This is a genomic window from Proteus sp. TJ1640, assembly GCF_003144445.1.
GTDB classification, from domain to species: Bacteria; Pseudomonadota; Gammaproteobacteria; order Enterobacterales; family Enterobacteriaceae; genus Proteus; species Proteus penneri.
Genome location: NZ_PENY01000022.1, coordinates 1 through 57671, shown reverse-complemented (window position 1 = coordinate 57671; position 57671 = coordinate 1). Strand labels below are relative to the sequence as shown.

Sequence of the window (57671 nt, the reverse complement as noted above, 5' to 3'; positions counted from 1 at the left end):
TGTGAGCTTTATTGCTTTGGAATCAAAAGAAAGTTATTTACTGATGATTCAAGATGCCGTTAATGCCTATCGAGAATATCTCACATTAGTTTCCCAAAAAGCCTCACCTGATATTATTCTTAATGCATTTAACCAATACCGTTTATTGTGTGCACGAAGAGAAGGCCCTTTTGGTGTGAGTGGGTTAAATGACAGAATTGAAATGTTATTGCATCGCCAGCGATTGATCCGCCGTCCTACAAATAGTTATCAAAGTGATTATATTGGACGACCTATTATGATCCAAAGAAATGACAGTACATTAGGTCTGTTTAATGGTGATATTGGCATTATGCTCAATAATGATGAAGGTGAAATGAAGGCTTTTTTTCAGCTACCTGATGGAAAATTGAAAGCGATCCAACCGAGTCGATTACCACAACATGAAACCGCATATGTAATGACCGTGCATAAATCACAAGGTTCTGAATTTACCCATACAGCGTTAGTACTACCCGATAAATTTTCACCTGTTGTTAGTCGTGAATTGCTGTATACCGCATTAACACGCGCTAAAAAGAAGCTTTCTCTATATGCTTCAGAGTCTATGGTGAGAATGGCAATACAAACACGTATTCAACGTCGAAGTGGATTAATTGATAAATTACGTTATTAGCTGTTAGTTAATGATAGAAAATAAAAAGACAGGCATTGAGAGGGATCCTGTCTTTTTTATGCTTATTAATTACTCTTTACGTAAGTCTAAAATTAAAATTTTAGAACGACGTTGGTAATTATAAAGTGCCTGTTTTTCAATGGGTAGCTTATCAATTTCGGCAGGTTCAAATCCTTTTTCTTGAAACCAGTGTATGCTACGAGTTGTTAGAACAAACAGCTTTTCCAATCCTAATTGCTTAGCATGTGCTGAGATACGTTGTAGTAAAACCTCACCACGACAAGAGCTTCGATAATCTGGATGTACTGCAACACACGCCATTTCACCAATTTTTTCTGATGGATAAGGGTACAGTGCGGCACAGGCTATAGTCATATTATCGCGTTCAATAATAGTGAATTGGTCAATTTCAATTTCTAATTGTTCTCTTGAACGTCTGACTAAAATACCTTGCTGTTCTAATGGGCGAATAAGTTCGAGTATGCCACCAATATCATTAATATTTGCTCTACGAACTTTCTCTGCACTCTCCATGACGATTTGAGTACCAATACCATCGCGAGAGAATAATTCTTGAATAAGAGCACCATCAGATTGATAACTTAGTAAGTGGCTACGTTCTACACCTCGACGACAGGCTTTAACCGCTCCTCGCAAGAATCTTACTGTGCCTGAGTGGTAATCACCTTCTGTTTGTAGCTCTAGAATTTTATCTTCAGCTTGATTAGGTAGCAGTTCAGAAACAATGTGGCCTTCTTCATCGGCGACACCTTGAAATGAGCAAAAACCAATCAGTTTTTGTGCTTTAAGTTTTATTGCAAGCTGTGTTGCCACTTCTTCTGAGGTGAGATTAAAACTTTCACCGGTAACAGACACTGCAACAGGGCCAATTAATACAATAGCATTATTGTCTAACTGGCGATGAATAGCTTCTTCATCAATACGACGAATTTTCCCGCTATGACAGTAATCAACGCCATCATCAACCCCTAATGGCTGCGCGATAACAAAGTTACCACTGACAACATTAATATGAGCACCTTGTAATGGAGTATTGCTTAAACTCATTGATAGGCGAGCCGTAATATCGAGTTGCAATGTACCCGCAGCTTGTTTAACGATTTCTAAGGTTTTGCTATCTGTGATACGCGTATACTTATGATAAATCGGAGATATTTTTTGTACTTCAAGAGCTGCATCAATTTGTGGGCGAGCACCATAAACCACCACTAAACGAATACCTAGGCTGTGTAACAACCCAATATCATTAATGATGGATGGGAAATTTTCGTGAGCAATGGCTTCGCCACCCAACATAATGACAAATGTTTTGCCTCTATGTGCATTAATATACGGAACCGAGTGGCGGAATCCATCGACCAATTCGGTGCTACGCTCTTTCATAAAACCCTCTCAAGTGAATTTTTATTCGCATTTAATGTATTTTTATTCTTTTTGGAGAGGAATGGCAAGTAAAATCCTATCTTATTGTTTTCCCTGAAGGCAGAATATTCGTGTAAAAGTGAGTAATTGTGCTGTTTTTAAGTGACAGTGAAGTGTGGATTGGGTAAAGTTTTTTGTTCTTAACTTTTTTTATCTCTTTTTAGAGTTTATTGGCGTTAATCGTTTTTTTGGAATATTTTCATGAGTCATTCTGAGCACAATCAAACTCGTCGTCGTCTTGTTAAAGGAATTGGCGCGTTATTATTGTTAAGTGTTAGTCCTGTTGGTTTTGCTGCCACAGCATCTATTGTTGCTGTGAGGGTTTGGCCTGCCTCGACTTATACTCGCGTGACTATAGAATCCAGTACCCCACTGAAATATCGTCAGTTTGCATTATCAAATCCTGAACGTATTGTGGTGGATTTAGAAGGTATTCAACTTAATAGCGTGCTGAAAGGTGTCGCTAATCAGGTTCAGACTAGCGATCCGTATTTAAAGCTTATTCGCGTTGGTCAAAATACACCTAAAACAGTACGACTGGTATTTGAAGTAAAAACGCCTGTACAACCACAAATGTTTACGCTTAAACCTGTGGCTGAATTTAAAAACCGTTTGGTGTTAGATTTCTATCCAAGCCATGGTGCTGACACGGAAGACGATCCTCTCTTAGCACTATTGCGTGAATATAACGACGGTGATTTACAACAAGCAGTGCCAGCACAAACCGATACCCGTAAACCGGGTAGAGCAGGGCGAGATAGACCTATTATTATCATGATCGACCCTGGCCATGGTGGAGAAGATCCTGGGGCAATTGGTAAATATAAAACACGTGAAAAAGATGTGGTTTTACAAATTGCTCGTCGCTTAAGAACGCTTATTGATAAAGACGTCAAAATGAAGGCGTATATGACACGTAATGAAGATGTGTTTATTCCATTGACAGTGCGTGTTGCTAAAGCGCGAAAAATGCAGGCAGATTTATTTGTGTCTATCCATGCGGATGCGTTTACAAACCGTTCAGCAAGAGGTTCATCTGTTTTTGCATTATCAAAAACGGGCGCAACCAGTAATACGGCACGCTATCTTGCTCAAACACAAAATGAGTCTGACTTAATTGGTGGGGTGAGTAAAAGTGGCGATCGCTATGTAGACCATGCAATGCTCGATCTCGTACAAACTGCGACTATTAATGACAGCTTAAAATTTGGTAGCGAAGTGCTTAAGCTATTAGGTGGTATTAATAAACTGCATAAAAATAAAGTCGATCAGGCCGGTTTTGCGGTATTAAAAGCGCCTGAGATCCCCTCTATTTTAGTAGAGACTGCCTTTATCAGTAATATCGAAGAAGAGAAGAAACTGAAAACGGCTAAATTCCAGCAACAAATTGCAGAATCTATTTTCAAAGGGATCAAAGCTTATTTCGCTAATGGCGGTGAATTAACGTTAGCTGATCGTAGCTAATTTCTTTCTATATTCTTTTCTTATATTCCAGTGGAAAGCCAATATCATGCGCTTTCTATTGGCGTTTTTTATTGTATTTTAAGTGTAATAAATCTATCTAACACAATGGGTTATTGAGATAAAATAAATTTAATGTAGTAAATTTATGAGTGAGACGATTAGATTTGTAAATTAAGAGGAAAAGTAAAATAAGAAGAAACTTTGAAGAGAAATTGGTTGCGGGAGCTGGATTTGAACCAACGACCTTCGGGTTATGAGCCCGACGAGCTACCATGCTGCTCCATCCCGCGACTGAAATGTTGTTTATAGAATTGGTTGCGGGAGCTGGATTTGAACCAACGACCTTCGGGTTATGAGCCCGACGAGCTACCATGCTGCTCCATCCCGCGACTGAATTGTTGTTTATAGAATTGGTTGCGGGAGCTGGATTTGAACCAACGACCTTCGGGTTATGAGCCCGACGAGCTACCATGCTGCTCCATCCCGCCACTGAATTGTTGTTTATAGAATTGGTTGCGGGAGCTGGATTTGAACCAACGACCTTCGGGTTATGAGCCCGACGAGCTACCATGCTGCTCCATCCCGCGACTGATACTATAACTTACTGCTTTGTGAATTGGTTGCGGGGGCCAGATTTGAACTGACGACCTTCGGGTTATGAGCCCGACGAGCTACCAAGCTGCTCCACCCCGCGTCTCCACAGAGGGGCACTATACTCAGGATCTGCCGAGTTGCAAGTTTTTTATGAAATTTTTACAGTTTTCTTTTAAAAACGGTCAGAAATAACACATCAAGATGTAAATTTAGGCAGTTATACTCGTCATGCTTCAAATTATTTAGCGTATATACTTGATGTTTAAAAGTCATATTGATTGGGTGATAATAGAAAGCCTTAACAATTAGTATAATCGTATATTTATTGATTTTGCTTTGGTATCTTTCTAACTCAAAATCGACACTCAAATTTAGTTATTAAGCGGGTCAAAAATGGTTACTTGGCGAAAATCGTTAATTTTAGGTATGTTAGCGCTTGCCTTGACAGGATGTCATCGTCCAACAGAGCAAGGGCAACAGTATAAAGATGGAAAGCTTAAGCAAGATCTCATTGAAGTAAGTTCGCCAAACACACAAGGTACACCGATTAATGGCCCTGATTACTTACAACAAGTAAGTCAGATAAACCAAACATCATCTCGTTTGTATAATAGCAACAAAGAGACTTATCAGGCGGTTGAAAACTGGCTACGTTCTGGTGCAGATACTCGTCAATTACGTCAATTTAATCTTTCTGCATTTCAAATGGAAGGGGTTGATAACTACGGTAATGTTCAATTTACTGGTTATTATACGCCAGTCCTTGAAGCTCGTTTAACTCGACAAGGTGAATTCCAATATCCTCTTTATAGAATGCCTACTAATAGTCGTTCAAAATTACCTTCTCGTGCTGCTATTTATAATGGTGCATTAAGCCCATCTTTAATTGCAGCGTACAGTAACTCCATTATGGATAATTTTATGATGGAAGTTCAGGGAAGTGGTTATGTTGATTTCGGTGATGGTAAACCTTTAACGTTCTTTGGTTATGCCGGGAAAAACGGACACCCTTATCGTAGTATTGGCAAAGTACTTATTGATAATGGCGAAGTAGAAAAAAAAGATATGTCGATGCTCGCTATTAGAGATTGGGCTGATAAGCACAATGATGCTGAAGTGAGAAAATTATTAGAAGAAAACCCATCGTTTGTTTTTTTCAAACCAGAACCTTTTACACCTGTTAGAGGTGCCAGTGCTATCCCACTTGTTGCACTTGCCTCTGTGGCTTCTGACAGAAGTATTATTCCAGCCGGAACGGTGTTACTTGCTGAAATTCCTGTACTTGATAATACGGGTAAATTTACAGGTGAATATCAAATGCGTTTAATGGTGGCATTAGATGTAGGCGGAGCAATTAAAGGCCATCATTTCGATATTTATCATGGAATTGGTAAAGATGCTGGCCATATGGCAGGTTTCTATAATCATTATGGGCGTGTTTGGGTATTAAAAAAATCACAGCTTAACTTGCTAAATCCTTCGTCATAAAACGATTTACTCTTTATCCGCTCGTTATAAACGGTAAAATTATACACACGACATGGCTATTGATATGAATAGCCATAATTATTTCTGTTATTTAGGTTGTTATCGCACCATGCAAAATTCATTATCAGATTCATATTTACAACGCTTTTCTGGGATCGGGCGACTCTATGGGCAAAAAGCATTGTCTTATTTTGCTCAGGCCCATATCTGTGTCGTGGGTATAGGTGGGGTCGGTAGTTGGGCGGCTGAAGCATTAGCACGCAGTGGTATTGGTGCTATCACCTTAATTGATATGGATGATGTGTGTGTGACGAACACTAATCGTCAAATACATGCGTTGAAAGAAAGCGTGGGGCAGCCCAAATGCGACGTGATGAAACAACGTATTTTAGAAATCAACCCAGAATGCAAAGTGACCAGTATTGATGACTTTATCACAGTTGATAATGTTGCTGAAATGATGAATAACAACTTCGATTATGTCATTGATGCTATTGATAGTGTAAGGCCAAAAGCTGCATTATTAGCGTATTGTCGCCGTTATAAAATTCCAGTGATCACCACGGGTGGTGCTGGTGGGCAAATTGATCCAACCCAAATTCAAGTGGTTGATTTAGCAAAAACAATTCAAGATCCTTTAGCGGCTAAATTAAGAGAGCGTTTGAAATCTGATTTTAATGTTGTAAAAAATAGTAAGGGGAAATTAGGGATCGACTGTGTTTTCTCAACAGAACAATTAGTTTATCCACAAGGCGATGGTACGGTTTGTGCGGCAAAAAGTACGGCGGATGGTGTGAAACGAATGGATTGTTCAGCCGGTTTTGGCGCAGTAACGATGGTAACAGCGTCGTTTGGTTTTATTGCGGTATCTCATGCGTTGAAGAAGATGCTAGCGAAGGCACAGCGTACTCGTCATATTTGAAGTTGTCGTGTTGTTGACGGTGCTCCATCGCACTAGTCGCATACTTGTGTATGTTCCTAGTGACTCATTTACTTGTCGCCTAGCTACATCTTGAATTATTTAGAGTATAAAACTTAATACTGTGAGGTAATTGATTTCAACCGTGCGATAATCGCATTCACGCCGTCCGTGCGAGATTGGCTAATTTGATTAGCCAATCCTAATTGATCAAAAATAGCTAACATATCGATATCAGCTATTTCTTGCGCTGTTTTATTTTCAACAGCGGTTAAAATAATAGTCAATAAGCCTTTTACAATACGACCATCACTATCACCATAAATATGGTATTTGCCGTCATTATTTAATTCGACACCTAACCACACTCTGTTCTCACATCCCTTGATCTCTTTTTCTGTTGTTTTTAATTCATCAGGTAATGCGGGTAATTTACGTGAGAGTTGAATTAATTGACGATATTTGTCTTCCCACGCTTTTAATTTTTGGAAATCATTAAGTAATGCTTCTAAAGTGATTTCATGACCAAATGGGTGCTGAGTTGCAAGCAGAGGTGTGTTGTTATTCATTTCAATTATTCATCTTTTAAGAGTGTTAGAGCAAATTTAACGGCATTAATAAAAACATCAATATCAGCGTGTTGATTATAAGGCATAAAAGAAATGCGTAAACAGCCTGAAATGTTTAATGAATCAATAAGAGGCTGTGCGCAGTGTTGCCCTGTGCGTAATGCAATACCTTTCTCTGTGATTAATGTTGCTAAATCACTATGATGAACACCTTCGAAATTGAAGGAAACAACCGATGAATTGGCCGCTCGATAACTAATAAAACCATTTAACTCACTGAGACGTTTTTCTGCTTCTTTTGCAAGCTCAAGAGCATATTGATTAGCCTGATGCATATTTTGTTTTTCTAACCATGCTAATGTGGCTGAAAATGCAATAACACCTGCAACATTAGGTGTTCCCGCTTCAAAGCGTTGAGGAATAGCGGCTGGAGTAAACCCATCAAATGTGACGTGAGCTAGCATCTTTCCACCACCATGCCAAGGAGCCATATCTTCTAAATATTTTCGTTTGCCATAACAAACACCTAATCCATTAGGGCCATAGAGTTTATGAGCGGAAAAAACATAGAAATCGATATCAAGTGCTGTGACATCCGTTGGGTGATGCACAATACCTTGCGCACCATCGACAACCAATAAGCAATTATCATGTTGATGAACGCATTGAGACACCTTATCTAATGCAATTTGAGCACCTGTTACATTCGACATTTGGCTAACAGCGACAATTCGTGTCCGCTTATTGATTAAAGCATTTAAGCTATTAATTGAAGGTAAAAAATGATCCTCAATTGCCCAGCGGATCACTCGTGCGCCCGTTTGTTCGGCCAGTATCAACCAAGGAATAAGGTTTGCATGATGTTCTTGCTCACTAACAATTATTTCATCACCAGCTTGTAAGCGTGGACGAAAATAGCCTTGAGCAATCAGGTTGAGTGATTCTGTGGTGCCTTTTGTCCAAATAATCGTATCACTATCAGCACTATTGATTAATTTGGCAACTTGTTGACGCGTCCCCTCATATTGTTGCGTTGTTTCCCTAGCATGCTGATATTGGCTACGGTGTACCGTTGCAAAATTGTGGCGATAAAAATTATCGGAGGCTTCTATCATCGCAAGAGGCTTTAATGCCGTAGCTGCGCTATCAAGATACACTGTGTTTGCTTCAAGAGCAGGAAATTGTTGTCGAAATAATTCAGGGGAAAATACGTTCATAATTATGCTGTGTTGGTAGATGAATAACGTTTCGTCATTTGTAGTAAAAATAGGGCGTATAGATTATACGGTTAATTATATTTATTTATAATGAAAAACTAAGAACATCTGTTTATAGCATGATAGTGCGCCCATAATAACACGATAAAGATGGCGAAAATTCACTCAATAAAAAATCACAGATAGTAGATTTATCATATGTTTTTTCTTTAATTTAATCATTTTAAAGAGAATATGATGCATTTTTCAGAACATTGACAATAAATTTATTGTGAAGAAAAGATGAAAACATCAAAAGTGGGTGTATAGAAGATGAAAAGTTAGATAAAAATAGGGAATAAAAAAAGCACCGCCTTGGCGGTGCACTATAAAATCACTATGGACAGACAGGGTAAATGTACAGGAAGTGAAAAAAAACAGTAGCATCAGCTACTAAGTCTGGAATTTCCAGACAACTTGCAAACACAACATCACAACCACAAAGCCAAAAGTTTTGCAGTATTACTACTACACAACTTTTCGTTCCGGCTTAGGAAGTGCGCTTACTATAGGTATTTACTGGCTAATCATCAAGGGACAATTTATAATGCTTCGCATAAAAAAAACTAATGATGAAAGTTAGGGTCTACTAATAGCCAAAATAGGGGTTTAAGAACCGAATATGTCTAAACGTTTACCGCCATTAAATGCGCTTAGGGTTTTTGATTCAGCGGCACGTCATTTAAGTTTTACTAAAGCCGCTGAAGAATTATTTGTGACACAAGCAGCAGTGAGCCACCAAATTAAAACATTAGAAGAATTCCTTGGGCTAAAATTATTTAGAAGACGTAACCGTTCTCTTTTATTAACGGAAGAAGGGCAGAGTTATTACCTCGATATTAAGGAAATTTTTTCATCAATTAACGAGGCAACTCGCAAATTATTAGCTAGAAGCGCGAAAGGCGCACTTACCGTTAGCCTTTCTCCAAGTTTTGCGATTCAATGGTTAGTACCTCGGTTATCTGGTTTTAACCAAGCTTATCCGGGAATTGATGTGCGAATTCAAGCTGTTGATAGAGAAGAAGATAAACTGGCTGATGATGTTGATGTCGCCATTTTTTATGGTCGAGGTAATTGGACTGGGTTGCGTACAGACCGTCTTTATGCAGAATATTTAATTCCTGTTTGTGCACCATCTTTACTTACAGGTGAAAAACCACTAAAAACCCCATCCGATCTGATTTATCATACACTGCTACATGATACATCTCGTCGAGATTGGCAAGCTTATGTACGCCAATTAGAGATACAAAATCAGATAAATGTGCAGCAAGGCCCTATTTTTAGCCATAGTTCAATGGTGATACAGGCTGCTGTACATGGACAAGGTGTTGCATTGGTTAATAATGTCATGGCACGTAGTGAAATAGAATCAGGTCGATTAGTAAGACCTTTTCCAGATGTCCTTGTTAGTAAAAATGCATTTTATTTAGTTTGCCAAGATAGTCAGGCTGAATTGGGTAAGATTGCGGCTTTCCGCCAATGGATTTTATCTCAAGCAGCGAATGAGCAAGAAAAGCTGGGTTTACTAACATCATCTTAATATTGCGATTGGCAAATATCTTCTAGAGAGGAAGGAATAAACAGTGAATAGTCGTACATTGCTTATGTTTTCCGCGATTAGTGGCTTCTTTTATGTTGCTTTTGGTGCATTTGCAACTCATAAGCTTGCACCTCATTTATCGCCACAACATTGGGAATACATTCAGTTAGCGATGCGCTACCAAATCGTCCATACCTTATTACTTGTCGGAATTGCGGCAATGTTAATGCGTAAAACCATTTTATGGTTTTATTGGGCGGGTATTTTCTTTGGTGTTGGTATTCTACTTTTCAGTGGTAGCCTTTATTGTATGGCGCTAACACAAGTTAGATTGTTATCTTATTTTACGCCAATTGGTGGATTTAGTTTTCTTATTGGTTGGGCATTAATTTTTATTGGCGCTTTGCGTCTAAGGGCACCGGCGTCTCGCCATGAATAAAGTTGCATTATATTGTCGCCAAGGTTTTGAAAAAGAGTGCGCGGCTGAGATTACGGATAAAGCAGGTCAAATCGGCGTTTATGGCTTTCCTCGTGTTAAAGAAGGAAGTGGTTATGTGATCTTTGAATGTTACCAAGAAGGTGATGCAGATAAGATTGCGCGTGATGTGAGTTTCCGTGAATTAATTTTTGCTCGTCAAATGTTTGTGACAGGTGAATTACTTAAAGATTTACCACCAGAAGATAGAATTACACCGATTGTTGGAATGCTAAAAGGTGCTGTTGAAAAAGCAGGTGAACTTCGAGTTGAAGTTGCAGACACTAACGAAAGCAAAGAATTATTAAAATTCTGCCGTAAATTTACGGTGCCATTACGTAATCATTTACGTAATGATAAAATATTGTTGAAAGTAGAGAATTTTAGCCGTCCTGTTGTTCATGTGTTTTTTATTGCGCCGGGATGTTGTTATGTTGGCTATTCCTATAGTTTTAATAATTCCCCATTTTATATGGGTATTCCTCGATTAAAATTCCCATCAGATGCGCCAAGTCGTTCGACATTAAAACTTGAAGAAGCATTTCATATTTTCATTCCTTATGAGGAGTGGGAAGAGCGTTTAGCAAGTGGAATGAAAGCGGTCGATTTAGGCGCATGCCCCGGTGGTTGGACTTATCAATTAGTAAAACGCAGTATGATGGTGCATGCTGTTGATAATGGGCCAATGGCACAATCTTTAATGGATACAGGGCAAGTTCGTCATCACCAAGTAGATGGTTTTAAATTTGAACCTACCTCTAAAAATATCACATGGCTTGTTTGCGATATGGTTGAAAAACCAGCTAAAGTTGCTGCGTTAATGACAACTTGGATTGCTAATGAATGGTGTCGTGAAGCAATCTTTAACCTAAAATTACCAATGAAAAAGCGTTATGAAGAAGTCTCTCATATCCTTGAAAAAATAAAGTCAGAATTAGCGGAAAAAGGGATTAACGTTAAGATCCAAGCTAAGCATCTTTATCATGATAGAGAAGAGATAACGGTTCATATACAAAATATTTGGGCCGCTTATCGACCCGATCGTGAATTCTAAAAACGCTCAAATTACATCGGTGTATTGATAACGATAAAAGGCTAAGCTTATAAATAGAAGCTTAGCTTTTTTTAATGAGAGCGAGTTATTTAAAGATATTAGCTGGTTGTGTCTTAATGACTGGGAACTTGGCTATTTTAAACGCAACTGTTGTAGATTACCGTTTAATTGAATATCAGTGCGTAATGTCGTGATTTTCCGACTGATAAATGCAGACTCTTTATGAGTAGTAAGTTTGTTTTGCCATTTAGCAGGAACATCATCAATATGTTGATAGAGCGATTCTAGATCTGGATAGATTTGTAAAAGCTCGGTAGCACTTTTAGGGCCAATACCAGGAACTCCTACAACCTTACTGCTACTGACGCCCGTTAATCCCCAATAATCGGTAAGTTGAGATGGTTCGACACCAAATTCAGATCTAATAAATTCTAAATCTAACCAGCGTCGTTGAAAATAATCGCGTATACGAATAGAGGGAGAAAGTAATTGGCAATAACCTTTATCCGTTGAAATGATCGTGACTCGAAAACCTGCACTTGCCACTTTTGTTGCCAGTGTTGCTGCAACGTCATCTGCTTCATCACCACCTGAGTGCCAGCTTTGTATTCCTAAATTAAGTAACATTGCTTTAATTTTAGGTAATTGTTGTCGCAAATCATCAGGCATGGGTGTGCGACCCGCTTTATAATCGGGTAAGAGTTGATGTCGCCAACTACCCTCTCTATCATCTTCATCAAAGACCGCTACAGCATGGGTAGGTTGTGTGTGACCAAGCAGCTGATTGACACTCTGTTCACACACAGTTTGGCAAGAAGAACCTGATGCCGCATGAATGCGGCGGATCAGGTTTAAAGCATCAATAATCAGCAAATGTATCATAATAAATTAGCTGATAATTTCGTAACATGGTTGGTAAGCTGTACCCCCCGGAAGTTTCATTCGATGTTGCTCAACAAAGCCTGTTAATAAAATATCCATGCGACGCATAATTTCACGATCACCATGAATTTTATAAGGGCCGTAAGCTTCAATCGCTTTCATACCTACTTCTTTTACGTTACCAGCAACAATACCAGAGAATGCGCGACGTAAGTCAGCTGCTAATTTCTCAGGAGATTGATTGGTACTTAAGTTAAGCGATGCCATATTTTCATGTGTTGGCTCAAAAGGATGCTGTAAATCAGCATTGATTTTCATTGACCAATTAAAGCTATAAGCATCACCAGTACTACGACGATTATCTTTGACCAAAGGCATATATTTTTTCATGATACGAGCAACTTCAGGTGCATCATCAATAATAATTTGGTAATGACGTCGAGCTTCGTCGCCTAATGTATTGGCGATAAAGTCATCTAATACATTAAAGTACTCAGCACTCTCTTTAGGGCCAGTTAAAATCAGTGGTAATACTTGGTCTTGATTTTCTGGAGACATCAGAATACCAAGTAAATACAGCAATTCTTCTGCTGTTCCTACACCGCCAGGGAAAATAATAATTCCATGTCCAATTCGCACGAAAGATTCTAGACGCTTTTCAATATCTGGCATAATAATCAGTTCGTTAACTAATGGATTTGGTGGCTCAGCCGCAATGATTGAAGGCTCAGTCATACCAATAAAACGGCTATTTTTATAACGTTGTTGAGCGTGACCAACGGCAGCCCCTTTCATTGGTGCTTCCATCGCACCAGGTCCACAGCCTGTACAGATATTGAGTTCTCGTAACCCTAATTCGTTACCTACTTTTCTACCGTAAAGGTATTCTGTTTCATTGATTGAGTGACCACCCCAGCAAACGATCATGTTAGGATCTTCATCAATATGAAGGGCTCGTGCATTACGTAAAATCGAGAAAATTGTGTTAGTAATGTGAGTACTATTTTCTAAGTTCAGGTGAAGATCACGTTTGGCTGTTGTGATTTGCCCGTGAACAAACAATATGTCACGAAGCACAGCAAATAAGTTAGCTTGTAGTGAGCGAATAATTTTTCCATCAACAAAGGCGTCTTCAGGAGGATTGACTAACTCAAGTTTTACGCCTCGTTCACGGCGCAGTACGTTAATATCAAAATCTTGGTATTTAGATAACAGTTCTTTACTACTATCAGTGAGGCTACCAGAGTTGAGGACAGCAAGAGAACAATTACGAAACAGCTGATAAAGATCACTGCTTGCGGTTCTCTTTAGCATATCAACTTCTAGCTGTGAAAGCAGATCCATGGAACCTAATGGGCTGACATGAGTTATCACGTAGGACTCCTTTTTCTCCTGAAATAACAAACTGAAGTGCAACTGATCTTGGTATAACACAGATCATATTAACATACAGGCATTATTCCTATTATTGTCTGGCTAATCGACTGATTTTTGGAACAAACTCACAATTACTACGCCAAGGATTGATATCTAATCCACCACGTCGCGTATATCTCGCATAAACAGTTAATGTTTCTGGCGTACATAATTGCATGATATCGTGAAAAATTCGTTCAACACACTGTTCATGAAATTCATTGTGTTGCCTAAATGAAACTAAATAGCGTAGTAGTTTTTCACGGTTAATCTTTTTACCCTTATATTGAATAGCGACTGATCCCCAATCTGGTTGATTGGTAATAAGGCAATTGGATTTTAACAGATGGCTGACAAGGGTTTCTTCAACCAGTGTATCGGTTGTCGATTCGTTTAACCATTGGACATCAAACTGATAATTATCAATTTCGATATCTTGTTCATCAATACACTCTCCAGCAAAATCGACAATAGGTTGTGATGTAAAATGCGAAAGTGGATAGATAGTCAAATTAACTTTGCCTTTAGCACAAGTTGTTAAATCGTTAAGTAAGGTTTTTTCGACGATATCCCAACTTTCAAAGCGAGTTTGATTAAAACTATTGAGATATAATTTAAAACTTTTAGATTCAATAAGATTTTCAGTGGTTGCGTCTAATTCAACATGACCAATAGCAACTTGTGGTAAGCCTTTGCTATTAAGCCATGAGAGCTCATACATAGTCCAAATATCACCACCATGAAAAGGTAAATTTTCAGCAGTTAAAGAGAGTGAATCTCGATTTAGGCTACGTGGTACACCTTGCAATAATCCGGCATCATATTGATCATGATATTGAGTCTCTTTGCCGAGAGATAATGCTTCAAGAGATTTATCACCTTGATATAAAGACATAATTTACATCCTAACTTTAGCTGAAAATAAAAGAAGGTTAATTATACTATTGAAACATCAATAGTATATGAATGCTTTATTTTTGATGCTCTGAATTAGTGTCATAATCAGGTAATATAAAGGGAATTCTTATTTAAATAGATAAAACAGATAATCATGACTGAAAACATCTCCTCTGAATTAAAAGCCTTTACGCAAAAGTATGTTGATTTGTGGCAAAAAAAATCAGGTTTACCTCCTGCAAGTGAAGATCTTTATGGTGTTCCTTCTATTTGTATATCAAGAACAGGTGATGAGGTTGTTTACTGGTTACCGCAACCTTTTGTAGGAATAGATAAACTAGAAAAAATTGAAAAAGCGATGGGGATTATTATTCGTCCTGAATTGCATGATTACTTTACCACTCAGTATGCTGGTGATATGCAGGTTCGTTTTAGAGATATAGATTTCAGCTTGATCCAAGTGTGGAGCGAAGAGGATTTTATTCGCTTACAAGAAAACATTATTGGTCATTTGGTGACTCAAAAGCGTTTAAAACTTACACCCACATTGTTTATTGGCACTACAGATTCAGAAAATGAAATAATTTCCGTGTGTAATGTTTCCGGTGAAGTCATTCTTGAAACTTTCGGTAAAAAGAAAAGAGAAGTTTTAGCTGAAAATTTATCTCTCTTTTTATCGGAATTAGTCGCTGTATATAATGAGTGATGTAGTCTATAAGCCTTTTTTCTTGTGAGATATATCTTACAAAAAAAAGCATGTGTTTTTTATTAAAAAACGCCACTAATAAAAATAAAATTGATTTATTTAAGTAGAGCAATAAGTTATTAACTTATTGTCTTTATTTATAGTTATAGCTCTTTAATTACTTTTATTTTGTGGGTTGTTTAACTAATCAATTATTGGCATTCTACGTCCACCAACTAAGGGACTGTTTGGTGACCGATAAAATATAGAGTAATCAAGGACACAGGAAATAGGATATTTCCATTAATGTTGATACGGACGTAATCTCAAGGATAGATAAAAACGGTCTTGCTTGGACGCATGTGTTGTACAGACAACTATTTTTCTTGTCTAAAAGGGGTTTCGGCTCCTTTTATTTTTTATTTGTTTTCTGCTATTCCATCCCAATGTTATCCTTATTCGTAAGTTTTATATAAGGAATAAATGATGACACCAGAACAACGCATTTTAGCTAAATTGCTCTTGATTGAAGAAGAGATGAAGAATATTGAGCTATGGCAATTAGAATCTCCGACTGAACAAGCATTTGAAAGTGTTGAGCCTTTCTGTATTGATACAATGAGTGCTCATGAATGGTTACAGTGGGTATTAATTCCAAAATTGTCATCGATGATTGAAAATGAAATGCCATTACCGAATGCATTTGCAATCGCACCTTATTACGAAGAAGCATTTAAAGAAGATAAGAGTCGAGATGTTACTGATTTACTCAATCATTTGCGTGAACTTGACGCAATGTTTAAATCATAAGGCCGACAATGCTAGATATTATTTATCAAGATGAATATCTTGTTGCGGTGAATAAACCTGCGGGCTGGCTTGTTCACCGTAGTTGGTTAGATAGACATGAAACAGTGTTTGTAATGCAGACACTAAGAGATCAAATAGGGCAACATGTTTTCCCCGTGCATCGTCTAGATAGACCTACATCAGGTGTTCTATTGATGGCGCTTTCTTCTGATGTCGCAAGGGCGCTATCTCAATCTTTTGAACAACATAAAACAGAAAAAATTTACCATGCCGTTGTCAGAGGGTATGTTGAAGAAGCGCTAGTGATTGATAGCCCTTTAGTGGAGGAGTTAGATAAAATTGCAGACAAATTTGCAACTCAACCACCACAAATTCAAGAATGTGTAACACATTGCCAGCCATTAGGAACTGTTGAAAAAGAGGTTGCAATTGGGCGCTATCCTACATCTCGATTTAGTTTATTAGAATTGCGTCCTGAAACAGGTCGTAAGCATCAATTACGTCGCCATATGTCTCATATTCGCCATCCAATTATTGGTGATACCGCTCATGGTGATTTACGTCAAAACCGTGGAGTTGTAAATTATTTTCAATCTCATCGCTTGATGTTACATGCAAGTCATCTAAACTTAATTCATCCAATCACATTGCAACCACTTAACTTAACAGCTAAATGGGATCTGCCTTGGCAACACCTTATTAATCAATTTGGTTGGCGTGGATTAAGACCTGAATTAGAGCAGTATGGTGAAGATTTAGCTCATCATTTTTAATTCCTTTCTTATTTTCAATATTACTTTCAATATGTGACTATCAAGACTTTTTCACTTAAGTCTTGATAGTTTGCGCGAATTTATAATCTATTTTAACTATTTGTAAAATAGATTATTTTATTAATTGATCTGAGCACATGTTTGAAACGTGACAGCTATCATGTATTCATTAAGCGATTTATTTTATGATGTAAAATAAATAAGGCTTATCATTAGATAAGTTTATGAAATAAAACCCACACTACTTTAAACAAATAAAAACTTACAACATATAAAAACCCACATTCCGGGAGTCTGCTTGATGTTTAAAAACCTATTTGTTGTTTTACAAAAAATCGGAAAGTCCTTGATGTTACCGGTATCTGTGCTGCCTATTGCCGGTATTTTATTAGGGGTTGGTTCCGCTGATCTTTCATGGATCCCTTCTTCTGTTTCTCAAGTTATGGCAGAAGCTGGTGGTTCGGTTTTCTCTAATATGCCACTTATTTTTGCGATTGGTGTTGCGTTAGGATTTACCAATAATGATGGGGTATCAGCACTGGCCTCTGTTGTGGCTTATGGCATTATGTCAAAAACTATGCTTGTAGTAGCCCCTTGGGTATTAGGTTTATCACCTGATAGTGTTGAAATACAACGTTTAACTGATACGGGGGTACTCGGTGGTATCATTGCGGGTATTATTGCTGCATCAATGTTTAACCGTTTTTATCGTATTAAACTTCCTGAGTATTTAGGTTTCTTTGCAGGTAAACGCTTTGTCCCTATTATTTCTGGTCTGATTGCGATTTTTGTGGGTATTCTTCTATCCTTTATTTGGCCACCTATCGGTACAGCAATTCAACGCTTTTCTGAGTGGGCTGCCTATCAAAACCCAGCAGTTGCTTTTGGTATTTACGGTGTTGTAGAGCGTGCATTAGTGCCATTTGGTTTGCACCACATCTGGAACGTACCGTTCCAAATGCAAGTGGGTGAATATGTAAATAGTGCAGGACAAGTATTCCACGGTGATATTCCTCGCTATATGGCAGGAGACCCTACTGCGGGTATGTTGTCAGGTGGCTTTTTATTTAAGATGTTTGGTTTGCCTGCAGCAGCTATTGCGATATGGCATTCAGCTCGTCCTGAGAATCGTGTAAAAGTGGGTGGTATCATGATTTCTGCGGCATTAACTGCCTTCTTAACAGGGATCACAGAACCTATCGAATTCTCATTTATGTTTGTCGCACCTATTCTTTATGTTATTCACGCCATTTTAGCGGGTCTAGCATTTGTGATTTGTATTCTGTTAGGTATGCGTGATGGGACGAGTTTCTCTCATGGCTTAATTGACTTTATCGTATTAAGCGGTAACAGCAGTAAGCTGTACCTGTTCCCAATTATTGGCATACTTTATGCGATAACTTATTACTCTATTTTCCGTTTCTTAATCGTGAAACTAAACCTGAAAACTCCAGGTCGCGAAGTTGAAGATAAAAATGCAAAACAAGCTGATAAGAGTGCAATGGGGCAATCTTTAGTCGCTGCGTTTGGTGGTAAAGACAATATCAGTAGCTTAGATGCTTGTATTACTCGTTTACGTATTGGCGTTAAAGAAATTGAAAAAGTCGATCGTGATGAGTTGAAAAGATTAGGTGCTGCTGGTGTTGTGGTTGTTGGCTCGGGTATTCAAGCGATATTTGGCCCTAAATCAGATAATCTAAAAACCGAAATGGATGAATATATAAGGTCTTTGGATACTACTGAATAATAAATAGTACTTTTTAACTAAAAACACGCTTAAATTTACTATTGAGCGTGTTTTTTTATATCATAGTGTACGTGAAATAAACTCTTTTTTGAAATTATTATCTGCTATTCAATAGTATTATGCTTGTAATATTATAATTGAATAAGAGTAATGATAATGGTAGTATATTTCAATAAGTTAGCAAGTTTTTTACCTGAAAATTATAAAAGAGAGAATGCAGTATTTTTACTAGCTGAAAAAATAGCTAATTGTTCAAACTCATTACCTAATGATAGTTTTTTTATTTTAAAAAATGAAATTAATAACGTTTATGTTGATAAGAATTTTCTCACTGAAATAGAAACTGAATTAACTGATGTAATTAATGAGTATATAAAAGATAATCCTCATTATTTAGATGAAATTAATAAAGCTAATGATAAATGCGGTGGTGTTTTTTTATATAGAGAAAATATTAATTGTCTTACAGTTAGAAACCTTAACTCATTAGATACTGCAAAAAAATTTATTAAAGCTATAATTAAAGAAACAGACTCTTCTTCTCTGAAAGAAAAACTTTTTAATAAAGATAATAATCCAGCTGTTAATTTGTTTTTTGAAAAGACACTTTTTCATAAATTAAATATAAAATCTGTTAGTGATTTAATTAAACAAATAAAAAATAAAACAATAGAGTTAAATCCCGGGTGTGATCTACCTTTTATAATAGGTAAGAAAGAATATATGTTTGTTAAGTTAGGAAATATAAAATCTCCTAATAATCAAGTTGATTTAGGCAATATAGAAGCTGCTAATAAAAAAATTGAATTAGGAAATAAAGACGATAATAAATTCTTAAATGAAGAAAAGATTAAATTTGAGCTTACTAGATTTGAAATATTATTTAACTTTCTTAATGAAAATATTAATAAATTATATGATGTAATAAATAAATATGATGAATGTGTAAGTCTTAATAATGCTAATAGTACCTTTAATTTTATTAAGGATGATGGTTCACTTGAAAGTTTGTATAAAATCATTAATGAAAAAGATGATGGTGAATATATAAGAAAATGCTTAGATACTTATAGTAAATTTAATGAAACACATAGATCACTTAATATTTTTTATCAAGATTGTATTAATTTCTTTAAAGAAGGAAATTTAGAAGAAATTGATATTAATAAATTAGTAGAAATGACGGAAAAGGTGAAGTTTAATACAGATTCTATAAGAATGGAGTTGAAATCACGAGAGCATTTTTATAGTGAGTGTGAAGAGTATGAAAATAAAATAATGGATGCTGCTTCTAGTTTTATAAAAAAAGGAAAAAATCCCTCTTGTTCTTTAATGACATTAATTAAATTAAAAACAGATAAATGCGAAGATTTATTGAAGAGTTTTATTAGAAGAGAAGAAACTGGTTTTTTATCTAGAGTCTATAAATTTTTCTTTCCTAAGAAGCATAATGATTCCATTAAACTGTTAAATAAAAATCTAGATAAAGTGAGGGAAATATTAATTTATATTAATTTATATGATGCTGATTCGAGTCATTCTTTTTTAAAGAATAATATTATTAATATAATAACTACCACATTATCTGAAATAGAAATTCCTAGAACTTTATTAAATTATTTATATGGTGAAAATAAAAAATGGGATAACTTTAAACGTTCTCTATTTAATTAGTTGATAATTTAATTTTCTTGAGAATAAAACTGAATTCTTATATGTTATCTGAGGTTATCGATATTTTTACAATATAAATTGGATAAAGCATTATGGCTAAAATCGGCATTTTTGTAGGTACAGTTTATGGTAATGCATTAGCAGTAGCTGAAGAGGCGCAGCGTATTTTGCTTGAGCATAAACATCAAGCAAATATTTATGAAGAGGGCACACTTGCTGATTGGGAAAAATATTCAACAGTGCTTGTAATAACATCAAGCACTGGACAAGGTGATTTACCCGATACCATTGCACCTTTATTTCATGAACTGCGTGATAATGTAGGATATCAGCCAAATCTAAGTTATGGCTTGATTGCCTTAGGTGATAGTAGTTATGACTCTTTTTGTGGTGCAGGAATGCAATTTGATGAGTTGTTACAAGAGCACCAAGCAAAACGTATCGGCGAAATATTAAAGATAGATGGTATGGATGTCGCGGAGCCAGAAGTATTTGCAATTGATTGGCTTGAAAATTGGGTTAACCTATTAGATTAATTAGAAAATAATCTAATCTTTAATTAGTTGATAAAATAATGAGTTCTATCCTGTATTTAAAACACCGCTTGTTTCTGTTTTATACAGTAACTAAGCGGTATTTTTCTATAAAACTGACATAAATAATAGCTAAAAGGGTTTGTTATTAACGGCGAGTCAGTTTTTCTAAGTCAGCTTCAATTTCAGCAATTTTATTTGCAACAACATGTTCAAGGTGACGTAAGTCGTCTAGGATTTTATGTTTTAAATCGACTTCTACTTGATCTTGTTGACAAATTTGATCTAATTCTTCAATAACATAACGTAAGTTAGTATTGATTTCATTGACTTCTTTAAAGCCTTGTCCTGATTGACCATCTGAAATTGTTTTACGTTGGCGTGGATATTTAAACTTTACGCTTTTTGCAAAGAATTCACCTTTATCTTTGCGAAAATAGATTTTTAAAATATCGTTATTAGCTTCTTGGCGTAGGGTGTAGCGGTCAATATCTTCAGGATGCGGGATCCCTAAATTTTTTAAATTATCGTACATATATTGGCACCTGATAGAAAGATGAGTGAAAGAATAGCGAACAGAATTAATTCTATCCGCTGTTCTTATATTAGTCGATAGTTCTTAACAATTCATTAATACCAACTTTTCCACGCGTTTTTGCGTCAACTTTTTTCACGATCACGGCACAGTAAAGGCTGTAGCTTCCATCTTTAGAGGGTAAATTGCCCGACACAACAACAGAGCCCGCAGGGACTCGGCCATAATGCACTTCGCCTGTTTCTCGGTCATAAATCTTGGTACTTTGACCAATATAAACCCCCATTGAAATAACGGCACCTTCTTCAACAATAACACCCTCAACAATTTCAGAGCGAGCACCGATAAAGCAGTTATCTTCAATAATGGTTGGGTTTGCTTGTAGTGGTTCTAAAACACCACCAATTCCTACACCACCAGAGAGGTGAACATTTTTACCGATTTGAGCACATGAACCTACCGTTGCCCATGTATCAACCATGCTACCTTCATCAACGTAAGCACCAATATTGACATATGATGGCATTAAAACAGTGTTACGAGCGATATAAGCCCCTTGTCTAACAGCTGCAGGAGGAACAACACGAAAACCTTCTGTTTCAAAACGTGCTTGGTCATAATCAGCGAATTTCATCGGCACTTTGTCAAAATAACGGCTTTCACTGCCATCAATGACTTGATTATGGTTGATGCGAAAAGAGAGCAGAACGGCTTTTTTTAACCATTGATGAGTCACCCACTGACCGTTAATTTTTTCCGCGACACGCAGTTTCCCGCTGTCTAGCAGTGCAATAACGCTATTAATGGCATCACGAATATGAGGCTCAACGTTGTTTGGAGTGAGATCAGCACGATGTTCGAAGGCGTTATCAATAATAGATTGTAATGCTTGCATTAATAGTATTTCCTATATGTATTGTCGTGGGTTCCTATATTTTATCCTTTGAAACTAGGGCTTTTGTCAACCTTTCTACGACTTCATCCTTCATTTTTTGGTTTAATGCTTTATTTTCGCTATCGGTTAATACGAAGAAATCCTCAACACGTTCGCCTATTGTGGTTATTCTGGCACCATGTAATGAAAGTGAAAGATCAGCAAAAACTTTACCAATAATGGCTAATAATCCTGGGCGATCTCGTGCAAATAGTTCCATATAGGTGCGCTTATTATGGTTAGATGCAATAAAGTTAATTTTAGTCGGAACGTCAAAATGGCGTAATTTGGCAGGTAATGAGCGTGTTTTTGCATTAGCGTTATAAGGAGCAGATACAACTTGGATCAGCGCGTTGCGGATCGCATTATATCGATCAATCGCCAGAGGTTTGCCATTAGGTTCTAACACAATAAAAGTATCCATAGCCATATTATCGCGGTTAGTAAAAATTTGAGCGTTATGGATACTTAAATTACGCCTATCTAATTCACCTGCAACAGATGCAAAAAGAGAAGGTCTATCAGCACACCAAATAAAAATCTCAGTACCACCATGTTCAGTTTGTTGACTGATTAATACCATGGGATCAGCACTATTATGCTCAATTAACGCAAGTGCATGCCATGCTATTTGTTCTGGTGTATGCCGTAAAAAATAGTCGGCATGACAGCGTCCCCAAATTATTTGTAGTTTATCTTCATCAACCTGTTCCATTCGTAAAATAGTTAGTGCTTGCAAACGATGATTACGAATACGCTCACGTAAATCGGGAATAGAGTGCATACCTTGGCGTAACTGGTTTTCTGTTGATAGAAAAAGTTCACGTAATAGGCTCTGTTTCCAGCTATTCCATAGACTGCTGTTGGTTGCACAGATATCCGCAACGGTTAAGCACAAAAGATAACGCAATCGACTTTCATTTTTTACTTCTGATGCAAACTGAAAAATAATGTCAGGATCTTGAATATCACGTCGTTGCGCTGTAACAGACATAAGTAAGTGGTTACCAACAAGCCATTCAACTAAGGCTGATTCTCTCTGATTTAAACCATGTTGCTGAGCAAAATGCGCAACGTCTTGAGCGCCTAATATGGAGTGATCGCCATGGCGACCTTTGGCTATATCATGAAAAAGTGCAGCTAAACGTAGTAATTCAAGTTGAGGAAGTTTGGGATAAATATCAACACAAAGCGGATGTTGTTCGTGGTTTTCATAAGAACCAAAACTTTCAAGTTTTTGTAAAACACGAATAGTATGTTCATCAACGGTATAGGCATGGAATAAATCAAACTGCATTTGGCCTACAATATTATTCCATTGCGGGAAATAAGCCGCCAGTACACTGTGTTTATGCATTGGAACAAATGCACCAGAAACTGCATGAGGATGGCGCAAGATCTGCATAAAAACTTGGCGTGCTAGTGGGTACTCACACAACGGCTGGACTAAATGACGACGCGCATAACGCAAATGGCGTAGTGTTGTAGAATAAATTCCCGTGATCTCTTTATGTTCTGCCATACGCAAAAATAGGCGCATAATGGCGATAGGATCATCAAGAAAACAGCTCTCATCGATAACATCAATGAGAGAGCCTCTTAGCTGGAATTCATTATCTAAAGGTCGTGGTTTTACATTAGGTTGCAGAGCAAGAATAGCTTCGTCAAAAAGTTGAAGTAACATATCATTTAACTCGCTGACACGACGAGTTACGCGATAGTAATCCTTCATCATCTTTTCAACCGGCTGATTGCCTTCACCTTCATAATTTAAAAGTTGAGCAACGTTGAGTTGTCTATCAAATAATAGGCGATTGTCATAGCGAGAAAGCACAAGATGGAGAGCAAAACGAATTTTCCATAGTGTGTATTGGCACTCTAATAGCTCTTGTCCTTCTGCTGGCGTTAAAAAGCCAAAGTTGACCATTTCAGAAACTGATGCAGCACCAAAATGGCGATGCGCTACCCAAATTAGAGTGTGAATATCGCGCAGTCCACCAGGGCTACTTTTGATATCTGGTTCTAAGTTATAGCTGGTACTATGAAATCGTTGATGTCTCTGTTTTTGTTCTTCTATTTTAGCTGCAAAAAAATCGGGTGATGGCCAAAATCCTTGGCTGAAAATATGATTAATTAACTGTTGATAAAGTGATTGATTACCACAAACAAGGCGAGCTTCTAGCAAATTTGTCGCTACCGTTAAATCAGAGAGACCTTCTAAAAGACACTCTTCCATTGTTCTAACACTGACACCGATTTCAAGGCGCACATCCCAAAGTAAGGTAATTAATTTACTGATTTTGTCGGCTATTTCTGGTGATAAAGGTGAATCACTTAAAAACAGAAGGTCGATATCAGACAGGGGGTGTAACTCTTGCCTACCATAACCACCAACAGCAATAATACTAAGGTCAGGATAATCAGATAATTGAGTATAACGCCATAATTGCGTTAAGAGTTGGTCAATGAAATGGCTACGGGCTTGAAGTAATAAAGCTACATCAACATCATGATGAAAAGCATCTGTTAACCATGATTGAAATTGTTCGATTGATTGCTTAAGTTCAGCACAATTTTGGGTATTTTCTGTCAGCAAAAAAGGGGAAGGGGGCGGTGTTTGAAATGCGTTTTTATTAGTCATTGTTCGTCTTCTTTCTCAATGTTTGCTTATGACATTAAGACTAATGTTAAAACGATAACCTGACTAGTTATTCTGCTGTTTCATAGCAAATAAAATAAAAAAAGCGACACATCTCGAAGAAATATGTCGCTTTTACATTTCTAGCTCAAAAAGAAGCTTATGCGTTGACTAATACCGCCGAAATAAACGGTTCTTCTTCTTTGCGTAATGTCATAATTTCACAACCATCATCAGTAACGACTAATGTATGTTCGTATTGTGCTGACCAACCTCTGTCTTTAGTTTTAACAGTCCAGCCATCTTTCATAGTACGAATACGGTAATCACCTGTGTTTACCATTGGCTCGATGGTAAATGCCATGCCTTTTTGTAACACAACACCGCTATCATCTGCATCGTAGTGTAAAACTTGAGGCTCTTCATGGAATCCTTCACCAATACCATGACCACAATATTCTCGAACAACAGAATAGTCATGACCTTCAACAAACTTTTGAATTGCTTTGCCAAGTTCACGTAAGCGAATACCTGGTTTAACCATTTTAATAGCAAGGTAGAGGCTTTCTTGGGTGATACGACATAAACGTTCACCTTGTATTGTTGGTTTACCTACGATAAACATTTTTGAAGTATCGCCATGAAAACCATCTTTAATGACAGTGACATCAATATTAACGATATCGCCATCTTTAAGGATTTTTTCTTCGCTAGGAATACCGTGGCAAATAACATCGTTAACCGAAATACAGACTGATTTAGGGAAACCATGGTAGTTAAGACAAGCAGGAATAGCCTGTTGTGCGTTAACAATATGATCATGACAAATACGGTCTAATTCAGCGGTGTTTACGCCTGGTTTTACGAAAGGTGCGATAATTTCAAGAACTTCTGCCGCAAGACGACCTGCGACGCGCATTTTTTGAATATCTTCTTCTGTCTTGATTACAATAGCCATTTGAGTTCTTCGTCTAGATTAAAAGCTACAATACGAACTAGATAACACATTTTTTTGTATTCTTATGTTGTATTGTAGGTTGAATGAATGATGATAAGAAATAATTCTGATTACCATTTATGATATCAGCAGAAAGTAAGTGTGCCAATAAAGAGGATGAGTGCAATCTGTCTGATATCGCGAATAATCACGAACATTACGCCTTCTGAATCTGATTGTCTTTACATATTGCGCTTTTCTCTTTGGCATTTTGTATAGAGAATTGATATTAGAGTAATATTCATAGCAGTCACTTCAATAATCTCTTTTTCCTCCGTTTAGTATCGCCAATTTTATGTCAAATACGCCGTTATCAAACACAAGTAATAGTGGTTTCTTAAGGTTATTTATGGTATAAAGCGCGCCGGAGTTCTGTTATTGCATCATATCCAGAGCATAACAGTAAATCTGAACATTCAATTGTGTTAATTACACACACAAATCGGCACATAACGCCGGGGTGCTCTTATGTGAAGGTTTTAGCCTTTACAGCTGATGAGTCGGTCGTATGGGATTTGTGGACGAAATAACCCCAAATTTAAATTTATAGAGGTCTAAAATGGCAACTGTTTCAATGCGCGATATGCTGCAAGCCGGTGTTCACTTCGGTCACCAAACTCGTTACTGGAATCCAAAAATGAAACCATTCATCTTTGGTGCGCGTAACAAAGTTCATATCATTAACTTGGAAAAAACTGTTCCAATGTTCAATGAAGCTCTGGTTGAACTGAACAAAATTGCTTCTCGTAAAGGCAAAATCCTGTTTGTTGGTACTAAGCGCTCTGCCGTTGAAGCTGTTAAAGAAGCAGCAGAAAGCTGTGACCAGTTTTATGTAAATCACCGTTGGTTAGGCGGTATGCTGACTAACTGGAAAACTGTTCGTCAGTCAATCAAACGCCTGAAAGATTTAGAATCACAATCTCAGGACGGTACTTTTGACAAACTGACCAAGAAAGAAGCGTTAATGCGTTCTCGTGAACTTGGTAAGTTAGAAAACAGCCTGGGTGGTATCAAAGACATGGGCGGTTTACCTGACGCTCTGTTTGTTATCGATGCTGAACACGAACACATTGCTATCAAAGAAGCAAACAACCTGGGTATTCCAGTATTTGCTATCGTTGATACTAACTCTGATCCAGATGGTATCGACTTCATTATCCCTGGTAATGATGATGCAATCCGTGCGGTTAAATTATATCTGACTGCTGCAGCTACAGCTGTTCGTGAAGGTCGTTCTCAAGATCTGGCTGTTCAGGCTGAAGAAGGCTTAGTCGAAGCTGAATAATAAGGCATGCTCGTAAGAGCCCTTATTTAACCAGGTATTGCTATATATTGGTTAGGGGGCCTCAATAGGCCCCCTTTACACATCTGCTATGAGAACATCTATGGCTAGTCCATAGAAAAGTCGAGGAAGAAACAAATGTCTGGAATTACCGCTGCATTGGTAAAAGAACTGCGTGAACGTACTGGCGCAGGCATGATGGAATGTAAAAAAGCGCTGGTTGAAGCTAATGGTGATATCGAATTAGCAATCGACAACATGCGTAAATCAGGTCAAGCAAAAGCGGCTAAAAAAGCAGGTCGTGTTGCTGCTGAAGGTATCATCCTTGCAGAAGTTGCTGCTGATGGTAAATTCGGTGCGCTGGTTGAACTGAACTGTGAAACAGACTTCGTTGCTAAAGATGCTGGTTTCATCGCTTTCGGTAAAGAAGTTATGGCTGCAGTATTAGCAGACAAAACTGATGATATCGATGCTCTGAAAGCTAAATTCGAAGAAGCACGTACTGCATTAGTTGCTAAAATCGGTGAAAACATCAACATTCGTCGTGTTGCTGTATTAGAAGCTGAAGAATTAGGTACTTACCTACACGGAGCTCGCATCGGTGTTTTAGTTTCGGCTAAAGGCGCTAACGAAGAACTGATCAAACACATTGCTATGCACATTGCTGCAAGCAAACCAGAATATGTTCGTCCTGAAGATGTTCCTGCTGATGTTGTTGAGCATGAGCACCAAATTCAGATGGACATCGCAATGCAATCAGGTAAACCACGCGAAATCGCAGAAAAAATGGTTATCGGTCGCATGAACAAATTCACCGGTGAGATTTCTCTGACTGGTCAGCATTTCGTAATGGAACCAAGCAAAACTGTTGGTGAACTGCTGAAAGAAAACAATGCTGATGTTGTTAACTTCGTTCGTTTCGAAGTTGGTGAAGGTATTGAGAAAGTTGAAGCTGATTTCGCAGCAGAAGTTGCTGCAATGAGCAAATAATAACGCTTAGCGTTAACAGAGCCGCCTAATGGCGGTTCTGTTTTGTTGTAATCTCCACTGGCTGTTTGCTTTTTTTTGTTAAAAAGAGAAGCTATCTAAAACCTCCAATTAACTAATCTGCTTAGGACAGAACACCATGGCTACCAATGCAAAACCTGTATATCAGCGAATTTTATTAAAGCTGAGTGGCGAAGCCCTGCAAGGCGCAGAAGGTTTCGGTATCGATGCGAGCGTACTTGATCGCATGGCTCAGGAAATCAAAGAACTCGTTGAATTAGGTATACAAGTCGGTGTCGTAATTGGCGGTGGTAACTTGTTCCGTGGCGCGGGTCTTGCTGCGGCAGGTATGAACCGTGTTGTGGGTGACCACATGGGAATGCTCGCGACAGTAATGAATGGTTTAGCAATGCGTGATTCATTGCATCGTGCTTATGTAAATGCACGCCTTATGTCTGCATTTCCACTGAATGGTGTCTGCGATAACTACAGTTGGGCAGAAGCAATTAGCTTATTACGCCACGGTCGAGTCGTTATTTTCTCGGCTGGTACGGGTAACCCATTCTTTACTACCGATTCAGCTGCGTGTTTACGCGGTATTGAAATTGAAGCTGACGTTGTATTAAAAGCAACGAAAGTGGATGGCGTTTATTCTGCTGATCCAACCAAAGATCCTGATGCAGTACTTTATGAAAAACTGACTTATCAGGATGTATTAGAACGTGAATTGAAAGTCATGGATCTTGCTGCATTCACATTAGCCCGAGATCATAATTTACCTATCCGCGTATTCAATATGAATAAACCGGGTGCATTACGTCGGGTTGTAATGGGTGAAAGTGAAGGAACTTTGATTTCTCACGCTTAATACACAGAGACAACGGTATAATTTGGCGTTAACATCTAGAGTACGCCAATTCATTTATGTCGGTATGATTTCATATCGACTGGAAGATAACCAGTTCCCAAGGGTTTATAACGTGATTAATGAAATCAAAAAAGATGCTCAAGAACGCATGGATAAAAGCGTTGAAGCACTAAAAAGCCAGATTAATAAAGTTCGTACTGGTCGTGCGTCTCCTAGCCTTTTAGATGGCATTGTAGTTGAATACTACGGAGCGCCAACTCCATTAAACCAAGTTGCTAACGTCGTTGCAGAAGATGGCCGTACACTGGCGATCACGGTATTCGATCGTACTTTAGCACCGGCTGTTGAAAAAGCGATTATGGCATCAGATTTAGGTTTAAACCCTTCATCTGCTGGAGCCATTATCCGTGTTCCACTGCCTCCATTAACTGAAGAACGTCGTAAAGACTTAATCAAAGTTGTTCGTGGTGATGCAGAGCAAGGTCGCGTTTCTATTCGTAATATCCGTCGTGATGCTAACGATAAAGTAAAAGCATTACTAAAAGATAAAGAGATTAGCGAAGATGATGAACGACGTTCACAAGATGACATTCAGAAATTAACTGACATGTTCATTAAAAAAATTGATGATGCATTAGCGCTGAAAGAAGCAGAGTTAATGGAATTCTAAATTTTATATCTTTTTTCGATAATGCCGCTTTTTAGCGGCATTATTTTTAATTATTTATTTGAAAATTCGTGCTTAATACCTTCTTTTGTCACATTATTTATTAAAGTTTTTATCTTTAATCCTCATTTACCTTGTCATACTGATATAATTCTCTTTAATTAAAACGTTGTAGACATACTGATTGATTAATAAATGAAACAAATAACTATATTAGGTTCAACAGGATCTATCGGAACTAGTACTCTTTCCGTCATTGAAAATAATCCTGGTGAGTATCAAGTTCTTGCTCTAGTAGCAGGAAAAAATGCAGACAAGATGGCGCAACAGTGCCTTACTTTCCAGCCTAAATACGCTGTGATGTCTGATGAGAACAGTGCAAAACAACTTAAACAGTTACTTTCTAATACATCGTGCAAAACCGAAATTTTATCTGGCTCTCATGCGATCAATGAAATTGCCGCTCTTGATGATGCTGATCAAGTGATGTCTGCGATAACCGGTGTTGCAGGATTAAAACCGACGCTTGCTGCCATTGAAAAAGGCAAAAGAATTCTATTAGCAAATAAAGAATCACTGATAACTAGTGGGCGACTTTTCTTTGATGCGGTTGCTAAATATGGTGCGACAATTTTACCCATTGATAGCGAACATAATGCAATTTATCAAAGCTTACCTAAAACTATTCAAGAAAATCTAGGCCATGCCTCTTTAGCTAACGAAGGTGTGACGAGCATTTTGCTAACGGGTTCTGGCGGGCCATTTCGCTATACACCATTAGAAGAATTGGAAATGATGACACCAGATCAAGCGTGTGCGCATCCAAATTGGTCTATGGGACGTAAAATTTCGGTTGATTCTGCAACGATGATGAATAAAGGGCTTGAGTATATTGAAGCTCGTTATTTCTTTAATGCTTCTGAAGAAGAAATGGAAGTCATTATTCATCCACAATCTGTTATTCATTCAATGGTTCGCTATCGCGATGGCAGTATTATTGCTCAAATTGGTGAACCCGATATGAGAACGCCAATTGCGTACTCAATGGCTTACCCACATCGAACTCAATCTGGTGCAAAAGCATTAGATTTCTTTGAGATTCAATCTCTAGAGTTTATTCGTCCAGACTACCAACGTTACCCTTGTTTAGCGCTAGCTATTGAAGCGTCAAAACGTGGGCAAGCGGCAACAACAGTGTTAAATGCAGCTAATGAAGTGGTGGTTGATGCATTTTTACACGAAAAAGTGAAGTTTACTGATATTGCTAAAATTAATCGTAAAGTTGTTGAACATTTCGACCTATCAGAGCCTCAAAGTATTAATGATGTTCTAGAAATTGATAAATTAGCAAGATTAGAAACTCATCAGATAATCACTCAATTGGTATAATGGTGATTATATTTAATATAGGGTGTTTGTTCGTCTTTCTGGCTAATGGTATAGTTGCCGAATCACTAAAGACAATAATGAAAATTAACAGTTCATTACTAAAGCTATTGCTTTAGCAACTTTGAGGCTTTGCCAAAGGCCGTGGGTGTCACGGTTTTTTTTTGTGCATAGGTTATCCGAAGAGGACTGTCTGTATCAGTATCAGATTAGCAAAGGGTTAAATTGAGTGAACTTATCCAGTGACGATTCATCCGCATCAAAACCAAAGCATGTTGCTATCATTATGGATGGCAATGGACGCTGGGCTAAAAAGCAAGGGAAACTCCGAGTAACGGGGCATCGCGCGGGAATTAAAGCAGTTCGGGATGCGGTTAGCTTTTCCGTAAAACACAAAATTGAATCACTAACGTTATATGCATTCAGTAGCGAAAACTGGAATAGACCAGAGCAGGAAGTGAGTTCTCTCATGGAGTTATTTGTTTTTGCTTTAGATAACGAAGTGAAGAGTCTTCATAAACATAATGTTAAATTGACTGTCATTGGTGATATCAGCCGTTTTAGTCGTCGCTTACAAGACCGAATTAAAAGTTCTGTGGCACTCACTGCGAATAATACAGGACTTAATTTAAATATTGCGGCTAATTATGGCGGTCGATGGGATATCACTCAAAGTGTAAAACAATTATCGACATCCCTCGCAAAAGGGGAAATTAGCCTCGAAGATATTAATGAAAATACAATATCCTCACATCTTTGCTTGCATAATCAGCCTAATGTCGATCTTGTTATTCGTACAGGTGGTGAGCATCGTATAAGTAATTTTCTTATTTGGCAGATTGCTTATGCTGAGCTTTATTTTACACAGGTTTTATGGCCTGATTTTGATGAACAAGTTTTTCAGAATGCACTAGATGCTTTTGCTAAACGGGAAAGACGTTTCGGTGGTACTACATCAGAAACAGATACTATAAATCTGGGAGGATAACTTGCTTAAGTATCGTGTCATCACCGCATTAATTTTAATCCCTATTGTTATTGCTGCACTATTTCTACTTCCTCCCGTAGGTTTTGGATTGGTCATTATCGCAATATCAGGCTTAGCGGGATGGGAATGGGCACAATTTATTGGCTGGCATTCTCAAGGCAAACGTATTGCAACAGGGATCGGCTTTGCTGCATTGTTACTCGTTATGCAGTTTTCTTTACCTAATTTTGACCACCTACTAGATACTCCAATGATAAAAAATGGTTTGTGGGCAGGTTTAATTTGGTGGGTAGCCGCAATTTTATTAGTTGTAAGTTATCCGAATTCAGCCAATATGTGGAAAAATTCAGTTTTTATTAAGTTATTGTTCGGTATATTGACGATTGTTCCTTTTTATTGTGGCATGATGGCGCTACGTATGTTGGGCTATAACACCGACACTTATACTGGTGCATGGTGGTTATTGTATGTCATGTTATTAGTTTGGGCGGCTGATTCTGGCGCTTATGCTTTCGGACGTTTAATGGGTAAACATAAAATGGCGCCTAAAGTATCACCAGGTAAAACCCTCGAAGGGTTAGTTGGTGGCTTGATTACTGCTGGTGTTGCATCGTGGTTGTTTACTTATTTTTCACCAGTGACTGAAGTACCGGACAACTTGTTATTAATATCTGGCGTTGTTGTTATCGTATCGGTATTTGGCGATCTTGCAGAAAGCATGTTTAAACGCGTTTCTGGTATTAAAGACAGTAGCCAATTGATACCGGGGCATGGCGGTGTACTTGATAGAATTGATAGTTTGACTGCGGCTATCCCAGTCTTTGCAGGATTGGTCTTTCTGATTTCTTCTGGCTTTAAACTATAAAGGTAAGTAATGGGTATCCTGTGGAATCTTGCCGCGTTTATTATCGTTTTAGGTATTTTAATTACGGTACATGAGTTTGGGCATTTTTGGGTAGCTAGGCGCTGTGGTATTTATGTCGAGCGTTTTTCTATTGGTTTTGGAAAAGCAATTTGGCGCAAAATAGATAAACATGGCACTGAATTTGTTATCGCATGGATACCCTTGGGTGGCTATGTAAAGATGTTAGATGAAAGAGTCGCTGAGGTTGCACCTGAGCGCCGTCATCTTGCATTTAATAATAAAACAGTTGGTCAACGTGCTGCGGTTGTTGCCGCAGGACCTATTGCTAACTTTTTGTTAGCGATAGTCGCCTATTGGATTGTTTTTATGATAGGTGTGCCTGCATTAAAACCTATAATTGCAGACATTCGTCCGAATTCTATCGCAGAACAAGCAAAATTAACGCCTGAAATGGAACTAAAATCTGTTGCAGGTATCGAAACGCCTGATCAGAATGCAGTTCGTTTAGCATTAGTTAGTAAAATTGGTGCCAAAGAGGTTTCGTTCATTGTTTCAGATCCAAATTCTCTTTCTGAGAGTGAGAATATACTGAATTTACAACAATGGAATTTTGATCCTGAAAAACAAGATCCTATCTTGTCTCTAGGGATAATGCCTGTTGGCGCACGGTTAGACTCAAAGATTATTGACGTTACGAAAGGTTCTGCTGCTGAAAAAGCGGGTTTACAGGCGGGGGATCGTATCGTTAAAGTTGATGGTCAGCCAATTGATGCATGGCATCCATTTACTTATTTTGTTCGACAAAGTCCCAATAAAGTTTTGGCGCTTCTTGTTGAACGTAACGGCTCGTCGTTGATGTTGAATATTACACCGACAGCTGTTGCACTGAAAGATGGCACTGAAGTAGGACAAGTTGGTGCGCAATTGCAAGTATTACCTCCTGATGAGCAATATTTGATAATGCAGCAATACAACCCATTTTCAGCGCTTTATGAAGCATCTGATAAAACATGGCAGTTGATGGGTTTAACTGTCAAAATGATTGGCAAGTTAGTCGTAGGTGACGTCAAATTAACTAACCTTAGTGGGCCTGTTTCTATCGCGAAAGGCGCGGGAATGTCTGCTGACTCTGGTTTTATTTATTATTTGATGTTTATGGCGCTTATTAGTGTCAATTTGGGGATCATTAACTTGTTTCCCCTGCCTGTCTTAGATGGCGGGCACCTGCTTTTCCTGGTTATCGAGAAGATAAAGGGAGGGCCGGTATCTGAGCGTGTACAAGATTTCTGTTATCGTATTGGTATTATGGCACTGATGCTTTTAATGGGACTTGCACTTTTCAATGATTTCTCTCGCTTATAATTGGTAAGCAGAGACCGGTTAGGAAAACACAAAACAACGATGGCGATGAAAAAGTTGCTTATAGCGTCGCTGCTGCTGGGCAGCGCCACTGCATACGGTTCAGACGGATTCGTAGTTCAGGACATTCAATTTGAAGGTCTTCAACGCGTCGCCGTTGGTGCAGCATTACTGAACATGCCGGTTCGGGTTGGAGACTCGGTCGGTAATGATGATATCAGCCGAACTATCCGTTCATTATTTGCGACAGGAAACTTTGATGATGTCCGTGTCCTGCGTGACGGAAATACTCTGATTGTTCAAGTAAAAGAGCGTCCAACTATTGCCAGCATTACTTTCTCTGGTAACAAAGCAATCAAGGAAGAGATGCTAAAACAGAACCTTGATGCTTCTAACATTCGTATTGGTGAAACACTTGACCGTACAATGCTTGCAAATATCGAGAAAGGACTTGAAGATTTCTATTATAGTGTTGGTAAATATAATGCAACGGTAAAGGTGGTTGTTACACCTCTCCCTCGTAACCGTGTTGACTTAAAACTCGTGTTTGCAGAAGGTGTATCAGCAACTATTCAGCAAATCAACATTGTTGGTAATAAAGCGTTTTCTACCGCTGAGCTCGTTAACCGTTTCCAATTACGTGACGATGTGCCTTGGTGGAACTTAGCGGCTGATGAAAAATATCAGAAACAAAAACTGGCGGGTGACTTAGAAACATTAAGAAGTTTTTATCTCGATCGTGGTTACGCGCGTTTTGATATTGAATCAACTAATGTCAGCTTAACGCCAGACAAAAAAGGGATTTACATTACCATTAACCTGAAAGAAGGTGATAAATACACAGTAGAAAATACTGAAGTCAATGGTAATACGGCAGGCTACACTAAACAAATTGAAGAGCTTATCGAAATTGCACCGGGCTCTCTTTATAATGGCGCGCAAGTGACTAAAACAGAAAATGATATTAAAAATCTGTTAGGTCGTTATGGATATGCTTATCCTCGTGTTATGACAAGCCCTGAAATTAATGATGAAAACAAAACCGTGAAACTGCATGTAAACGTAGATGCTGGAAACCGTTTCTATGTTCGCCAAGTACGTTTCGCAGGTAACGATATCACGAAAGACTCTGTTTTACGCCGTGAAATGCGTCAAATGGAAGGTGCATGGTTAGGTAGTGATTTAGTTGAACAAGGTAAAGAGCGTTTAAATCGTTTAGGTTATTTCGAATCGGTTGAAACAGAAACGCAACGTATTCCTGGTTCGCCTGATCAAGTTGATATTGTTTATCGCGTAAAAGAACGTAACACTGGTTCTCTTAACTTTGGTGTCGGTTTCGGTACTGAAAGTGGTGTGAGTTTCCAAGTGGGTGTTACCCAAGATAACTGGTTAGGTACAGGTAATGCAGTTGCGATTAATGCGAGTAAAAATGACTACTCAACTTACGCTGAATTGTCTGTTACAGACCCATACTTTACTGTCAATGGTGTAAGTTTAGGTGGTCGAATTTTCTATAACGACTTCCGCGCTAATGATGCTGATTTATCAGGTTATACCAATAAATCTTATGGTGTAGATGGTACATTAGGCTTCCCAATTAATGAATATAACTCAGCCCGTCTAGGCTTAGGCTATACTCACAATGGTCTGTCACGTATGGAACCTCAGGTTGCGATGTGGCGTTATCTTGAAAGTATGGGTGAAAACCCAGGCTTTGATAAACGTGAATCGTTTAACGCGGATGACTATACTGTCAGTATGGGGTGGACATTTAATAACTTAAACCGCGGTTTCTTCCCAACTTCGGGTGTGAGAAGTAACTTAAGTGGACGTGTGACTGTACCTGGCTCTGATAACAAGTACTACAAAGTGACTTGGGACGGTATGGCGTATTACCCAATCAATGAAAAAGAATCTTGGGTAACTCTGTTTAAAGGCCGTTTAGGCTACGGTGATGGTTTAGGTGGTAAAGAATTACCATTCTATGAAAACTTCTATGCCGGTGGTTCTGGTACCGTTCGTGGTTTCCGTTCAAATAATATCGGTCCTAAAGCGATTTATTTGAAAAAAGTTACAGAAAATGGAAATACGACAATTAATCCTTCATTATCTAGCGATGCGGTCGGTGGTAACGCTATGGCCGTGGCAAGCTTTGAGCTGATCACACCAACGCCATTTGTAGATGATAAATATTCCTCATCAGTTAGAACATCGATGTTTGTTGATGCGGGTACAGTATGGGATACCAATTGGAATAGCACGAACTCTAATTGGACCGCAGGTATGCCTGATTTTGGTAAAGCAAGTAATATACGTGTTTCGACCGGTGTTGCATTACAATGGTTATCTCCTTTAGGTCCGTTAGTATTCTCTTATGCTAAACCAATAAAAGATTACGAAGGCGATAAATCAGAGCAATTCCAGTTTAATATTGGTAGAACGTGGTAGCGATGTAAGTAAAGTTGATGCCTGATTCACAATGCTGAAAAAGGCATCCGATTTCTGACAAAAAATTATTTTTGGTTTTAAGGAGTTTAATCGTGAAAAAATTGTTATGTGCCGCTGCCCTAGGAATGGCATTGACCATGTCAGCAGGTGTTCAAGCCGCAGATAAAGTAGGTGTAGTGAACATCGGTCAAGTTCTCCAACAAATTCCTAACCGTGATGCGGTAGAGAAACAATTGGAAAATGAATTCAAATCACGTGACACTGAATTGCAGAACTTAGGTAAAGCATTACAGACTGCTGTTGAAAAATATCAAAAAGATGCACCAACTATGAATGCAACACAACGTGCAAATACAGAGAAAGATCTGGTTGCTAAACGTGAAGCATATGCACAAAAAGCACAAGCTTTTGAGCAAGACTTTAGCCGCCGTCAAGCTGAAGAACGTAACAAAATCATGAAACGTGTATTAGACGCTGTTGATGCAGTAGCGAAGAAAGAAGGCTATGATGTGATCCTTGATGCTAACACTGTACCTTATTTCGCAGATGGTAAAGATATTACTGCTCAGGTTCAAAAACAGGTTAAATAATAGATGTTTTCAATTCGATTAGCTGATCTTGCTCAGCAGTTGAATGCACAGTTACACGGCGATGGTGATATCACTATCGCCGGTCTTGCTTCAATGAGCCTAGCAAATAGCGAACAAATTACGTTTCTTTCCGATAGCCGCTATCGTGAGAAATTAAGTGAATGTCAGGCAGCGGCTGTTGTATTAACAGAAGCTGATCTTCCATTTTGTCCCGTTGCTGCACTTGTGGTGAAAAACCCGTATCTTGCCTATGCTCAAATGGCACAGATTATGGATACAACACCAAAGCCAGCACAGGATATCCACCCAAGTGCTGTTATTTCTCCTGATGCTAAGTTAGGAAAAAATGTATCAGTGGGTGCAAATGCCGTTATCGAATCAGATGTTATCCTGGGTGATAATGTTGTGATTGGTGCCGGTTGTTTTGTAGGTAAAAAAGCACATATTGGCGAGAATAGCCGTTTATGGGCAAATGTATCTATTTATCATGAAGTTATCATTGGTAAAGATTGTTTGGTTCAATCTGGTACTGTGATTGGTTCAGATGGTTTTGGCTATGCTAATGAACGTGGTAATTGGATCAAAATTCCACAATTAGGTTCTGTTGTTATTGGTGATCGCGTTGAAATTGGTGCATGTACGACAATTGACCGAGGCGCATTAGATAACACAGTTATCGGTAATGGTGTTATCATTGATAACCAGTGCCAAATCGCACATAACGTCATTATTGGTGATAATACCGCTGTTGCTGGTGGTGTCATCATGGCGGGTAGCCTGAAAATAGGCCGCTATTGTATGATTGGTGGAGCAAGTGTTATCAATGGTCACATGGAAATCTGTGATAAAGTCACGGTAACAGGTATGGGCATGGTAATGCGTCCTATCACTGAGCCGGGAGTTTATTCTTCAGGAATTCCGCTACAATCGAATAAAGCATGGCGTAAAACCGCAGCTCTTGTGTTGCGAATTGATGAAATGCAAAAAAGGCTCAAGTCGCTTGAACGCCAAATAGAAAGTAGCGACAAGTAACAATATACGTCATTGACGAAATGTTACCCATTTTGCGACCTGCGGATTAACTCACTTTTTGAGTCACAGCAGGTCGTGTCATTATTAATTAGACTCAGTTTTATTAGACAGGAAGAGTATTGCAATGAGTGAGAATCATACTCTGCAAATCGAAGAAATTTTAGATTTACTTCCACACCGTTACCCATTCTTATTGGTTGATCGTGTCCTTGATTTTGAAGAAAAGAAATTTCTAAGAGCAGTAAAAAATGTATCTTTTAATGAGCCTTTCTTTCAAGGACACTTTCCAGGAAAACCTATTTTCCCAGGCGTATTGATCCTCGAAGCCATGGCTCAGGCAACGGGTATTTTAGCATTCAAAAGCGTAGGAAAGCTGGAACCTGGTGAACTCTACTATTTTGCTGCTATTGACGGTGCTCGCTTTAAACGTCCTGTCTTACCTGGGGATCAAATGATCCTAGAAGTAGAATTCATTAAAGAACGTCGTGGTGTTGCTCGCTTTAAAGGCGTCGCTAAAGTTGATGGGGAAATTGCTTGCGAAGCTGAAATGATGTGTGCTCGCCGCCGTGAGGTCTAGCCTATGATAGATAAATCCGCAGTCATTCACCCTTCCTCAATTATTGAAGAGGGTGCGGTAATCGGTGCTAATGTTCGCATTGGCCCTTTTTGCGTTATTGGTGCAAACGTTGAGATTGGAGAAGGTACTGATATCAAATCTCACGTTGTTATCAATGGGCATACACGTATTGGTCGAGAAAATCAGATTTACCAATTCGCTTCTATCGGTGAAGTTAATCAGGATCTGAAATATCATGGTGAACCAACGCAAGTCATTATTGGTGATCGAAACCTTATTCGTGAAAGCGTGACTATCCACCGTGGAACAACCCAAGGTGGCAATATCACAAAAATAGGTAACGACAACTTACTGATGATTAATACCCACGTCGCACATGATTGTATCATTGGCGATCGTTGTATTATTGCAAATAACGGCACTTTGGGTGGTCACGTCACTTTAGGTGATTTTGTGATTATCGGTGGCATGAGTGCAGTGCATCAGTTTTGCCAAATTGGCTCTCATGTGATGGTCGGTGGATGTTCAGGCGTGGCACAAGATGTTCCTCCTTTTGTTATTGCACAAGGAAACCACGCGACCCCTTATGGACTGAATATTGAAGGGTTAAAGCGCAGAGGTTTTGCTAAAGAAGATCTTCATGCAATTCGTAATGCTTACAAAGTACTTTACCGTAATGGTAAAACACTGGAAGAAGCGCGCGAAGAAATTGGACAATTGGTTGCTGATAATAATAATCCGCATGTCAAACTGTTCAGTGATTTTCTGGAAAACTCAGCAAAATCTAACCGCGGTATCATTCGCTAATTAGGATATGACCTTGTCAGGCCAATTATCTACTACTCAGTGTCCGTTAGTTATCGGCTTAGTTGCTGGTGAAACGTCCGGTGATATCTTGGGCGCGGGATTAATCCGCGCTCTAAAAAAAATGCATCCCAATGTTCACTTCGTCGGTGTTGCAGGGCCTCTTATGCAAGCTGAAGGTTGTGAAGCTTGGTATGAGATGGAAGAGCTTGCCGTCATGGGGATCGTTGAAGTTCTTGAACGATTACCTCGCTTATTAAAGATCAGAAAAGATCTCACTCAACGATTTTCAGAATTAAAGCCAGATGTTTTCGTGGGGATCGACGCGCCTGATTTTAATATCACTCTTGAAGGTCGTTTAAAGCAAAAAGGGATCAAAACTATTCACTATGTCAGTCCATCTGTGTGGGCTTGGCGTCAAAAACGTGTTTTCAAAATTGGTAAAGCGACAGACTTAGTGCTTGCTTTTCTTCCTTTTGAAAAAGCGTTTTATGATAAGTATCAGGTTCCTTGTCGCTTTATAGGCCATACAATGGCTGATGCCATAGCTTTAAATCCAGATAAAAAAGCGGCTCGTGAACATCTAGGAATATCTGAAGAAACACCTTGTTTAGCTCTTCTTCCCGGTAGTCGTCATGCTGAAGTTGAGATGCTGAGTGCTGATTTTATAAAAACAGCACAGTTGCTAAAACAGCAGATCCCCTCTCTTCATATTGTTGTGCCATTAGTTAATGCTAAGCGACGAGCCCAATTTGAACAAATACATCAAAATGTGGCACCTGAGCTTGAGATACAACTTCTTGATGGGCAAGCAAGAGAAGCAATGACAGCGAGCGATGCGACTTTGTTAGCATCAGGGACGGCTGCATTAGAATGTATGCTAACAAAATGTCCGATGGTCGTTGGCTATCGCATGAAACCATTTACTTTCTGGTTAGCAAAACGGTTAGTTAAAACGCCTTATGTCTCTTTACCTAATCTGTTAGCTGGCCGAGAAATTATTAAAGAGTTATTGCAAGAAGAGTGCGAACCTTCAGCGTTAGCGCAACAACTTTTACCTCTTTTAACTGATGAAGAAAAAGTACATCAATTAAAAGAGATATTTTTACAGCTACATAGCGCCATTCGTTGTAATGCGGATGAACAAGCAGCAAATGCAGTATTAGAATTGGTAGAGAAATAATGGAATTTGTATATCCAAAAGCAAATCTTATTGCTGGAGTTGATGAAGTTGGTCGTGGCCCATTAGTGGGAGCAGTAGTTACGGCTGCTGTTATCCTTGATCCAGCAAATCCAATTGAAGGATTAACAGACTCCAAAAAGCTAACAGAAAAAAAGCGTAATGCCCTTTATGACGAAATAAAAGAAAAAGCATTATGTTGGGCGATAGGCCGTGCAGAGCCTGAAGAAATTGATGAATTAAATATTCTTTGGGCAACTATGAAAGCAATGGAACGTGCTGTTGCAGGATTATCAATAACGCCTGATATGGTTTTAATTGATGGTAACCGTTGTCCTAAATTACCAATGGCCTCTCAAGCGGTTATCAAAGGTGATAGTTTAGTTCAAGAAATTAGTGCAGCTTCTATACTTGCTAAAGTGACTCGTGATAGAGAAATGGAAGAGTTAGATAAGCTTTATCCTGATTATGGTTTTGCTAAACATAAAGGGTATCCAACTGTTTTCCATATGGAAAAACTAGCCTTATTAGGGGCAACACCCTATCATCGAAAAAGTTTTGCGCCTGTAAAACGTGCTTTAAATTTAAAGTAATCCACAGAGTAATTAAATACTATGGCAGATCCTCGTTTTATCCATCTTAGGGTACACAGCGATTATTCAATGATCGATGGATTGGCAAAAACAGGGCCTCTTGTGAAGAAAGTGGCTTCGCTGGGAATGCCTGCTTTTGCGATTACTGATTTCACTAACTTATGTGGATTAGTGAAATTTTATGGTGCTGCACATGGTGCGGGCATTAAACCTATCATTGGTGCTGATGTTTACCTTGAAACAGAATTATTAGGTGATGAATATGCTCATCTCACTATTCTTGCACGCAATAATGTAGGGTACCAAAATCTTACTTTACTGATTTCAGAAGCTTACAAACACGGTTATGGAGCTGCCGGACCGACGATTAAACAAGAGTGGCTAACAACCTATAAAGAAGGTCTCTTGTTGCTTTCTGGTGGCAGAATGGGGGATGTCGGGAAGTTTCTACTTCGAGGGAATCGAGCTTTAGTTGATCAGTGTCTTGAGTATTATCAAACTCATTTTCCCGATAGTTATTATCTAGAACTTATTCGTACAGGTCGTACTGATGAGGAAACTTATCTTCATGAAGCTGTTGCGCTGGCTTCTGAAAAAGGCCTGCCTGTCGTTGCAACCAATGATGTCTGTTTTCTCGATAGTGATGACTTTGACGCACATGAAATTCGTGTCGCAATTCATGATGGTTTTACGTTATCTGATCCCAAACGTCCTAAGAATTATAGTCCTCAGCAATATATGCGCACAGAAGAAGAAATGTGTGAATTATTTGCTGATATACCTGAAGCACTAGAAAACAGTGTTGAAATCGCTAAACGCTGTAATGTCACGATCCGTTTAGGGGAATACTTCCTTCCTCAATTTCCAACAGGGAATATGAGTACCGAAGATTTCCTTGTTAAAAAATCACAAGAAGGTTTAGAAGAGCGTCTAGCCTTTTTATTTCCAGATCCCGAAGAGCGGAAAAAAAGACGCCCTGAATATGATGAACGTCTTGATATCGAGCTGAAAGTAATTAACCAGATGGGATTCCCTGGTTACTTCCTTATCGTGATGGAGTTTATTCAGTGGTCTAAAGATAACGGTGTTCCTGTTGGTCCTGGGCGCGGTTCAGGTGCGGGTTCACTCGTGGCTTATTCGCTGAAAATAACAGATCTTGATCCTCTTGAATTTGACTTGCTTTTCGAACGTTTTCTTAACCCTGAACGTGTTTCGATGCCTGACTTTGACGTCGATTTCTGTATGGAGAAACGCGATAGAGTTATTGATCACGTTGCTGAAATGTATGGTCGTGATGCCGTATCTCAGATTATTACATTTGGTACGATGGCGGCAAAAGCAGTTATTCGCGATGTTGGCCGTGTTTTAGGGCATCCTTACGGTTTTGTTGATAGAATTTCAAAACTGGTTCCTCCTGATCCGGGAATGACGTTAGAAAAAGCGTTTGCAGCAGAACCTCAATTACCTGAAATTTATGAAGCCGATGAAGAGGTCAAATCTCTTATTGATATGGCTCGTAAATTAGAAGGGGTGACACGTAATGCAGGTAAACACGCGGGTGGTGTTGTTATATCACCAACGAAAATTACCGATTTTGCACCACTTTACTGTGATGCCGAGGGAAATAACCCTGTTACACAATTTGATAAGAATGACGTTGAATACGCAGGTCTGGTTAAATTCGACTTCTTAGGTTTAAGAACACTCACCATTATTAACTGGGCATTAGAGATGATTAATGCCCGACGAGCTAAAAAGTCTCTCGAACCTGTTGATATCTCAGCAATATCATTGACAGATCAGCGCAGTTTTGACATGTTGCAGCGCTCAGAGACAACCGCGGTATTCCAGTTAGAATCTCGTGGCATGAAAGATCTTATCAAGCGACTACGTCCAGACTGTTTTGAAGATATGATCGCACTTGTTGCCCTATTCCGCCCAGGGCCATTGCAATCAGGTATGGTTGATAACTTTATTGACCGTAAACACGGTGTTGAAGAAATTTCATACCCTGATGTTAAGTGGCAACATGAAAGTCTACAGCCCGTTTTAGAGCCTACTTATGGCGTTATCTTATACCAAGAACAAGTTATGCAAATTGCACAGGTTCTTGCGGGATATACGCTAGGCGGTGCGGATATGTTGCGACGGGCTATGGGTAAGAAAAAGCCTGAGGAGATGGCAAAGCAACGCTCTGTTTTTGAAGAAGGTGCTATCAAAAATGGTGTCGATGGTGAATTAGCTATGAAAATCTTTGACTTGGTGGAGAAATTTGCCGGTTATGGATTTAACAAATCGCACTCAGCAGCTTATGCCTTGGTTTCCTATCAAACATTATGGTTAAAAGCCCACTATCCGGCTGAATTTATGGCTGCAGTAATGACCGCAGATATGGATAACACCGAAAAAGTCGTGGGATTAGTGGACGAATGTTGGAGAATGGGATTAAAAGTTCTACCTCCTGATATTAATAGTGGACTTTATCATTTTCACGTAAATGATGAAGGTGAAATCGTTTATGGTATTGGTGCCATAAAAGGTGTGGGTGAAGGTCCAATTGAAGCAATTGTAGAAGCGCGTCAACAAGGCGGCCACTTTAAAGATATTTTTGATCTCTGTGCTAGAACAGAAACGAAAAAATTGAATCGCCGAGTGATGGAAAAACTGATAATGTCAGGCGCATTCGATAAGCTGGGGCCCCATCGAGCTGCTTTGATGTCTTCATTAGAAGATGCATTAAAAGCCGCAGACCAACATGCCAAAGCTGAAGCAATAGGGCAATCTGACATGTTCGGCGTGTTAGCTGAAGCACCGGAACAAGTTGAGCGCTCTTATGCCAATATACCTAAATGGCCAGACCAAGTTGTTTTAGAAGGTGAGCGAGAGACTTTAGGTTTATATTTAACAGGTCATCCGATCACGCGTTATTTAAAAGAAATTGAACGATATGCGGCAGGAACGCGTCTAAAAGATTTAGTACCAACACCCCGCGGTCAAATGGTGAAGGTAGCAGGTTTAGTACTTGCTTCTAAAGTATTCACAACGAAACGTGGAAATCGGATCGGTGTTTGTACCTTAGATGATAGTTCAGGCCGCTTAGAAATTATGTTATTTTCTGATGCATTGGATAAATACCAACATTTATTAGAACAAGACAAGATTTTAATTGCTACTGGGCAGGTCAGCTTTGATGATTTCAATGGTGGGCTTAAAATGACAGTCCGCGAACTTATGGATATCAACGAAGCCCGTGAAAAATATGCACGAGGACTTGCTATCTCGTTATCGGACAGGCAAATTAATGAGCAATTATTAAATCGTCTTCGCGGCGTTTTAGAACCTCATCGTTCAGGCACGATACCGGTTCACCTTTATTTTGAAAAGCATGATGCCTGTGCACGTTTACGATTTGGTGCGACTTGGCGTGTTACGCCAACGGATATGCTTTTAACGGATCTGCGAACTCTGCTGGGTAATGAGCAGGTAGAATTAGAATTTGACTAAAATAGGAATGTTATGAGTCTTAATTTTCTGGATTTTGAACAGCCAATTGCCGAGTTAGAAGCGAAAATTGATTCGCTCACTGCAGTTAGCCAACATGATGAAAAAATCGATATCAATATCGATGAAGAAGTCTCACGTTTAAGAGAAAAAAGCCTAGAGTTAACACGTAAGATTTTTTCAGATCTTGGTGCATGGCAAGTGGCACAACTTGCGCGTCATCCATTAAGACCTTACACACTGGATTATATTCATCGTATTTTTACTGATTTCCAAGAATTAGCGGGTGATCGTGCTTATGCTGATGATAAAGCGATTGTTGGTGGTATTGCGCGTTTAGATGGCCGTCCAGTGATGGTTATTGGACATCAAAAAGGGCGTGAAACAAAAGAAAAGATTCGCCGTAATTTTGGTATGCCTGCACCTGAAGGTTATCGCAAAGCACTGCGTTTAATGGAAATGGCGCAACGTTTCAATCTTCCTATCATCACCTTTATTGATACTCCGGGTGCTTATCCTGGTGTTGGTGCTGAAGAACGTGGTCAATCAGAAGCAATTGCACGTAATTTACGTGAAATGTCACGCTTTAATGTCCCAATTATCTGTACGGTTATTGGTGAAGGCGGTTCTGGCGGAGCATTAGCGATTGGTGTTGGTGATAAAGTGAATATGCTGCAATACAGCACTTATTCTGTTATTTCGCCAGAAGGTTGTGCATCCATTCTTTGGAAAAGCGCAGATAAAGCACCATTAGCCGCTGAAGCGATGGGTATCACTGCGAACCGTTTAAAAGAGCTTAAGCTAATTGATACGGTTATTCCAGAGCCTTTAGGTGGTGCGCATCGCCACTATGATGAAATTGCCGCTTCATTAAAAGCGCAAATTCAATCTGATTTAGTAGAATTAGATGCGTTTGAATCAGAAGAGCTAACAAATCGTCGTTACCAACGTTTAATGGAATACGGCTATTGCTGATCTAATTATATCTGAATCAATTCTGATGAACCTCATGTTAATCACATGGGGTTTTTTTTGATTTTCTGAAAACTATCTCTATTGAGATAATTAAACCAAGTGATATTAACAATATATATTATATATCAGTATGTTAAGTCCATCTCAAAAACAATATTAATTCTAATTTCCACTAAAAGAATAATAATCAATAGCTATTATTTTATAAGGTCATTTAATTCTTTAATAAGGAAAACGCGATGATATCGTTTAGTGGAAAAGTAGGAATTATTACAGGCGGTAGTAGCGGGATTGGCTTAGCTTCTGCAGAAAAGTTTTTATCCTTAGGTGCATCAGTTATTATCACTGGCAGTAATTTAGCTCGAGGGCAAAAAGCAGAAAAATACCTAAAAGAAAAAGGGTTTTCGGGTGAATTTATACAAATGGATGTGAGAAGTGAAAAAGATAACGAACAGCTTATTGATTATGTGGTAAATAAATATGGGCGGCTGGATTTTATCTTTGCTAATGCAGGTATTTTAACTGATAACATCGCAGATAAATTAGAGTATGAAAAATGGAAAGAGGTATTAGATGTTAATCTTAATGGACTCTTTCTGATTAATCGTGCAGCAATTCAATATTGGCTAAAAAACGACTTGTCAGGTGCAATTGTTAATTGCAGTTCGATTTGCACTTTTGTTAGTCAACACGAATTTCCTGCCTATTGTGCGTCAAAAGGTGGGGTTAAATTACTGACACAAACACTTGCCATTGATTATGCAAACAAAGGTATTCGCGTTAATGCGGTTTGCCCAGGGTATATTGAAACACCTTTATTAGATGAACGTGAGTTCGATAAGCAAAAGTTAGCGACACTACACCCTATTGGTCGCCTTGGTACGCCAGAAGAAGTGGCTAATGTTGTGGCCTTTTTGGCTAGTGACGCAGCTTCGTTTGTCACTGGAGCCTCTTATTTGGTCGATGGTGGTTTTACTGCGTAAATTATGTTTATTGAAGGCAGAATGGTGTTTATTCTGCCTTATTTTCTACATTAAAAATGCAACGTCTTAAATCTTACATTTATTTTTCAGGACTACTTTGTATTCGTGCAAAATCGGCTAGAAAAGCTTAACATAATCATCTGAATTCACTGATAAATGACGATACAATGAAACAGAAATACGGTTTGCTCCTTAAAGAAATCAAACAACAAATTGATCCTTTCACTAAAATCTTGGTGGGTTTTAGTGGTGGAGTAGATTCTACAGTTTTATTACAAGGGCTTGTACGTTTACGTGATGAATTTCAATTACCTTTAGAATTAACGGCTATCTATATTCATCATGGATTAAATATCAAAGCAGATGATTGGCTTGCCCATTGTAAACAATGTTGTCAGCAATGGCGTGTTAATTTTATCAGTGAAAAAGTGAATGTAGATCCTAAAGAAGGCGGTCTTGAAAATGGAGCAAGAGAGGCGCGTTATCAAGCATTTCGCCGATATTTACAGCCACAGCAAGTGTTAGTGACTGCTCAGCACCAAGATGATCAAGCTGAAACTTTTTTATTAGCTTTAAAGCGAGGCAGTGGTCCTGCTGGACTTTCCTCAATGCCTGCCAAAATGATGTTTGAGAATAGTTATTTACTTCGACCATTACTTAATATAACACGTGAACAAATTGAATTTTATGCTACTGAACAAGAGCTAGATTGGATAGAGGACGATAGTAATCAAGACGACAGCTATGATCGTAATTTTTTACGTTTACGAGTTATGCCATTATTAACGCAACGATGGCCCCATTTTTCGCAATCGGTGACTCGTAGTGCGGCACTGTGTGGTGAGCAAGAAGCCCTATTGGATGAGCTGTTGGAGCCAGAACTTAACGCTTTAATGGATAGCGAGCACAGTTTAGACATCAAGCAACTTGCTCTTTGTAGTGTGATAAAACGTAATGCGTTATTAAGGCGTTGGTTCGCTCAACATACTAAAACCATGCCTTCTAGACAACAAATTTTACGATTATGGCAGGAAGTTGCTTTAGCCAAAGCTGATGCAGAGCCTAAGTTACAATTTTATCAAGATGAAGTGAGACGTTATAAACAACGCCTTTATCTTGTACCAATAATCGATGATCCTGTTAATAAAATTATTGAATGGTCACTTACTCAATCACTGTCTTTACCTAGTGGATTAGGGGTTTTATCACTAACAACTGCAACAGGAAAAAATACCGTTAGAGCACCTTCAAAGGATGAAAAAGTCACCGTTCGTTTTGGTTTGACACAAGCATCTTTGCGTATTGTGGGGCGAGAGCACGCTCGACATAGTAAAAAGATTTGGCAAGAGCTTGATGTTGCGCCTTGGCGTAGAACACGAATTCCATTAATTTATTATAATGATACGTTAATTGCAGCTATTGACACATTTGTTACTTTTGAGGGGAAAGCAACATCAGAACACGCTATTACTATTGAGTGGCGAAAGGCTTATGAATGAACAACCGCCTGTTGGCGGCTGTTCTTTATTCGGTTATTCCGATTTGATAATGATTGTCCCAAGTTCGGGATTAGAAAAACTGGCAATAACATCCAGTCGTAAATCTTTAGCGCCTTCAGATGTTTTGACTTTTAGGTATTCAACCTTTTTGCTTAAGAAAAGATCATCAGCAATGCCTTCAATAAGCTCACCATCATGTAATTCAATATGGAGTGCTAAACCACGCTGGCATGCTAACTCCAGATACTCATAATCATCACAGTTAATTGGTTGATATTCTGTATTTGTTGACATATTCCCTCACCACTCTTTCGTGGCGGTGTTGCCGCCAGTGAATAATTCAGAATAAAATCATTATGCTGTTATTCGATGTGAGCACAATAGTTATTATAATAATTTTCTGAAATAGTGCTTTATTCGAAGCGATTTGAGAAATAATTAACATTATGGGTGCATTTATCTTAAAGCTTGTTTTATTGCCCCTTTTTATCTTAAAAAATGTTAGAATTATATTGAAAATGATTTATTAAAAAGTACCCAGAATGTAGGGAGTTGATGATGGGGAAAAAATTTTTATTTGCAGCCGTTGCTGCTGGGTTATTTGTACTGTCAGGTTGTCAAAATAATATTGGCTTGTCACTTGATGGAAAAATTGTAGACCAAACTTACAACAGTATTCTGCCTTGTGCCGATTGCTCTGGTATCGACACAACAATTCTTGTTAATCAAGATGGCTCTTATGTTATGGAGCAAAGCTATCAAGGTTTACCTGATGAGAAACGTAGTTTCTTTGAATCGGGAACATGGGTATTAGGTAAAGATAAGCTGACGTTGACTAATAGCTATGGTGAGAAAAGCTATTATTTACCTCGCGAAGATAAATTAGTTATGCTTGATATTGATGGCAACGTTATTAATTCAGAGCCAAATTATACCTTAGCTAAAGTTCAGCCTAAACAGCTTGCAGGTGAATATACCTATTTTGCCGATGCAGGTACGTTTAAAGATTGTCAATCAGGGCGCGTTTACGCAGCCAGTGGCATTGAATTGGAAAAAGGTTATTTCTCAACCGGTGTTGAGGGTGGAACACCTGTTTACCTCGAAGTTAATGGTTATTACAGTATTCGACCTTCGATGGAAGATGGCCAATTTGATCGAGCACTAGTGGTTACAGACGAGAAGCCTCGGTTTAATCGCCATGGCTCTTGTGGAAATCACCGTGGTGGTAGAAGCTGAGTTTTAGTAGTTTTGCTTTAATAAAGAAACGCCTAATGAATAGTCTTGCGTTTATTAGACAGTTTAAATGAGTTAAGTAAAGACTGAGTCCGGTATTGAGCTGAACTCAGTCTTTTTCATTTTAGGTCTATCTGTGCAGTATTATTGTATTTGATATATTCATAAAGTATTTTTTCTAATTCATCTATCTCTTTAAATTGCTTAGTATAAAAATTTTATTTTTAATATATCAAAGAAATTTCCTATTACTGCATTATCTAAATAATTTCCTTTTCGTAATACTTTTTAAATAACCTATTGTTTTAAATATATTACAATAATAGCTTATTTTGTATTGTTCTCTAGCCAACGCTGATGAGTAGAAGAAGCTGGAGAGGGAGTAGTGGAAGGCGTTAATGTTGATTGTTTCTGATCATCTGAAATACTTTCAGTTTCTTGTTTATGTCTATTAGGTTCTGCGGTATGCGCTTTTTCTTTCTGGACTTTTATTACATGATCAATTGGAAGAAGGGCGGTATCAAGGACAACATCAATAGGCAAACTGATAATTGAGAATATCGGGTACATTCCGAAAGTAACCAACCAAATTACAGGTTCGCTGATAACTTCGGCATCAGCATCAGTACCTCGGTAATAATCATTATTACTCTTCGCTCTATTTAATGTTCCACATCCAGATAATATAAAAATAATACTAATTATTGCTCCAAGCCTTTTCATAATATTTCCTATGTAAATTTAAAATAATAGAAAAATAGTGAGTTAAAATAGCCATTTGTATAACAAAATAAGAAATAAGATACTCGCTTTAATTTCTATTTATTATTAGAGCATTCTGATCTTTTCGATATAAAAAAAATAGCTAACGGCGCTATCATGAGATTTGGGACAAAGAATCTCAACATATCGAATGAGTGCTTATCAGCGGTATATTACTTTGTATTGGAAATTGAGCAGGAAGGAAACGTATAAAAAAGAGGTAATTGGCAATTGATATATTATTCTTATTGCAATAACAAGCGTGTCGGAGAGGACACGCTTGTTATTTATTAATTAAGCCTCATAAAATAAGAGGCTTAATTATTAAGCGAGTTGCTCTTTGATAAAAGCAACAACATCGTCAACATTGACTAGTGATTTATCATCACTACGACGTGCTTTATATTCGATTTGGTTGTTGTCTAAGTTACGATCACCAATTACGATCGTGTGTGGAATACCGATAAGCTCCATATCAGCAAACATGACACCTGGACGTTCTTTACGATCATCAAATAGAACATCAATACCTTGAGCGCGTAATTCGTCATAAAGTCTGTCAGCAACTTCTTTAACACGATAAGAACGATGCATATTCATTGGTAAAATAGCAACTTGGAATGGTGCAATCGCATCTGGCCAAATAATACCGCGTGCATCATGATTTTGTTCAATAGCTGCAGCAACGATACGAGTTATACCAATACCATAACAACCCATAGTAACGATTTGATTATGGCCTTCTTCGTTTTGTACGGTTGCTTTTAATGCTTCTGAGTATTTTGTGCCAAGTTGGAAGATATGACCAACTTCAATACCACGTTTGATTAGCAACGTTCCTTTGCCGTCTGGGCTTTGATCACCTTCAACAACGTTACGGATGTCAGCAATTTCAGCAACAGGCAGGTCGCGCTCCCAATTGATACCAAAATAATGTTTACCATCAACGTTTGCACCTGCACTGAAATCACTCATTACAGAGACAGAACGATCCATAATAACGGGTAGTGGTAGATTAACAGGGCCTAGTGAACCTGGGCCTGCGTTTACAGCTTGGCGTATTTCGGCTTCAGTAGCGAAAGTTAAAGGTGATGCAACGATAGCGCATTTTTCTGCTTTAACTTCATTAAGTTCGTGATCGCCACGGACTAATAATGCAACTAATGGGTGACCACTTTCTTTTGTACCATGAACAATCAGTGTCTTAACTGTTTTTTCAATTGGTAGATTGAACTGTTCGACTAATTCAGCAATTGTTTTAGCGTTGGGTGTATCCACTAAACGTAATTCTTCAGTTGCAGCTGCTCGTGGCGTCGCAGGCATGACTGCTTCTGCTAATTCGATATTGGCTGCATAGTCAGAGCCAGTCGAGAAGACAATATCATCTTCACCGCTGTCTGCTAAAACTTGGAATTCATGAGAGGCATTACCACCGATCGAGCCAGTATCTGCAAGTACTGGACGGAAATCTAAACCAATACGTGAGAAAATTTTGCTGTAAGCCTCGTACATTCTGTCGTAAGTCTCTTGTAAAGACTCTTGAGAGATATGGAATGAGTAAGCATCTTTCATGATAAATTCACGAGAACGCATAACACCAAAACGAGGGCGTACTTCATCACGGAATTTAGTTTGAATTTGATATAAGTTCAGTGGAAGTTGTTTGTAAGAGGTAATTTCATTACGAACAATATCTGTAACGACTTCTTCATGAGTCGGGCCTAAAACAAATGGGCGCTCGCCTCTGTCTGAAAAACGCAGTAATTCAGGGCCATACTGTTCCCAGCGACCACTTTCTAGCCATAAGTCAGCGGGTTGAACAACGGGCATTGAAATCTCAAGTGATCCAGCGTTGTCCATCTCTTCACGAACAATTTTTTCAATTTTTCTTAGAACACGAACCCCTGTCGGCATCCAATCATAAAGACCAGATGCGAGTTTACGGATCATGCCTGCGCGAAGCATAAGTTGATGGCTGACAATTTCTGCATCAGCAGGTGTCTCTTTTAAAGTAGAGAGCAAATAGTGGCTAGTACGCATTATTAGGTTCCATTAGAACAAAAATACTTAGGCTGACTGTCACGCCAGTCTACATCAATATAATTAGAAAAGGACTTTAGTCTACCAGTGACTTAGGTCTGCCAAAAGGGGCAAAGCATTTTTTTCAATCTGATTTGTCTAAAGACATGCGAATGACTCTCAGATTAGATTATTCATGATAGCAATATCAATGAAGATAATAGCAAGTTATCGCGGTTCTATACTAAGAACAAGTGTCTGTTGTTCATTCACTTGCCAGCGAATATTAAATTCGAGTAAGTGTACCGCATAGATCCTATCACTTTGCTCATTTTTTTTATAAGCAGGGCGAGGATCTTGTTGTAATACTTGAGTAATAAAACGAGAAAGATGAGGATATTCGTTCGCATAATGTTGCAGTTGTTCTAATGCAACCTGCGAAAAGAAAACAGGCATTTCATTATCTGGTGCTTCTTGTGCAAATCCTGCAATTGCATTTGGGCGAGATTCTGCAAAGGGTAAATAAGGCTTAATATCAAGAATAGGCGTGCCATCAACTAAATCGAGGCTACCTAGTTCTAAAATAACAGATTGATTCTCGGTATTTACTTTTTTCAATTCAACCAATGACATACCAATTGGGTTGGGGCGAAAGGTTGAGCGAGTTGCAAATACACCAACTTTGGCGTTACCGCCTAATCTAGGGGGGCGAACGAGTGGATGCCAACCATGTTGTGCTGTTTGATGAAAAACAAAGATCAACCAAAGGTGGCTAAATTGCTCTAAACCTCTAACTGTATCAGGGTGATTATAAGGTGTATGTAGAATAAGTTGCCCGCCGCCATCCTGGATTAATCCAGGTTGGCGTGGAACGGCAAATTTTTCTTTATAAGGGCTCGAAATATACCCTATAGGATTCATTTGGTAGGTGTTCATTTAGTAATAAGTAGTGCAGTGCCTTCACAAATAGCAGATTGGTAGCAACCTAAGCCTGTGACAATTTGGCATTCATGTAACAAAACGGCATTTGCATTTTTGTAGGCTGCTTTTGTTGCCATTCTTTTTTTAGCAATAGGCAAACTTGCTGGTGGATCTTGTAATGTTTGGCGACAAGACTCACCGGCGACAATACCGAGATCTTTAAATGGAGCGCCTAAAAGATCTTCTGTTTTTTCAACGATACGCACTGAAGGTAAAGTTTGTGATTTAGGTTTTTGTGGTTGCCCAGGTTTATTTAAACGCATATCCGTAAATTTAGACTGATCAACATCAGATGAATTCTGCATTGAACAACCTGTCATAAACAGCGCCATGATGCCAAGAAGTAGCAAGCGCATGTGCATGGGTAATATCCTCTTTATTATTGTCTATACAAAAATTAAACGGCTATAATTTAATGCAAATTAGCCAAGTAAAAAAGAGAAAGGCGAACAAATGTCCGCCTTTTTTATAATTAAGTTAAATATTGACGTATTACCAGCCTTTTACTGCACCGCCGTTAAAGATTTTATTTGCAGCACTATCCACTTCATCTGTTTGATAGGCTTGAATAAATTTCTTCACATTCTCACTGTCTTTATTATCTTCACGTGCAACAATGATATTTACATATGGAGAGTCTTTATCTTCAACGAAAATACCGTCTTTAGCTGGTGTTAAATTGACTTGGCTTGCATAAGTAGTGTTAATGACCGCTAAGTAGATTTTTTGATCATCTAATGAGCGAGGTAATTGCGGTGCTTCTAATTCAACTAATTGTAATTTTTTAGGGTTTTCAATAATATCGAGCTTAGTAGGTAATAGACCTACGCCATCTTTTAATTTAATTAACCCAACTTTTTCTAATAACAGCAGTGAGCGACCTAAGTTTGTTGGATCATTAGGAATAGCCACTTGTGCTTCATCAGGTAAATCGGCTAAATCAGTAATCTTTTTAGAATAACCCGCGATAGGATAAATAAATGTATTTCCTACAGCTGTTATTTTGTAATTGCGATCTTTAATTTGTTGGTCTAAATAAGGTTTATGTTGGAACGCATTAATGTCGATATCACCACGACTTAATGATTCATTAGGCATGACGAAGTCATTGAAAGTAACGAGTTCTACATCAAGACCATATTTATCTTTAGCAACTTGTTTTGCTACTTCTGCAACTTGTTGCTCAGAGCCAGAAATAACACCAACACGAATATGGTTTGGATTTTTTTCTTTTTCACCACAACCAGCTAATGCTAATGCGCCAATTAAAGCACTTACGACTGCGAGCGATTTAAATTTCAATGACATACATTTACCCTTATTTGATCCGTTAATTAAAAGGTTTCGATTTAATAATTAAAACCTTCAATCTAATTATTTATGTGTTGTCAGCTTCACTAAGCGATCGCCGAAAAACTGAATGATAAAAACAAGAATAACGAGTAGAACAATGACAATATTCATTACCGTTGCATTATAGCCAACATAACCATATTGATAGCCAATTTGACCTAAACCACCTGCACCAACAGCTCCCCCCATTGCTGAGTAACCCACTAATGTAATTAGTGTAATAGTTGCAGCATTAATCAAGCCTGGTAAAGATTCTGGTAATAAAACTTTCTTAATGATTTGCATTGGTGTTGCACCCATAGAACGAGATGCTTCAATTAATCCTTGTGGGATTTCCAATAGCGTATTTTCGACCATGCGAGCAATAAAAGGTGCAGCAGCGACAGTTAATGGCACGATAGCCGCTTGCAAGCCAATAGATGTTCCTACAACCAAGCGAGTAAAAGGGATCATCCATACAAGTAAGATAATAAAAGGGATAGCCCTAAAAATATTCACAAGTGCTGAGATCACACGATAGGCAGGTGGATTTGCCATAATTTGTTCAGGACGAGTGACATAAAGTAAAACACCAAGTGGTAGCCCGATGATAAAACCAAAGAAGCCTGAAACGAAGGTCATGACTAAGGTTTCCCAGATCCCACTAATTAATAAATAAATCATTCCTTCAGACATAACCGAGAACCTCTACTTTCACATGATGCTCTTCTAAAAACGCAATCGACTTTTCAGTATTACCATTCTTACCATGTAGCTCAGCTAACATCACACCAAACTTAACACCGCCGGCATAGTCCATTTGTGAACTTAAAATATTAATATCTGCGTCAAAACGACGCGCAACAATGGACATTAATGGCGCATCAACTGATTGACCGTTAAATTCAAGTTTTAATAATGGGAATAACCCTTCCTCCCACTCTGGTTTCATACGTTCTTTATAATCTTCAGGAATATCCAATTGCAGTGTTGATTGGATAAAAGCCTGAGAAACCGGTGTTTTAGGATGAGAGAAAACGGCACTCACTGCATCACTTTCAACTAATTCACCACCACTTATGACTGCAACCTGATCACAAATACGTTTTACAACGTCCATTTCATGAGTGATTAATAAAATGGTGAGGCCTAAACGACGGTTAATATCTTTTAGTAATTCTAAAATAGAACGTGTTGTTGCTGGATCAAGGGCGCTAGTTGCTTCATCACACAATAAAACGTTTGGTGAATTTGCTAATGCGCGTGCAATTGCAACACGTTGCTTTTGCCCACCAGATAAATTTGCTGGATAATACTCTTTCTTATCTGACAAACCGACTAATTCAAGTAACTCATTAACACGCTTATTAATTTCAGTACGTGGTGTACTATCAAGTTCTAATGGTAGAGCCACATTATCAAATACTGTACGAGAAGACAGTAAGTTGAAATGTTGGAAAATCATACCAATGCCACGACGTGCTTTTGTTAATTCTTTATCAGATAACTTAGTGAGATCACGACCATCAACAAGCACTTCACCTGAAGTTGGTTTTTCTAACATGTTCACACAACGTATTAATGTACTTTTACCCGCTCCTGACGATCCGATAACACCAAAAATCTGCCCTTGTGGTACATGCAGGTTAATGTTTGATAGCGCTTGTATTGAACGCTCTCCCTGCTTAAACACTTTGTTTATATTCGTCAGTTTAATCATGTTTTTCTTTATATAAGTAGATATGGGACATAAAGACTATTCTGCCCGAGTTAAAATAGATGTTAAGGCGTCTAGACGTCCAAGTCAATAAAAAAGAGTTGACGAGTAATAAAGAAAGCTATGGATATCATTCTCTATATAAGAAAAAACATGCGATACTAATAAAAATGTCTAAATGGAGTAATGTTGTGAGCAAGGGGATTTCTGCGATTTTTTTAGATCGCGATGGAACTATTAATATAGACCATGGTTATGTGTCTGAAATTGATAACTTTGAGTTTATCGATGGCGTTATTGAGGCAATGGCTGAATTAAAAGCGATGGGATATGCCTTGATACTCGTGACTAATCAATCGGGCATTGGTCGTGGCTACTATAGTGAAGATCAATTTTTACATTTAACTGAATGGATGGATTGGTCTTTGGCTGATAGGGGGGTTGATTTAGATGGTATCTATTATTGTCCCCATCATCCTGACGCCACTGTAGAAGAATATAAGAAAGAATGTGATTGTCGCAAACCAGCTTCAGGTATGTTTATGGATGCGAAAGCACAATTAAATATAGATATGGCTTCTTCTTATATGGTTGGCGATAAAAAAGAAGATATGTTGGCGGCAAAAGCTGCAGGAGTGGGGCATAAAATTCTTGTTCGTACAGGAAAAGAGATAACTGAAGAGGCACAACAGTGTGCAGATTTTGTTCTCGATAGCCTTGCAGACTTGCCAAAATGGCTAAAAAGCCACAAAAAATAGGCACTTCGTTTAATTTACCAACAAACAAACATTTTTTTTAAAAAAACTATTGCCAGCCTCAGAAAACTCCCTATAATGCGTCCTCGTTGTCACGGCACAGGGCGCTAAGCGAACTGACTGAGAGAACAAAAAAATAAAGTGAAAAGCCTTGAAAATAAACGCTTGACACTGAATGAGGAAGATGTAGAATGCACCTCCTCGCAACAACGCAGAAGACCGGAAGCGGCAGCGAATGTTGCACTGCTCTTTAACAAATTATCAGACAATCTGTGTGGGCACTCGCAGAGACGATATCTTCTAAAAT

The 57671-nt window shown here is 38.4% G+C and carries 52 protein-coding genes and 5 tRNA genes (1 of these 57 running past the window's edge); 34 read left to right on the top strand and 23 right to left on the bottom strand.

The window, feature by feature from the left end; genetic code table 11:
• Positions 1-655 carry the final stretch of an exodeoxyribonuclease V subunit alpha gene (recD, locus tag DK861_RS09715; protein WP_109399957.1) on the top strand. The gene continues 1256 nt to the left of window position 1, outside the view, so the window shows 655 of its 1911 coding nt (coding positions 1257-1911); its start codon lies off the left edge, out of view; the stop codon is at positions 653-655.
• Between the two features lie 69 nt (positions 656-724).
• Here the strand turns inward: recD and argA are convergent, their stop codons facing one another.
• Positions 725-2059, bottom strand: a complete 1335-nt coding sequence (argA, locus tag DK861_RS09710; RefSeq protein WP_109399956.1) for an amino-acid N-acetyltransferase — start codon at positions 2057-2059, stop codon at positions 725-727.
• Between the two features lie 240 nt (positions 2060-2299).
• On the opposite strand from argA, the gene amiC reads away from it, so the two are divergent.
• Positions 2300-3562 carry an N-acetylmuramoyl-L-alanine amidase AmiC gene (amiC, locus tag DK861_RS09705; RefSeq protein ID WP_109399955.1) on the top strand — a complete coding sequence of 421 codons (1263 nt, stop codon included), beginning with the start codon at positions 2300-2302 and terminating at the stop codon, positions 3560-3562.
• A 213-nt stretch (positions 3563-3775) separates the two neighbouring features.
• Here amiC and DK861_RS09700 read toward each other — a convergent pair.
• The 5 genes from DK861_RS09700 to DK861_RS09680 all read right to left on the bottom strand — a co-directional run bounded on the left by DK861_RS09700 (position 3776) and on the right by DK861_RS09680 (position 4256).
• Positions 3776-3852: transfer RNA gene (locus tag DK861_RS09700), tRNA-Met, on the bottom strand.
• Positions 3853-3874: 22 nt separating this feature from the next.
• Positions 3875-3951, bottom strand: a tRNA-Met gene (locus DK861_RS09695).
• Between the two features lie 22 nt (positions 3952-3973).
• Positions 3974-4051 (bottom strand) — tRNA-Met (locus DK861_RS09690).
• Positions 4052-4072: 21 nt separating this feature from the next.
• Positions 4073-4149, bottom strand: a tRNA-Met gene (locus tag DK861_RS09685).
• Between the two features lie 30 nt (positions 4150-4179).
• Positions 4180-4256 (bottom strand) — tRNA-Met (locus tag DK861_RS09680).
• 293 nt (positions 4257-4549) lie between these two features.
• Here DK861_RS09680 and mltA point away from each other — a divergent pair.
• Both mltA and tcdA read left to right on the top strand, forming a co-directional pair.
• Positions 4550-5644 carry a murein transglycosylase A gene (mltA, locus tag DK861_RS09675; RefSeq protein WP_109399954.1) on the top strand — a complete coding sequence of 365 codons (1095 nt, stop codon included), beginning with the start codon at positions 4550-4552 and terminating at the stop codon, positions 5642-5644.
• Positions 5645-5753: 109 nt separating this feature from the next.
• The gene (gene tcdA, locus DK861_RS09670) at positions 5754-6566 is read left to right on the top strand and encodes a tRNA cyclic N6-threonylcarbamoyladenosine(37) synthase TcdA (RefSeq protein WP_006535932.1); all 813 of its coding nucleotides are present in this window, start codon (positions 5754-5756) and stop codon (positions 6564-6566) included.
• Positions 6567-6679: 113 nt separating this feature from the next.
• Here the strand turns inward: tcdA and csdE are convergent, their stop codons facing one another.
• The gene (gene csdE / locus DK861_RS09665; protein WP_109399953.1) at positions 6680-7132 is read right to left on the bottom strand and encodes a cysteine desulfurase sulfur acceptor subunit CsdE; all 453 of its coding nucleotides are present in this window, start codon (positions 7130-7132) and stop codon (positions 6680-6682) included.
• A gap of 5 nt (positions 7133-7137) precedes the next feature.
• Complete coding sequence (gene csdA / locus DK861_RS09660) at positions 7138-8349, bottom strand: cysteine desulfurase CsdA (protein WP_109399952.1); 1212 nt, start codon at positions 8347-8349, stop codon at positions 7138-7140.
• Positions 8350-9010: 661 nt separating this feature from the next.
• Here csdA and DK861_RS09655 point away from each other — a divergent pair.
• From DK861_RS09655 to rlmM, 3 genes are read left to right on the top strand one after another with little or no spacing between them, the layout of a single operon-like run.
• Entirely contained in the window at positions 9011-9931 is a 921-nt protein-coding gene (locus DK861_RS09655) for a transcriptional regulator GcvA (RefSeq protein WP_023582728.1), read from the top strand.
• A 43-nt stretch (positions 9932-9974) separates the two neighbouring features.
• Positions 9975-10370: a DUF423 domain-containing protein gene (locus DK861_RS09650; protein WP_036913817.1), complete on the top strand. Its 396-nt coding sequence runs from the start codon at positions 9975-9977 to the stop codon at positions 10368-10370.
• A complete protein-coding gene (rlmM, locus tag DK861_RS09645) occupies positions 10363-11460 on the top strand; it encodes a 23S rRNA (cytidine(2498)-2'-O)-methyltransferase RlmM (RefSeq protein ID WP_109399951.1) in 1098 nt (365 codons plus the stop codon). Before DK861_RS09650 ends, rlmM begins: the two co-directional genes overlap by 8 nt.
• A 132-nt stretch (positions 11461-11592) precedes the next feature.
• Here the strand turns inward: rlmM and xni are convergent, their stop codons facing one another.
• The 3 genes from xni to queF form a co-directional block, all read right to left on the bottom strand.
• Positions 11593-12342 (bottom strand): flap endonuclease Xni, encoded by a 750-nt coding sequence (xni, locus tag DK861_RS09640; protein WP_109399950.1) that lies wholly within the window; start codon positions 12340-12342, stop codon positions 11593-11595.
• A gap of 6 nt (positions 12343-12348) precedes the next feature.
• Positions 12349-13716 (bottom strand): nucleotide 5'-monophosphate nucleosidase PpnN, encoded by a 1368-nt coding sequence (gene ppnN, locus DK861_RS09635; protein ID WP_109399949.1) that lies wholly within the window; start codon positions 13714-13716, stop codon positions 12349-12351.
• 91 nt (positions 13717-13807) lie between these two features.
• Complete coding sequence (queF, locus tag DK861_RS09630) at positions 13808-14653, bottom strand: NADPH-dependent 7-cyano-7-deazaguanine reductase QueF (RefSeq protein ID WP_006535921.1); 846 nt, start codon at positions 14651-14653, stop codon at positions 13808-13810.
• Between the two features lie 156 nt (positions 14654-14809).
• Here queF and syd point away from each other — a divergent pair, with 156 nt between their 5' ends.
• The 6 genes from syd to DK861_RS09600 all read left to right on the top strand — a co-directional run bounded on the left by syd (position 14810) and on the right by DK861_RS09600 (position 20880).
• Entirely contained in the window at positions 14810-15361 is a 552-nt protein-coding gene (syd, locus tag DK861_RS09625) for a SecY-interacting protein (protein WP_109399948.1), read from the top strand.
• A gap of 465 nt (positions 15362-15826) precedes the next feature.
• Positions 15827-16150: a YqcC family protein gene (locus tag DK861_RS09620; RefSeq protein ID WP_109399947.1), complete on the top strand. Its 324-nt coding sequence runs from the start codon at positions 15827-15829 to the stop codon at positions 16148-16150.
• Between the two features lie 8 nt (positions 16151-16158).
• Entirely contained in the window at positions 16159-16923 is a 765-nt protein-coding gene (gene truC / locus DK861_RS09615) for a tRNA pseudouridine(65) synthase TruC (RefSeq protein ID WP_109399946.1), read from the top strand.
• A 301-nt stretch (positions 16924-17224) separates the two neighbouring features.
• Positions 17225-18670, top strand: coding sequence for a PTS glucose transporter subunit IIBC (gene ptsG / locus DK861_RS09610; protein WP_109399945.1), 1446 nt, complete (start codon positions 17225-17227; stop codon positions 18668-18670).
• Positions 18671-18826: 156 nt separating this feature from the next.
• The gene (locus DK861_RS09605; RefSeq protein WP_109399944.1) at positions 18827-20344 is read left to right on the top strand and encodes a hypothetical protein; all 1518 of its coding nucleotides are present in this window, start codon (positions 18827-18829) and stop codon (positions 20342-20344) included.
• A gap of 92 nt (positions 20345-20436) precedes the next feature.
• Positions 20437-20880 carry a flavodoxin gene (locus DK861_RS09600; protein WP_006535911.1) on the top strand — a complete coding sequence of 148 codons (444 nt, stop codon included), beginning with the start codon at positions 20437-20439 and terminating at the stop codon, positions 20878-20880.
• Between the two features lie 145 nt (positions 20881-21025).
• Here the strand turns inward: DK861_RS09600 and DK861_RS09595 are convergent, their stop codons facing one another.
• From DK861_RS09595 to map, 4 genes are all read right to left on the bottom strand, one after another.
• Positions 21026-21412 carry a DUF3461 family protein gene (locus tag DK861_RS09595; RefSeq protein ID WP_006535910.1) on the bottom strand — a complete coding sequence of 129 codons (387 nt, stop codon included), beginning with the start codon at positions 21410-21412 and terminating at the stop codon, positions 21026-21028.
• A 70-nt stretch (positions 21413-21482) separates the two neighbouring features.
• A complete protein-coding gene (gene dapD / locus DK861_RS09590) occupies positions 21483-22307 on the bottom strand; it encodes a 2,3,4,5-tetrahydropyridine-2,6-dicarboxylate N-succinyltransferase (protein ID WP_109399943.1) in 825 nt (274 codons plus the stop codon).
• A gap of 34 nt (positions 22308-22341) precedes the next feature.
• Positions 22342-24987 (bottom strand): bifunctional uridylyltransferase/uridylyl-removing protein GlnD, encoded by a 2646-nt coding sequence (gene glnD, locus DK861_RS09585; RefSeq protein WP_109399942.1) that lies wholly within the window; start codon positions 24985-24987, stop codon positions 22342-22344.
• A 157-nt stretch (positions 24988-25144) separates the two neighbouring features.
• Complete coding sequence (map, locus tag DK861_RS09580) at positions 25145-25942, bottom strand: type I methionyl aminopeptidase (RefSeq protein ID WP_109399941.1); 798 nt, start codon at positions 25940-25942, stop codon at positions 25145-25147.
• 598 nt (positions 25943-26540) lie between these two features.
• Between map and rpsB the strand changes: the two genes are divergently transcribed.
• From rpsB to tilS, 19 genes are all read left to right on the top strand, one after another.
• Positions 26541-27266, top strand: a complete 726-nt coding sequence (rpsB, locus tag DK861_RS09575) for a 30S ribosomal protein S2 (RefSeq protein WP_023582712.1) — start codon at positions 26541-26543, stop codon at positions 27264-27266.
• 135 nt (positions 27267-27401) lie between these two features.
• Positions 27402-28253, top strand: coding sequence for a translation elongation factor Ts (tsf, locus tag DK861_RS09570; RefSeq protein ID WP_109399940.1), 852 nt, complete (start codon positions 27402-27404; stop codon positions 28251-28253).
• A 136-nt stretch (positions 28254-28389) separates the two neighbouring features.
• On the top strand, positions 28390-29118 hold the full coding sequence (pyrH, locus tag DK861_RS09565) for a UMP kinase (protein WP_006535902.1): 729 nt from the start codon (positions 28390-28392) through the stop codon (positions 29116-29118).
• A gap of 112 nt (positions 29119-29230) precedes the next feature.
• Positions 29231-29788: a ribosome recycling factor gene (frr, locus tag DK861_RS09560; RefSeq protein WP_036913811.1), complete on the top strand. Its 558-nt coding sequence runs from the start codon at positions 29231-29233 to the stop codon at positions 29786-29788.
• A gap of 192 nt (positions 29789-29980) precedes the next feature.
• Positions 29981-31174, top strand: a complete 1194-nt coding sequence (gene ispC / locus DK861_RS09555) for a 1-deoxy-D-xylulose-5-phosphate reductoisomerase (RefSeq protein WP_109399939.1) — start codon at positions 29981-29983, stop codon at positions 31172-31174.
• A 226-nt stretch (positions 31175-31400) separates the two neighbouring features.
• Complete coding sequence (ispU, locus tag DK861_RS09550; RefSeq protein WP_109399938.1) at positions 31401-32159, top strand: (2E,6E)-farnesyl-diphosphate-specific ditrans,polycis-undecaprenyl-diphosphate synthase; 759 nt, start codon at positions 31401-31403, stop codon at positions 32157-32159.
• 1 nt (position 32160) lies between these two features.
• Positions 32161-33024, top strand: a complete 864-nt coding sequence (gene cdsA / locus DK861_RS09545; RefSeq protein ID WP_109399937.1) for a phosphatidate cytidylyltransferase — start codon at positions 32161-32163, stop codon at positions 33022-33024.
• Positions 33025-33033: 9 nt separating this feature from the next.
• Entirely contained in the window at positions 33034-34386 is a 1353-nt protein-coding gene (gene rseP, locus DK861_RS09540; RefSeq protein ID WP_109399936.1) for a sigma E protease regulator RseP, read from the top strand.
• Between the two features lie 39 nt (positions 34387-34425).
• Complete coding sequence (gene bamA, locus DK861_RS09535; protein ID WP_109399935.1) at positions 34426-36831, top strand: outer membrane protein assembly factor BamA; 2406 nt, start codon at positions 34426-34428, stop codon at positions 36829-36831.
• A gap of 92 nt (positions 36832-36923) precedes the next feature.
• Positions 36924-37421, top strand: coding sequence for an OmpH family outer membrane protein (locus DK861_RS09530; protein WP_036934019.1), 498 nt, complete (start codon positions 36924-36926; stop codon positions 37419-37421).
• 3 nt (positions 37422-37424) lie between these two features.
• Positions 37425-38453, top strand: a complete 1029-nt coding sequence (gene lpxD, locus DK861_RS09525; protein ID WP_006535888.1) for a UDP-3-O-(3-hydroxymyristoyl)glucosamine N-acyltransferase — start codon at positions 37425-37427, stop codon at positions 38451-38453.
• A gap of 124 nt (positions 38454-38577) precedes the next feature.
• Positions 38578-39030: a 3-hydroxyacyl-ACP dehydratase FabZ gene (gene fabZ / locus DK861_RS09520; protein WP_006535887.1), complete on the top strand. Its 453-nt coding sequence runs from the start codon at positions 38578-38580 to the stop codon at positions 39028-39030.
• 3 nt (positions 39031-39033) lie between these two features.
• A complete protein-coding gene (gene lpxA, locus DK861_RS09515) occupies positions 39034-39837 on the top strand; it encodes an acyl-ACP--UDP-N-acetylglucosamine O-acyltransferase (RefSeq protein ID WP_006535886.1) in 804 nt (267 codons plus the stop codon).
• 7 nt (positions 39838-39844) lie between these two features.
• Positions 39845-41017, top strand: a complete 1173-nt coding sequence (gene lpxB, locus DK861_RS09510; RefSeq protein WP_109399934.1) for a lipid-A-disaccharide synthase — start codon at positions 39845-39847, stop codon at positions 41015-41017.
• The gene (gene rnhB, locus DK861_RS09505; RefSeq protein ID WP_006535883.1) at positions 41017-41607 is read left to right on the top strand and encodes a ribonuclease HII; all 591 of its coding nucleotides are present in this window, start codon (positions 41017-41019) and stop codon (positions 41605-41607) included. The genes lpxB and rnhB overlap by 1 nt, the downstream gene beginning before the upstream one ends.
• Before the next feature lie 21 nt (positions 41608-41628).
• Entirely contained in the window at positions 41629-45111 is a 3483-nt protein-coding gene (gene dnaE / locus DK861_RS09500) for a DNA polymerase III subunit alpha (protein WP_109399933.1), read from the top strand.
• Positions 45112-45123: 12 nt separating this feature from the next.
• The gene (gene accA, locus DK861_RS09495) at positions 45124-46083 is read left to right on the top strand and encodes an acetyl-CoA carboxylase carboxyl transferase subunit alpha (RefSeq protein ID WP_072064253.1); all 960 of its coding nucleotides are present in this window, start codon (positions 45124-45126) and stop codon (positions 46081-46083) included.
• Positions 46084-46322: 239 nt separating this feature from the next.
• Complete coding sequence (locus DK861_RS09490) at positions 46323-47066, top strand: SDR family oxidoreductase (protein WP_109399932.1); 744 nt, start codon at positions 46323-46325, stop codon at positions 47064-47066.
• A gap of 167 nt (positions 47067-47233) precedes the next feature.
• A complete protein-coding gene (gene tilS / locus DK861_RS09485) occupies positions 47234-48565 on the top strand; it encodes a tRNA lysidine(34) synthetase TilS (protein ID WP_109399931.1) in 1332 nt (443 codons plus the stop codon).
• A gap of 33 nt (positions 48566-48598) precedes the next feature.
• On the opposite strand, the gene rof is transcribed toward tilS, so the two are convergent.
• Positions 48599-48859, bottom strand: coding sequence for a Rho-binding antiterminator (rof, locus tag DK861_RS09480; protein ID WP_109399930.1), 261 nt, complete (start codon positions 48857-48859; stop codon positions 48599-48601).
• A gap of 261 nt (positions 48860-49120) precedes the next feature.
• Between rof and nlpE the strand changes: the two genes are divergently transcribed.
• Positions 49121-49801: an envelope stress response activation lipoprotein NlpE gene (gene nlpE / locus DK861_RS09475; RefSeq protein ID WP_109399929.1), complete on the top strand. Its 681-nt coding sequence runs from the start codon at positions 49121-49123 to the stop codon at positions 49799-49801.
• A gap of 324 nt (positions 49802-50125) precedes the next feature.
• Here the strand turns inward: nlpE and DK861_RS09470 are convergent, their stop codons facing one another.
• The 7 genes from DK861_RS09470 to metN all read right to left on the bottom strand — a co-directional run bounded on the left by DK861_RS09470 (position 50126) and on the right by metN (position 56612).
• Complete coding sequence (locus DK861_RS09470; RefSeq protein ID WP_109399928.1) at positions 50126-50521, bottom strand: YceK/YidQ family lipoprotein; 396 nt, start codon at positions 50519-50521, stop codon at positions 50126-50128.
• Between the two features lie 363 nt (positions 50522-50884).
• Positions 50885-52600 carry a proline--tRNA ligase gene (proS, locus tag DK861_RS09465; protein WP_109399927.1) on the bottom strand — a complete coding sequence of 572 codons (1716 nt, stop codon included), beginning with the start codon at positions 52598-52600 and terminating at the stop codon, positions 50885-50887.
• Positions 52601-52807: 207 nt separating this feature from the next.
• Positions 52808-53515 carry a tRNA (N6-threonylcarbamoyladenosine(37)-N6)-methyltransferase TrmO gene (gene tsaA / locus DK861_RS09460; protein WP_109399926.1) on the bottom strand — a complete coding sequence of 236 codons (708 nt, stop codon included), beginning with the start codon at positions 53513-53515 and terminating at the stop codon, positions 52808-52810.
• On the bottom strand, positions 53512-53922 hold the full coding sequence (rcsF, locus tag DK861_RS09455; RefSeq protein WP_082147373.1) for an Rcs stress response system protein RcsF: 411 nt from the start codon (positions 53920-53922) through the stop codon (positions 53512-53514). The genes tsaA and rcsF overlap by 4 nt, the downstream gene beginning before the upstream one ends.
• Before the next feature lie 130 nt (positions 53923-54052).
• Entirely contained in the window at positions 54053-54868 is an 816-nt protein-coding gene (locus tag DK861_RS09450; protein ID WP_109399925.1) for a MetQ/NlpA family lipoprotein, read from the bottom strand.
• 66 nt (positions 54869-54934) lie between these two features.
• Positions 54935-55588: a methionine ABC transporter permease MetI gene (locus tag DK861_RS09445; protein ID WP_072064246.1), complete on the bottom strand. Its 654-nt coding sequence runs from the start codon at positions 55586-55588 to the stop codon at positions 54935-54937.
• On the bottom strand, positions 55581-56612 hold the full coding sequence (gene metN / locus DK861_RS09440; RefSeq protein ID WP_109396158.1) for a methionine ABC transporter ATP-binding protein MetN: 1032 nt from the start codon (positions 56610-56612) through the stop codon (positions 55581-55583). The genes DK861_RS09445 and metN overlap by 8 nt, the downstream gene beginning before the upstream one ends.
• Positions 56613-56800: 188 nt before the next feature.
• On the opposite strand from metN, the gene gmhB reads away from it, so the two are divergent.
• Positions 56801-57367, top strand: a complete 567-nt coding sequence (gmhB, locus tag DK861_RS09435; protein WP_109399924.1) for a D-glycero-beta-D-manno-heptose 1,7-bisphosphate 7-phosphatase — start codon at positions 56801-56803, stop codon at positions 57365-57367.
• The last annotated feature ends 304 nt before the right edge of the window (positions 57368-57671 follow it).

What these genes read in the sequence shown, in the direction of transcription:
- DK861_RS09600 (WP_006535911.1), top strand. Translation starts at nt 20,437, where the DNA reads ATGGCTAAAATCGGCATTTTTGTAGGTACAGTTTATGGTAATGCATTA.
- accA (WP_072064253.1), top strand. Translation starts at nt 45,124, where the DNA reads ATGAGTCTTAATTTTCTGGATTTTGAACAGCCAATTGCCGAGTTAGAA.
- tsaA (WP_109399926.1), bottom strand. Translation starts at nt 53,515, where the DNA reads ATGAACACCTACCAAATGAATCCTATAGGGTATATTTCGAGCCCTTAT.
- truC (WP_109399946.1), top strand. Translation starts at nt 16,159, where the DNA reads ATGCTAGATATTATTTATCAAGATGAATATCTTGTTGCGGTGAATAAA.
- DK861_RS09620 (WP_109399947.1), top strand. Translation starts at nt 15,827, where the DNA reads ATGACACCAGAACAACGCATTTTAGCTAAATTGCTCTTGATTGAAGAA.
- argA (WP_109399956.1), bottom strand. Translation starts at nt 2,059, where the DNA reads ATGAAAGAGCGTAGCACCGAATTGGTCGATGGATTCCGCCACTCGGTT.
- metN (WP_109396158.1), bottom strand. Translation starts at nt 56,612, where the DNA reads ATGATTAAACTGACGAATATAAACAAAGTGTTTAAGCAGGGAGAGCGT.
- nlpE (WP_109399929.1), top strand. Translation starts at nt 49,121, where the DNA reads ATGATGGGGAAAAAATTTTTATTTGCAGCCGTTGCTGCTGGGTTATTT.
- tsf (WP_109399940.1), top strand. Translation starts at nt 27,402, where the DNA reads ATGTCTGGAATTACCGCTGCATTGGTAAAAGAACTGCGTGAACGTACT.
- rpsB (WP_023582712.1), top strand. Translation starts at nt 26,541, where the DNA reads ATGGCAACTGTTTCAATGCGCGATATGCTGCAAGCCGGTGTTCACTTC.
- rcsF (WP_082147373.1), bottom strand. Translation starts at nt 53,922, where the DNA reads ATGCACATGCGCTTGCTACTTCTTGGCATCATGGCGCTGTTTATGACA.
- lpxB (WP_109399934.1), top strand. Translation starts at nt 39,845, where the DNA reads ATGACCTTGTCAGGCCAATTATCTACTACTCAGTGTCCGTTAGTTATC.
- ispC (WP_109399939.1), top strand. Translation starts at nt 29,981, where the DNA reads ATGAAACAAATAACTATATTAGGTTCAACAGGATCTATCGGAACTAGT.
- rseP (WP_109399936.1), top strand. Translation starts at nt 33,034, where the DNA reads ATGGGTATCCTGTGGAATCTTGCCGCGTTTATTATCGTTTTAGGTATT.
- xni (WP_109399950.1), bottom strand. Translation starts at nt 12,342, where the DNA reads ATGATACATTTGCTGATTATTGATGCTTTAAACCTGATCCGCCGCATT.
- bamA (WP_109399935.1), top strand. Translation starts at nt 34,426, where the DNA reads ATGGCGATGAAAAAGTTGCTTATAGCGTCGCTGCTGCTGGGCAGCGCC.
- dapD (WP_109399943.1), bottom strand. Translation starts at nt 22,307, where the DNA reads ATGCAAGCATTACAATCTATTATTGATAACGCCTTCGAACATCGTGCT.
- proS (WP_109399927.1), bottom strand. Translation starts at nt 52,600, where the DNA reads ATGCGTACTAGCCACTATTTGCTCTCTACTTTAAAAGAGACACCTGCT.
- csdA (WP_109399952.1), bottom strand. Translation starts at nt 8,349, where the DNA reads ATGAACGTATTTTCCCCTGAATTATTTCGACAACAATTTCCTGCTCTT.
- DK861_RS09445 (WP_072064246.1), bottom strand. Translation starts at nt 55,588, where the DNA reads ATGTCTGAAGGAATGATTTATTTATTAATTAGTGGGATCTGGGAAACC.
- map (WP_109399941.1), bottom strand. Translation starts at nt 25,942, where the DNA reads ATGGCTATTGTAATCAAGACAGAAGAAGATATTCAAAAAATGCGCGTC.
- lpxD (WP_006535888.1), top strand. Translation starts at nt 37,425, where the DNA reads ATGTTTTCAATTCGATTAGCTGATCTTGCTCAGCAGTTGAATGCACAG.
- tcdA (WP_006535932.1), top strand. Translation starts at nt 5,754, where the DNA reads ATGCAAAATTCATTATCAGATTCATATTTACAACGCTTTTCTGGGATC.
- lpxA (WP_006535886.1), top strand. Translation starts at nt 39,034, where the DNA reads ATGATAGATAAATCCGCAGTCATTCACCCTTCCTCAATTATTGAAGAG.
- DK861_RS09490 (WP_109399932.1), top strand. Translation starts at nt 46,323, where the DNA reads ATGATATCGTTTAGTGGAAAAGTAGGAATTATTACAGGCGGTAGTAGC.
- syd (WP_109399948.1), top strand. Translation starts at nt 14,810, where the DNA reads ATGACTGAAAACATCTCCTCTGAATTAAAAGCCTTTACGCAAAAGTAT.
- DK861_RS09655 (WP_023582728.1), top strand. Translation starts at nt 9,011, where the DNA reads ATGTCTAAACGTTTACCGCCATTAAATGCGCTTAGGGTTTTTGATTCA.
- mltA (WP_109399954.1), top strand. Translation starts at nt 4,550, where the DNA reads ATGGTTACTTGGCGAAAATCGTTAATTTTAGGTATGTTAGCGCTTGCC.
- DK861_RS09595 (WP_006535910.1), bottom strand. Translation starts at nt 21,412, where the DNA reads ATGTACGATAATTTAAAAAATTTAGGGATCCCGCATCCTGAAGATATT.
- amiC (WP_109399955.1), top strand. Translation starts at nt 2,300, where the DNA reads ATGAGTCATTCTGAGCACAATCAAACTCGTCGTCGTCTTGTTAAAGGA.
- queF (WP_006535921.1), bottom strand. Translation starts at nt 14,653, where the DNA reads ATGTCTTTATATCAAGGTGATAAATCTCTTGAAGCATTATCTCTCGGC.
- tilS (WP_109399931.1), top strand. Translation starts at nt 47,234, where the DNA reads ATGAAACAGAAATACGGTTTGCTCCTTAAAGAAATCAAACAACAAATT.
- pyrH (WP_006535902.1), top strand. Translation starts at nt 28,390, where the DNA reads ATGGCTACCAATGCAAAACCTGTATATCAGCGAATTTTATTAAAGCTG.
- glnD (WP_109399942.1), bottom strand. Translation starts at nt 24,987, where the DNA reads ATGACTAATAAAAACGCATTTCAAACACCGCCCCCTTCCCCTTTTTTG.
- DK861_RS09470 (WP_109399928.1), bottom strand. Translation starts at nt 50,521, where the DNA reads ATGAAAAGGCTTGGAGCAATAATTAGTATTATTTTTATATTATCTGGA.
- DK861_RS09605 (WP_109399944.1), top strand. Translation starts at nt 18,827, where the DNA reads ATGGTAGTATATTTCAATAAGTTAGCAAGTTTTTTACCTGAAAATTAT.
- DK861_RS09450 (WP_109399925.1), bottom strand. Translation starts at nt 54,868, where the DNA reads ATGTCATTGAAATTTAAATCGCTCGCAGTCGTAAGTGCTTTAATTGGC.
- ptsG (WP_109399945.1), top strand. Translation starts at nt 17,225, where the DNA reads ATGTTTAAAAACCTATTTGTTGTTTTACAAAAAATCGGAAAGTCCTTG.
- fabZ (WP_006535887.1), top strand. Translation starts at nt 38,578, where the DNA reads ATGAGTGAGAATCATACTCTGCAAATCGAAGAAATTTTAGATTTACTT.
- rof (WP_109399930.1), bottom strand. Translation starts at nt 48,859, where the DNA reads ATGTCAACAAATACAGAATATCAACCAATTAACTGTGATGATTATGAG.
- dnaE (WP_109399933.1), top strand. Translation starts at nt 41,629, where the DNA reads ATGGCAGATCCTCGTTTTATCCATCTTAGGGTACACAGCGATTATTCA.
- csdE (WP_109399953.1), bottom strand. Translation starts at nt 7,132, where the DNA reads ATGAATAACAACACACCTCTGCTTGCAACTCAGCACCCATTTGGTCAT.
- rnhB (WP_006535883.1), top strand. Translation starts at nt 41,017, where the DNA reads ATGGAATTTGTATATCCAAAAGCAAATCTTATTGCTGGAGTTGATGAA.
- rlmM (WP_109399951.1), top strand. Translation starts at nt 10,363, where the DNA reads ATGAATAAAGTTGCATTATATTGTCGCCAAGGTTTTGAAAAAGAGTGC.